The 57,342-nt window shown below is 60.5% G+C and carries 50 protein-coding genes, 1 tRNA gene and 1 riboswitch (2 of these 52 running past the window's edge); of the genes, 36 read left to right on the top strand and 15 right to left on the bottom strand.

Annotated features, from left to right (window positions below; all coding sequences use genetic code 11):
* From QLQ16_RS05895 to QLQ16_RS05865, 7 genes are all read left to right on the top strand, one after another.
* Positions 1-921, top strand: partial view of a branched-chain amino acid ABC transporter permease gene (locus QLQ16_RS05895; protein WP_283223763.1) — the 3' portion only. Its footprint begins 90 nt before the window's first position; the window shows 921 of its 1,011 coding nt (coding positions 91-1,011); its start codon lies beyond the left edge, outside the window; the stop codon is at positions 919-921.
* Positions 914-1,705: an ABC transporter ATP-binding protein gene (locus tag QLQ16_RS05890; RefSeq protein WP_283223762.1), complete on the top strand. Its 792-nt coding sequence runs from the start codon at positions 914-916 to the stop codon at positions 1,703-1,705. Before QLQ16_RS05895 ends, QLQ16_RS05890 begins: the two co-directional genes overlap by 8 nt.
* Before the next feature lies 1 nt (position 1,706).
* Complete coding sequence (locus QLQ16_RS05885; RefSeq protein WP_283223761.1) at positions 1,707-2,444, top strand: ABC transporter ATP-binding protein; 738 nt, start codon at positions 1,707-1,709, stop codon at positions 2,442-2,444.
* A gap of 84 nt (positions 2,445-2,528) precedes the next feature.
* Entirely contained in the window at positions 2,529-3,335 is an 807-nt protein-coding gene (locus QLQ16_RS05880) for an SDR family oxidoreductase (protein ID WP_283223760.1), read from the top strand.
* A gap of 8 nt (positions 3,336-3,343) precedes the next feature.
* Entirely contained in the window at positions 3,344-4,654 is a 1,311-nt protein-coding gene (locus QLQ16_RS05875; protein WP_283223759.1) for a flavin-containing monooxygenase, read from the top strand.
* A 22-nt stretch (positions 4,655-4,676) separates the two neighbouring features.
* Positions 4,677-5,603 (top strand): bile acid:sodium symporter family protein, encoded by a 927-nt coding sequence (locus QLQ16_RS05870; RefSeq protein ID WP_283223758.1) that lies wholly within the window; start codon positions 4,677-4,679, stop codon positions 5,601-5,603.
* Positions 5,552-6,577 carry an SDR family oxidoreductase gene (locus QLQ16_RS05865; RefSeq protein WP_348534175.1) on the top strand — a complete coding sequence of 342 codons (1,026 nt, stop codon included), beginning with the start codon at positions 5,552-5,554 and terminating at the stop codon, positions 6,575-6,577. Before QLQ16_RS05870 ends, QLQ16_RS05865 begins: the two co-directional genes overlap by 52 nt.
* Positions 6,578-6,614: 37 nt before the next feature.
* Here QLQ16_RS05865 and QLQ16_RS05860 read toward each other — a convergent pair whose 3' ends face one another.
* Together QLQ16_RS05860 and QLQ16_RS05855 are read right to left on the bottom strand one after the other, a co-directional pair.
* Positions 6,615-8,153, bottom strand: coding sequence for a S41 family peptidase (locus QLQ16_RS05860; protein ID WP_283223757.1), 1,539 nt, complete (start codon positions 8,151-8,153; stop codon positions 6,615-6,617).
* Between the two features lie 70 nt (positions 8,154-8,223).
* On the bottom strand, positions 8,224-8,994 hold the full coding sequence (locus QLQ16_RS05855) for an IclR family transcriptional regulator domain-containing protein (RefSeq protein WP_283223756.1): 771 nt from the start codon (positions 8,992-8,994) through the stop codon (positions 8,224-8,226).
* 248 nt (positions 8,995-9,242) lie between these two features.
* Between QLQ16_RS05855 and pobA the strand changes: the two genes are divergently transcribed.
* Together pobA and QLQ16_RS05845 are read left to right on the top strand one after the other, a co-directional pair.
* Positions 9,243-10,436 (top strand): 4-hydroxybenzoate 3-monooxygenase, encoded by a 1,194-nt coding sequence (gene pobA, locus QLQ16_RS05850; protein WP_283223755.1) that lies wholly within the window; start codon positions 9,243-9,245, stop codon positions 10,434-10,436.
* A gap of 180 nt (positions 10,437-10,616) precedes the next feature.
* Complete coding sequence (locus QLQ16_RS05845; protein WP_283223754.1) at positions 10,617-11,483, top strand: CoA transferase; 867 nt, start codon at positions 10,617-10,619, stop codon at positions 11,481-11,483.
* A gap of 24 nt (positions 11,484-11,507) precedes the next feature.
* On the opposite strand, the gene QLQ16_RS05840 is transcribed toward QLQ16_RS05845, so the two are convergent.
* The 4 genes from QLQ16_RS05840 to hppD form a co-directional block, all read right to left on the bottom strand.
* Positions 11,508-12,320 (bottom strand): enoyl-CoA hydratase, encoded by an 813-nt coding sequence (locus tag QLQ16_RS05840; RefSeq protein ID WP_283223753.1) that lies wholly within the window; start codon positions 12,318-12,320, stop codon positions 11,508-11,510.
* 30 nt (positions 12,321-12,350) lie between these two features.
* Entirely contained in the window at positions 12,351-12,848 is a 498-nt protein-coding gene (locus QLQ16_RS05835; protein ID WP_283223752.1) for a nuclear transport factor 2 family protein, read from the bottom strand.
* 35 nt (positions 12,849-12,883) lie between these two features.
* A complete protein-coding gene (locus tag QLQ16_RS05830) occupies positions 12,884-14,071 on the bottom strand; it encodes an MFS transporter (RefSeq protein WP_283223751.1) in 1,188 nt (395 codons plus the stop codon).
* A 361-nt stretch (positions 14,072-14,432) separates the two neighbouring features.
* A complete protein-coding gene (gene hppD / locus QLQ16_RS05825; RefSeq protein WP_283223750.1) occupies positions 14,433-15,515 on the bottom strand; it encodes a 4-hydroxyphenylpyruvate dioxygenase in 1,083 nt (360 codons plus the stop codon).
* A 377-nt stretch (positions 15,516-15,892) separates the two neighbouring features.
* Here hppD and QLQ16_RS05820 point away from each other — a divergent pair, with 377 nt between their 5' ends.
* Positions 15,893-16,450 carry a DUF1003 domain-containing protein gene (locus QLQ16_RS05820; protein ID WP_283223749.1) on the top strand — a complete coding sequence of 186 codons (558 nt, stop codon included), beginning with the start codon at positions 15,893-15,895 and terminating at the stop codon, positions 16,448-16,450.
* 16 nt (positions 16,451-16,466) lie between these two features.
* Here QLQ16_RS05820 and QLQ16_RS05815 read toward each other — a convergent pair whose 3' ends face one another.
* Complete coding sequence (locus QLQ16_RS05815; protein ID WP_283223748.1) at positions 16,467-17,828, bottom strand: MATE family efflux transporter; 1,362 nt, start codon at positions 17,826-17,828, stop codon at positions 16,467-16,469.
* A 150-nt stretch (positions 17,829-17,978) separates the two neighbouring features.
* Here QLQ16_RS05815 and QLQ16_RS05810 point away from each other — a divergent pair, with 150 nt between their 5' ends.
* On the top strand, positions 17,979-19,247 hold the full coding sequence (locus QLQ16_RS05810; RefSeq protein ID WP_283223875.1) for a D-alanyl-D-alanine carboxypeptidase family protein: 1,269 nt from the start codon (positions 17,979-17,981) through the stop codon (positions 19,245-19,247).
* A 34-nt stretch (positions 19,248-19,281) separates the two neighbouring features.
* Here the strand turns inward: QLQ16_RS05810 and QLQ16_RS05805 are convergent, their stop codons facing one another.
* Together QLQ16_RS05805 and hrpA are read right to left on the bottom strand one after the other, a co-directional pair.
* On the bottom strand, positions 19,282-21,510 hold the full coding sequence (locus QLQ16_RS05805; RefSeq protein WP_283223747.1) for an OsmC domain/YcaO domain-containing protein: 2,229 nt from the start codon (positions 21,508-21,510) through the stop codon (positions 19,282-19,284).
* A gap of 85 nt (positions 21,511-21,595) precedes the next feature.
* Positions 21,596-25,480, bottom strand: a complete 3,885-nt coding sequence (gene hrpA / locus QLQ16_RS05800; RefSeq protein WP_431310387.1) for an ATP-dependent RNA helicase HrpA — start codon at positions 25,478-25,480, stop codon at positions 21,596-21,598.
* A 108-nt stretch (positions 25,481-25,588) separates the two neighbouring features.
* Between hrpA and argA the strand changes: the two genes are divergently transcribed.
* Positions 25,589-26,935: an amino-acid N-acetyltransferase gene (gene argA / locus QLQ16_RS05795; RefSeq protein ID WP_283223745.1), complete on the top strand. Its 1,347-nt coding sequence runs from the start codon at positions 25,589-25,591 to the stop codon at positions 26,933-26,935.
* Positions 26,936-26,947: 12 nt separating this feature from the next.
* Here the strand turns inward: argA and QLQ16_RS05790 are convergent, their stop codons facing one another.
* Together QLQ16_RS05790 and QLQ16_RS05785 are read right to left on the bottom strand one after the other, a co-directional pair.
* Entirely contained in the window at positions 26,948-27,448 is a 501-nt protein-coding gene (locus tag QLQ16_RS05790; RefSeq protein ID WP_283223744.1) for a disulfide bond formation protein B, read from the bottom strand.
* A gap of 96 nt (positions 27,449-27,544) precedes the next feature.
* Positions 27,545-28,321 carry a ferredoxin--NADP reductase gene (locus tag QLQ16_RS05785; protein WP_283223743.1) on the bottom strand — a complete coding sequence of 259 codons (777 nt, stop codon included), beginning with the start codon at positions 28,319-28,321 and terminating at the stop codon, positions 27,545-27,547.
* A gap of 211 nt (positions 28,322-28,532) precedes the next feature.
* Between QLQ16_RS05785 and QLQ16_RS05780 the strand changes: the two genes are divergently transcribed.
* Both QLQ16_RS05780 and mnmC1 read left to right on the top strand, forming a co-directional pair.
* Positions 28,533-28,805 (top strand): oxidative damage protection protein, encoded by a 273-nt coding sequence (locus QLQ16_RS05780; RefSeq protein WP_283223742.1) that lies wholly within the window; start codon positions 28,533-28,535, stop codon positions 28,803-28,805.
* Between the two features lies 1 nt (position 28,806).
* Entirely contained in the window at positions 28,807-30,012 is a 1,206-nt protein-coding gene (mnmC1, locus tag QLQ16_RS05775) for an FAD-dependent 5-carboxymethylaminomethyl-2-thiouridine(34) oxidoreductase MnmC1 (protein WP_283223741.1), read from the top strand.
* Positions 30,013-30,057: 45 nt separating this feature from the next.
* Here the strand turns inward: mnmC1 and QLQ16_RS05770 are convergent, their stop codons facing one another.
* Positions 30,058-31,269, bottom strand: a complete 1,212-nt coding sequence (locus QLQ16_RS05770; RefSeq protein WP_283223740.1) for an ABC transporter substrate-binding protein — start codon at positions 31,267-31,269, stop codon at positions 30,058-30,060.
* 190 nt (positions 31,270-31,459) lie between these two features.
* On the opposite strand from QLQ16_RS05770, the gene QLQ16_RS05765 reads away from it, so the two are divergent.
* The 18 genes from QLQ16_RS05765 (at position 31,460) to QLQ16_RS05680 (ending at position 49,590) form a co-directional block, all read left to right on the top strand.
* Positions 31,460-32,698, top strand: coding sequence for an MFS transporter (locus QLQ16_RS05765; RefSeq protein ID WP_283223739.1), 1,239 nt, complete (start codon positions 31,460-31,462; stop codon positions 32,696-32,698).
* An 82-nt stretch (positions 32,699-32,780) separates the two neighbouring features.
* Positions 32,781-33,572: a sulfite exporter TauE/SafE family protein gene (locus QLQ16_RS05760; RefSeq protein WP_283223738.1), complete on the top strand. Its 792-nt coding sequence runs from the start codon at positions 32,781-32,783 to the stop codon at positions 33,570-33,572.
* Between the two features lie 18 nt (positions 33,573-33,590).
* A complete protein-coding gene (locus QLQ16_RS05755) occupies positions 33,591-35,399 on the top strand; it encodes a nitrite/sulfite reductase (RefSeq protein WP_283223737.1) in 1,809 nt (602 codons plus the stop codon).
* Positions 35,400-35,487: 88 nt separating this feature from the next.
* Positions 35,488-35,865 carry a DUF934 domain-containing protein gene (locus QLQ16_RS05750; RefSeq protein WP_283223736.1) on the top strand — a complete coding sequence of 126 codons (378 nt, stop codon included), beginning with the start codon at positions 35,488-35,490 and terminating at the stop codon, positions 35,863-35,865.
* 88 nt (positions 35,866-35,953) lie between these two features.
* A complete protein-coding gene (locus QLQ16_RS05745; RefSeq protein ID WP_283223735.1) occupies positions 35,954-36,709 on the top strand; it encodes a phosphoadenylyl-sulfate reductase in 756 nt (251 codons plus the stop codon).
* A gap of 163 nt (positions 36,710-36,872) precedes the next feature.
* Positions 36,873-37,802 carry a sulfate adenylyltransferase subunit CysD gene (gene cysD / locus QLQ16_RS05740; RefSeq protein WP_283223734.1) on the top strand — a complete coding sequence of 310 codons (930 nt, stop codon included), beginning with the start codon at positions 36,873-36,875 and terminating at the stop codon, positions 37,800-37,802.
* A gap of 102 nt (positions 37,803-37,904) precedes the next feature.
* The gene (locus QLQ16_RS05735; protein WP_283223733.1) at positions 37,905-39,185 is read left to right on the top strand and encodes a sulfate adenylyltransferase subunit 1; all 1,281 of its coding nucleotides are present in this window, start codon (positions 37,905-37,907) and stop codon (positions 39,183-39,185) included.
* 192 nt (positions 39,186-39,377) lie between these two features.
* On the top strand, positions 39,378-39,707 hold the full coding sequence (gene fdxA, locus QLQ16_RS05730; RefSeq protein ID WP_283223732.1) for a ferredoxin FdxA: 330 nt from the start codon (positions 39,378-39,380) through the stop codon (positions 39,705-39,707).
* Positions 39,708-39,764: 57 nt separating this feature from the next.
* On the top strand, positions 39,765-40,808 hold the full coding sequence (locus QLQ16_RS05725) for an NAD(P)/FAD-dependent oxidoreductase (protein ID WP_283223731.1): 1,044 nt from the start codon (positions 39,765-39,767) through the stop codon (positions 40,806-40,808).
* 170 nt (positions 40,809-40,978) lie between these two features.
* Positions 40,979-41,081, top strand: a riboswitch (TPP riboswitch).
* A gap of 65 nt (positions 41,082-41,146) precedes the next feature.
* Positions 41,147-43,402, top strand: a complete 2,256-nt coding sequence (locus QLQ16_RS05720; protein ID WP_283223730.1) for a TonB-dependent siderophore receptor — start codon at positions 41,147-41,149, stop codon at positions 43,400-43,402.
* Between the two features lie 81 nt (positions 43,403-43,483).
* A tRNA-Asn gene (locus QLQ16_RS05715) sits at positions 43,484-43,559 on the top strand.
* A 245-nt stretch (positions 43,560-43,804) separates the two neighbouring features.
* Positions 43,805-44,332, top strand: a complete 528-nt coding sequence (locus QLQ16_RS05710; RefSeq protein WP_283223729.1) for a DUF2878 domain-containing protein — start codon at positions 43,805-43,807, stop codon at positions 44,330-44,332.
* On the top strand, positions 44,329-44,685 hold the full coding sequence (locus QLQ16_RS05705; protein ID WP_283223728.1) for a 4a-hydroxytetrahydrobiopterin dehydratase: 357 nt from the start codon (positions 44,329-44,331) through the stop codon (positions 44,683-44,685). The genes QLQ16_RS05710 and QLQ16_RS05705 overlap by 4 nt, the downstream gene beginning before the upstream one ends.
* Positions 44,682-45,251 carry a histidine phosphatase family protein gene (locus QLQ16_RS05700; RefSeq protein WP_283223727.1) on the top strand — a complete coding sequence of 190 codons (570 nt, stop codon included), beginning with the start codon at positions 44,682-44,684 and terminating at the stop codon, positions 45,249-45,251. The genes QLQ16_RS05705 and QLQ16_RS05700 overlap by 4 nt, the downstream gene beginning before the upstream one ends.
* Positions 45,252-45,406: 155 nt before the next feature.
* Complete coding sequence (locus tag QLQ16_RS05695; protein ID WP_283223726.1) at positions 45,407-46,000, top strand: OmpA family protein; 594 nt, start codon at positions 45,407-45,409, stop codon at positions 45,998-46,000.
* 20 nt (positions 46,001-46,020) lie between these two features.
* A complete protein-coding gene (locus QLQ16_RS05690) occupies positions 46,021-47,568 on the top strand; it encodes a CHASE2 domain-containing protein (RefSeq protein WP_283223725.1) in 1,548 nt (515 codons plus the stop codon).
* The gene (locus QLQ16_RS05685; RefSeq protein ID WP_283223724.1) at positions 47,565-48,017 is read left to right on the top strand and encodes a FecR family protein; all 453 of its coding nucleotides are present in this window, start codon (positions 47,565-47,567) and stop codon (positions 48,015-48,017) included. The genes QLQ16_RS05690 and QLQ16_RS05685 overlap by 4 nt, the downstream gene beginning before the upstream one ends.
* A gap of 139 nt (positions 48,018-48,156) precedes the next feature.
* Positions 48,157-49,590 (top strand): FimV C-terminal domain-containing protein, encoded by a 1,434-nt coding sequence (locus QLQ16_RS05680; protein ID WP_283223723.1) that lies wholly within the window; start codon positions 48,157-48,159, stop codon positions 49,588-49,590.
* 31 nt (positions 49,591-49,621) lie between these two features.
* Here QLQ16_RS05680 and QLQ16_RS05675 read toward each other — a convergent pair whose 3' ends face one another.
* The 3 genes from QLQ16_RS05675 to tsaD all read right to left on the bottom strand — a co-directional run bounded on the left by QLQ16_RS05675 (position 49,622) and on the right by tsaD (position 53,538).
* Positions 49,622-50,917, bottom strand: a complete 1,296-nt coding sequence (locus QLQ16_RS05675) for a sigma 54-interacting transcriptional regulator (protein ID WP_283223722.1) — start codon at positions 50,915-50,917, stop codon at positions 49,622-49,624.
* Positions 50,918-51,141: 224 nt separating this feature from the next.
* Complete coding sequence (locus tag QLQ16_RS05670) at positions 51,142-52,353, bottom strand: branched-chain amino acid ABC transporter substrate-binding protein (RefSeq protein ID WP_283223874.1); 1,212 nt, start codon at positions 52,351-52,353, stop codon at positions 51,142-51,144.
* A gap of 141 nt (positions 52,354-52,494) precedes the next feature.
* Positions 52,495-53,538 carry a tRNA (adenosine(37)-N6)-threonylcarbamoyltransferase complex transferase subunit TsaD gene (tsaD, locus tag QLQ16_RS05665; protein WP_283223721.1) on the bottom strand — a complete coding sequence of 348 codons (1,044 nt, stop codon included), beginning with the start codon at positions 53,536-53,538 and terminating at the stop codon, positions 52,495-52,497.
* Between the two features lie 172 nt (positions 53,539-53,710).
* Between tsaD and QLQ16_RS05660 the strand changes: the two genes are divergently transcribed.
* The 4 genes in view from QLQ16_RS05660 to QLQ16_RS05645 are tightly spaced (at most 52 nt apart) and all read left to right on the top strand, a layout consistent with a single transcriptional unit that may run on beyond the window.
* Positions 53,711-54,400 carry a substrate-binding domain-containing protein gene (locus tag QLQ16_RS05660; protein WP_283223720.1) on the top strand — a complete coding sequence of 230 codons (690 nt, stop codon included), beginning with the start codon at positions 53,711-53,713 and terminating at the stop codon, positions 54,398-54,400.
* 52 nt (positions 54,401-54,452) lie between these two features.
* The gene (gene ybiB, locus QLQ16_RS05655) at positions 54,453-55,352 is read left to right on the top strand and encodes a DNA-binding protein YbiB (RefSeq protein ID WP_283223719.1); all 900 of its coding nucleotides are present in this window, start codon (positions 54,453-54,455) and stop codon (positions 55,350-55,352) included.
* A complete protein-coding gene (gene cobA / locus QLQ16_RS05650) occupies positions 55,349-56,137 on the top strand; it encodes a uroporphyrinogen-III C-methyltransferase (RefSeq protein ID WP_283223718.1) in 789 nt (262 codons plus the stop codon). The genes ybiB and cobA overlap by 4 nt, the downstream gene beginning before the upstream one ends.
* Before the next feature lie 43 nt (positions 56,138-56,180).
* Positions 56,181-57,342, top strand: partial view of a BaiN/RdsA family NAD(P)/FAD-dependent oxidoreductase gene (locus QLQ16_RS05645; protein WP_283223717.1) — the 5' portion only. It continues 56 nt past the right edge of the window; 1,162 of the gene's 1,218 nt are visible here — the first part of the coding sequence; the start codon lies at positions 56,181-56,183; its stop codon lies off the right edge, out of view.

The raw sequence follows: 57,342 nt of genomic DNA, 5'->3' as shown, positions 1-57,342 counted from the left end.
TTTGTGGGCAGCAACTTCTACATCGACATGGTCAACCGCATGATGATCCTGGCCATCTTCGCGATGAGCCTGGACCTCTTGCAAGGCGTCACCGGTCTGGTGTCGCTGGGCCATGCGGCCTACTTTGGCATCGCCGGTTATGCCCTGGCCTTCTTGACGCCATCGGGCGAACCGGTGAGCCTGTACACCAGCTTGCCGCTGGCCGTGGGGGGCTCGGCGCTGGCTGCGCTCATCATCGGCTTTCTGGTGGTGCGCACCCAGGGCATCTACTTCATCATGGTCACCATGGCCTTTGCGCAAATGGTGTTCTTCGTGTTCTTTGACAACAAGGCGCTGGGCGGCTCGGACGGCTTGTTCCTCAACTTCAAACCCGATGCGGTGCTGGTCGATCTGGAAAACAAACAGGTGTTTTACTTCTTCACCCTCACCTGCTTGGTGGGCGTGTACGCCTTATTGCGCCGCCTTTTGTGGAGCCCTTTTGGCCGGGCGCTGTCGGGCATCCGCGTCAACGAGCACCGCATGCGGGCCTTGGGCTTTGGCGCTTTCAGCCACAAGCTGGCCGCCTTCACCTTGGCCGGGGCCCTGGCCGGTTTGGCCGGTTATTTGTGGGCGGCGCAAAGCGGTTTTGTGAACCCCGAACTCATGGGCTTTCACATGAGTGCGCACGCCATCATGATGGTCATCTTGGGCGGCATGGGCAATTTTGCGGGGGCCATCATCGGGGCCTTCAGTTTTGAAATGCTGCTGCATGTCTTCAAAGACCTGCCCGATCTGGGCACATTCAAAACCGGCAAGCACTGGCAAATGTGGATGGGCCTGTTCATCGTGGCCTTGATCGTCTTTGCCCCCAAAGGAATCTTGGGCCTGATCACCCGCCTGATCTCCAGCATCTTCGCACGCAAGGAGGCTCACCATGAGTGAACGCCAAACCCTGCTGTCGGCCCGCCAGCTGACCAAGCGCTTTGGCGGCCTGGCCGCCGTCAACGATGTCAATGTCGATTTGTGGTTGGGCCATATACACGCCGTGATCGGCCCCAACGGCGCGGGCAAGTCCACACTGACCAATTTACTCTCGGGCGACTTGCCGTCCACCAGCGGCAGCATCACCTTGGACGGCCATGACATCACCGGCTGGTCGCCCGAGAAAATCTCGCGCCACCGCTTGGGCCGCAGCTACCAAAAGACCAACATCTTCCATACCTTCAGCGTGTGGGACAACGTGCGCCTGGCCGCGCAGTCGCGTGTGCAACCCTCGCCTTTCAACCCCCTGGGCTGGCTGCGTGAGGCCTCCCAATTGAAGGCCGTCAACGAGCGAGCTGAACGCGCCATCGAGTTGGCCGGTTTGCAGGGCCGCCGCCAAACCATGGCCGGTGCTGCCAGCCACGGCGAACAACGTCAACTCGAAATCGCCATGACGCTGGCCACCGAGCCGGTGGTGCTGCTGCTGGACGAACCCTTGGCCGGCATGGGCGTGGCCGAAGCAGAGAGCATGGTGCAGCTCTTGCTGCGCCTGAAAAAAGACCACGCCATGATGCTGGTCGAACACGACATCGACGCGATCTTCACCCTAGCCGACCACCTGACGGTGATGGTCAACGGACAGGTGATCGCCAGCGACACACCCGCTGTGGTGCGCGCCAACCCCAGCGTGCAAGCGGCCTACTTGGGTGAAGAAGTGAGTGAAGAAGTGGGTGAGGGACATTGAGATGAGCGAACTCTTGATCAAAGCCCAGGGCCTCAACACCTTCTACGGCGCCAGCCACATCCTGCGCGGCATCGACTTCCAAGTGGGCCGGGGCGAGACCATTGGCCTCATGGGCCGCAACGGCATGGGCAAAAGCACCTTGCTCAAGTCCATCATGGGCATCGTGCCGCCGCAAAGCGGCAGCGTTCACATCAAAGGCCAGGCCATGAACGGCCGCCCCACTTTTGAAGTGGCACAACTGGGCATCGCCTATGTGCCCGAAGGCCGGGGCATCTTTGGCAACCTGAGCGTCAAAGAAAACCTGGTGATGGCCGCCCGCCCAGGCCAAGCCAGAGCAGGCGCTGCCAGCGGCGCGGGCCACCGCGACTGGACTTTCGAGCGCGTGCTGGAGACCTTTCCACGCCTCAAGGAGCGCTTGAACCACGGCGGCCAGCAATTGTCTGGCGGCGAGCAGCAAATGCTGACCATCGGCCGGGCCTTGATGACCAACCCCGATGTGCTGATCCTGGACGAAGCCACCGAAGGCCTGGCCCCCTTGATAGCCCGCGAGATCTGGCGCATTTGCAGCCTGATCAAAGAAAGCGGCATCAGCGCCATCATCGTGGACAAGAACTGGAAACACGTCACCCAGATCACCGACCGCAACGTGATTTTGGTCAAAGGGCAGGTGGTGTTTGAAGGCTCGTCGCAAGCGCTGCACGACGACCCCAGCGTGCTCGAGCAACACCTGGGTGTTTGAGTCACACAAGGGTCTTCACCGAATCACGTGAAGAACTTGGCATGCCAAAATGATCTGGAAGAAATTCACAGGTTTGCACACGGCATGTTTCGCAACGCAGTCATCACCGGCGCATGTGGCGGTCTGGGCCAAGCCCTGGCCCTTCGGCTGATCAACCAAGGCGCCCACGTGGCCTTGGTGGGCATGAACACCAGCACCTTGCAAACGCTGGCGGCTCTGGCCCCCGAGCGCTGCCGCATCTACACCCCCGACGTGTCTGACGCAGCCGCCATGCAGGCCGTGGCCAACGACTGGCTGCAAGTGGGCACGCCCGATCTGGTCATCGCCAACGCAGGCGTGGCCGGTGGCTTTGACACCACCGAGGCCTCTGACCTGGCAGTCATGCGGCGCATGCTCGAGATCAACCTTCTGGGCGTGGCCACCACTTTCCATCCCTTCCTGCGTGCCATTCAAGACAGCGGTCAAGCGGCTGCATTGGTGGGCGTGGCCAGTGTGGCGGGCTGGCGCGGCATGCCGGGCAACGGCGCCTATTGCGCCAGCAAAGCCGGGCTGATCGCTTATTTGCAAAGCCTGCGTGCCGAGCTGCGCCCCAGCCGCATCACGGTGCACACCATCAGCCCCGGCTACCTGCGCACAGCCCTCACGGCAGGCAACACTTTTGCCATGCCCGGATTGCTGGAGCCCGATGCGGCTGCACATGCCCTGCTGCAAGGCGTGGCGCAAGGCCGTGAACACATCGTCTTGCCAAGGCGCATCGGCTGGCTGTCCAAAGTCTTGTCACTGCTGCCGGCCCCATGGCATGACCGCATCCTGCTGGGCCAGCCGCGCAAGCCGCGTGCAGGCCAGGCGGGCGCCACCCCCATTCCGGGACTCGACACCCGATCACCTTGAGCCATGGCATGACCCCAACTCACGAACAAATTGCCCTGATTGGCGCGGGCCCCTCGGGCCTGTCGGCCGCACGGGCGCTCGACAAACACGGCGTGGGCTTTCAGGGCTTTGAGATGCACACCGATGTGGGCGGCCTTTGGAACATCGGCAATCAGCGCTCCACGGTGTATGAATCGGCCCACCTGATCTCCAGCAAACACATGACGGAGTTCAAGGAATTCCCGATGCCCGCAGGCACCGCCGACTACCCCAGCCACCGCGAACTGCTGGACTACTTTCAGGCCTACGCCAAGCATTTCGACCTGAAACGCCACTACCGATTTGGCGTGCGCGTGGTGCGCGTCGAGCCGGTCAGCCAAGCAGCCGACAGCCTTTGGCGTGTGACCATCGATGCGGGCAACGGCGTGCTGGAAACGGCCGAATACAAAGGCGTGGTGATTGCCAACGGCATCCTGGCCGAGCCCAATATGCCGCAGTGGCCTGGCCAATTCAGCGGCCAGTTGATGCACACCTCGGGCTACAAAAAAGCCGAGCAGTTCAAGGGCCAACGTGTCTTGATCGTGGGGGCGGGCAACTCCGGCTGCGACATCGCGGTGGACGCTGTCCACCACGCCCAAAGCGTGGACATCTCGGTGCGCCGAGGCTACTACTTCGTGCCCAAATACGTGTTCGGTCAACCCGCAGACACCGTGGGTGGCAAGATCAAATTGCCACGCTGGCTCAAACAAAAAATCGACACGACCTTGCTCAAGTGGTTCACCGGCGACCCGACGCGCTTTGGCTTTCCCAAGCCCGAGTACAAGATGTACGAGTCCCACCCCATCGTGAACTCCCTCATCCTGCACCACATCGGCCATGGCGACGTGAAGGTGCGCGCCGACATCGCTCGAATGGACGGTCACACCGTGCACTTCAAGGACGGCAGCCAAGCCGACTACGACCTGATCATGGCCGCCACCGGCTACAAGCTGCACTACCCCTTCATCGACGACCGGCTGCTCAACTGGCAAGGCATGGCGCCTCAGCTCTACCTGAACATGTTTGCACCGCACTACCAGCGCCTGGCGGTGCTGGGCATGGTTGAAGCCGCAGGCCTGGGTTGGGAAGGCCGCGCCGAACAAGCCGAAGTCATGGCCCGCTACTTCAAGGGTCTGCAAGAAGGCACGCCGCAAGCGGCCACATTCATGCAATCCTGCCAAGGCCCGTCGCCCGACTTGTCCGGTGGCTACCAATACCTCAAGCTCGAACGCATGTCCTGCTATGTGAACAAAGAGGTCTACCGCCGCACCATGCGCGAAACCGCTGCCACCTTGGGCTGATGCCCACCCACGAAAGCCCACCATGCTGCCTGTTGACGACATCCGCCTGAACTTCAACCCCGCATCGCTGGCCGTGCTCAACGTCGTGCTCGGCTTTTTGATGTTCGGCATTGCGCTGGACACCCGCCTGGAAGACTTTCGCCGCTTGCTGCGCATGCCGGTGGCGTTTGCTGCAGGCATTGCAGCGCAGTTTTTGGTCTTGCCGGCCATCACCTTTGCCTTGACGCTGGTGCTGCAGCCCTCCCCCAGCATCGCGCTGGGCATGATCTTGGTGGCCTGTTGCCCACCGGGCAATGTGAGCAACATCCTGACGCATCGAGCCAATGGCAATGTGGCGCTCAGCGTGTCGATGACCGCCGTGTCCAACGCCATCTCGGTGTTGGCCATGCCGCTGAACTTTGCGTTTTGGGGTGGCATCCACCCCACCGCCTCCAAACTCTTGACCAGCATCGCGCTCGACCCGGTGCAAATGTTCGTGCACATCCTCTTGATCATCGGCCTGCCCTTTGTGCTGGGCCTGGCTTGCGTGCACCATTTTCCAGTGTGGACGGAGCGCTTCAAGAAACCTCTACGCATCCTCAGCTTTGTGGCGCTGATCGGGTTCATCATCGGCGCCATTGCGGGCAACTGGCGTTACTTCCTCGACTATGTGGGCTTGGTGCTGCTGGCCGTGGTGTTGCACGATGCGCTGGCCTTTGGCACCGGCTGGGTCATTGCCCGCCTGGCACGTTTGAGCGACTACGATTGCCGCGCTGTCTCCATCGAAGTGGGCATCCGCAACGCGGGTTTGGGCTTGGTGCTGATCTTCAGCTTCTTTGACGGCCTGGGCGGCATGGCTGTGGTGGCGGGCGTTTGGGGCTTTTGGGACATCATCGCCGGCCTGATCCTGGCCGGCTGGTGGGCCCGCAAACCTTTGACCAGCGGCGGCCCGGCCGCCACTTCAGCTTGATCGCGCCACAGGCCCGCCGGGTCCTGATCACAGGGGCCTCGGGCTTTTTAGGCCAGGGCCTGGTCCGCGCCTTGGCCGATCGTGGCCTCTGCCAAGCCGTGGTGACGTTGGATGTGCGCGAAGTGCCGCCAGCGCAGCGCCAGCCCGGCATCACCTACATCACCCAAGACGTGCGCGACCCGGCGCTGGCCGAGACCCTCGCGGTGCATCACATCGATACCGTGGTGCACCTGGCCTCGATCGTCACCCCCGGCAAAGACTCCAACCGAGAATTTGAATATTCGGTCGATGTGGGCGGCACGCAGAACGTGTTGCAAGCCTGTGTGCAGCAAGGAGTGGCGCACATCGTGGTGTCATCGAGTGGCGCAGCTTACGGCTACCACGCCGACAACCCCAACTGGCTCACCGAAGACATGCCTTTGCGCGGCAACGAAAGCTTTGCCTACAGCCATCACAAGCGACTGGTCGAAGAGATGCTGGCGCAATACCGCCAAAGCCATCCGCATTTGGAGCAAACCGTGCTGCGCATCGGCACCATCTTGGGAGAACGGGTGGACAACCAGATCACCGCCCTGTTTGAAAAACCACGCCTTTTGGCCATTGCGGGCAGCGACAGCCCCTTTGTGTTCATCTGGGACGAAGACGTGACCGGTGCCATCTTGCATGCGCTCAGTGGCCATGCGCCCAGCGGCTGCTACAACTTGGCCGGGGACGGTGCCCTGACGATCTTCGAGATCGCAAAGCGCCTGAACAAGCCCACCCGCGTCTTGCCCGCGTGGTTGTTGCATAGCACTTTGTGGCTGGGCAGCCGACTGGGCATCAGCCGCTACGGCCCCGAGCAGCTGGATTTTTTGCGCTACCGGCCAGTCTTGCTCAACAGCGCGCTCAAAACACGTTTTGGCTACACCCCCATCAAGACCAGTGAACAGGCCCTGGCCGCTTATATCGGCAGACGAGCCATAACGCGGAACTGAAAAAGTTTGCAGTCCAACACGAGCGGCAAGAAACTTGTCACCCTCCCTTTTGAGTTGAACGCAACATCTTGTTGCGCTGCCAATCCGGTCGCATGAGTTTTGTGCTGCGAGAGCCCAATCCCTGCAAGCCCACAGAGCCTAAAGCCCGAGAAGCGCTCAACGATGGGCAAGTCAGACCATGATGTTTCGCTACAGCAGCTGCAAACATGGGCTCTGTTGTCGTGCCCAACTCGCGTGACAAATCATCTGATACAGCGCACAAAGGCTCGAATCCATTGGCATAACCGCCTTGTCCCTTGTGGTTAACCCCTTCAAACTCCATGGCGGCATAGGTGATGCCGCAATTGTCTTGGGCGATAAACCCATAGGGTTTGCCACACGTGGTGCCGCCAATTTGCACCACTTCGACATCGATCCCCCGCAAGCCGTTGATGATGGACTCACTGGCTGAGCATGTTTGATTTGTGGTCAAAACATAAATTTTGGACAGATTCAAAGCTTCAATGGCTTGGCCATCAAAATCAGTACTGTAGAAAGGCAAGCTTTCGTCATCTGAAGTTCGTTTGTCACTGTGGCGTGCCTTTTCAAAAGTCTTACCCGATGTCTTGCTTGGCCCCGCTACACCGTATGCCAGGGCACTGGCCAGAGCCAGATAACCACCGCTGTTGTAGCGCAAATCGATCACCAATTGATCAATGTTTTTTGCTTTGAAATCACTCATAGCAGCTCTCAGCGGAGCCTGAGCCGACTCCACATGGCTGTTGAAAAGCAAATAGCCCCATTTGACATTCATTGAATCAATCACCACTTTGTGCTCGGCCTGTGGCAACACCGCCGTGGTTGCGCTCAATGTGAATGTTTGCGTGACCGACTGGCCATTGCGTTTGACCACAAACCTGCGAATTTCCGAACTCGATGGAAACACGCGTTGATCCACCGACGTGGCGACAGCAGGATCGTCAACCTTAAAGCCATCCACACTGATGATCTCATCCCCGCGCTGAAGACCGGCTTGGATTGCGGAGCCACTTTGTGTGCCTGGATAAACATACGATACCCAAATGCGTCTTGAACTCCCGCTACCTTCTTCACTGAGTAGCCACCCATACCCCAGTTCCTCACCTTGAGCAAATTGATTCCACGAATAAGTGGTTGTCATAAAACTGAATTGATCGACTTTCACCCCAGTCGATGTGTACTTCGGATTCAATTGGTCATCAAAATAATTGATGATCGACCTGGCGAAATTTTGCCAAGCGGTTCCGCCTGTAATGTTGTACCTTGAATCACTGGCACTGACCACAGGAATGTCTTTGTACCAGAGGTAACGCTCATTCAAAAAGGCACGAATCCAGTTGCGTTCATCAGCCAAGGTGCCTGATTGGGTGGGTACCAATGCATCTACCTTGAGAATATTGTCGGCTGAACAAATTTGTGCCAGTTGACTGGATGTTTTTTCCGCAACAGCCGCATAGTCCGCACTGCCACTGCCACTGCCACTGCCACTGCCACTGCCACCGCCACCGCACGCACTGAGCACACAAATGAATGGAATAACCACCAAATAAGCGCGCATAGGTCTCCCTCAAAATGATTATGAATACTTTTCATGTATTTTATTTATAAAAAGTATCCTAGCAGATCATTCAGAGCAACGGTCGCAATTCTCTTGCAGCCTCCCAGAGCAGTGGCAGCCATTTGTGCGTGACGGCTGAGTCGGTCAACTGCTCTGGGCCGCCCACCACATTGAGCGCCGCCAAAGTTCGGCCTTGCATGTTGCGCAGTGGCACGGCCAAGGCATGGATGCCCAACTCATGGGCATCACGGGACAAGGCGTGGTCTTGCGTGCGCACCTGGTGGATGATCTTCTTGAACGTGGGCATGCCCACTTCGGTCTGCGGCGTGATCCTGGCCAAGCTTCGCCCTTTGAGCCAAGCGGTCAAATCTTCCTTGGGCAAATTGGCCAGCAAGACCTGACCCGTGGAGGTGGCGTGTGCAGGCAATCGTGCCCCCAGATGCAGGCCATAAGCCAAATGCCGAACCGGCTCGGCCACACCCGCGCTGCGCGCGACGATCACACACTCGTCACCATCAAGCACCACGGCCGAAAACGAGGCCTGCGTTTGCAAGGCCAGCCGATTGAGTGTGGGCTGCAAAGCACGGGGCAAACGTGAAGTCGCCATGTAGCTGCCCGCAAAGCGCAGCACCCGGGCCGACAACCAGTAATGGCTGCCATCAGTTTCCAAATAACCCAGCTCGGCCAAGGTGAGCAAATGCCGCCGCGCCGCAGCACGGGTGATACCGGTGCGCTGCGCCGCCAGCGTGGCATTCAAACGTTGGCGTTCGGTGTCAAAAGCTTCCAAGACGGACAGCCCTTTGGCCAGTCCTTCGATGTAATCGGCTTTGGCGATGGTCATGGATCAGATCACTCCAGAAGAATGTCGGGGCTCAAGCCGCCGACCCGAAAGACGCCCTTTTCGAGCTGTCAAGCGGCTACGGGCCCGAACGGCGTCTTTGCATGGTTCGGTTGAGCCAGATCAATTTGCGCGATATTCGCACATCAATGCCAATCATCGCACAATCTCTGAGCCCAGCAAAGACTGCATGCCAAGGCCTTGCCTAAGCTGGTGGACATTGTTTTGAGACACTTCGACGGAGACACCCCATGAGCACCACACGCACCCAAGTGGCCATCGTCGGCGCAGGCCCTTCTGGCTTGTTGCTGGGCCAGTTGCTTTTTAAGGCTGGCATCGACGCCATCATCGTCGAGCGCCAAAGCGGCGACTATGTCCTCTCGCGCATCCGTGCGGGCGTGCTGGAGCAAGTGACCATGGACCTTCTGGACGAAGCCGGAGTGGGCCAACGCATGCATGCCGAAGGCTTGATCCACGGTGGCTTTGATTTGCTTTTCAAAGGCGCTCGGCACCGCATCGACATGAACAAGCTCACGGGCGGTAAAAACGTGATCGTCTATGGCCAGACCGAAGTGACCCGCGACCTGATGGACGCACGACAGGCCGCCGGCTTGCCCACGGTTTACGAAGCAGAAAACGTTCAGGTGCATGACTTTGACAGCGCCAAACCCCGCGTGACCTACGAGAAAAACGGCCAGCTGCACACCATCGAGTGCGACTTCATCGCCGGTTGCGACGGCTTTCATGGCGTGTGCCGCGCCAGCGCGCCCAAAAGCGCCATCAAGGAATTTGAAAAGGTCTATCCCTTCGGCTGGCTGGGCGTCTTGTCCGACACACCGCCTGTGCACCACGAACTGATTTACGCCAACAGCACCCGTGGTTTTGCCTTGTGCTCGCAACGCAGCGCCACGCGCAGCCGCTACTACCTGCAAGTGCCGCTGACCGACAAGGTCGAGCAGTGGTCTGACGAGGCCTTTTGGGCCGAGCTGCGCAACCGCCTCGACCCCGAAGCCCGCGAACACCTGGTCACCGGCCCCAGCATCGAAAAAAGCATCGCCCCTCTGCGCAGCTTTGTGACCGAGCCCATGCGCTTTGGGCGCATGTTTTTGGCCGGAGATGCCGCACACATCGTGCCACCCACCGGCGCCAAGGGTCTGAACCTGGCCGCCACCGATGTGAAGTACCTGTCCTCGGCCTTCATTGCTTACTACATGGACAAAACCGAAGCGGGCATCGACGCCTATTCAGAGCGCTGCCTGCGCCGCATCTGGCGTGCCGAGCGCTTCAGCTGGTGGTTCACCAGCTTGATGCACAACTTCCCAGAAAACGGCGACATCGGACAGAAGTTCCAGGATGCCGAACTCGATTACCTGATCCACAGCGAAGCAGGCTCACGCACCATGGCCGAAAACTATGTGGGCTTGCCGCTTAATTTTGGAGAGTGATCGCGTGACAGATGGTTGGCACGCGACCCGGTAAGGGCCTGCACAAGCCATGACGGACCTGAAGGTCCGACCTACGGGACTGGTTTCCAGTGCGGTGTCTTCATCGCCAAAACTGCACAGGTGACAGTGCCCCGTCAGCCGCTTGACCATAATTCGCTGGAATCATTTCAAGGCTCCTGCATGTCCTCACTCAAGCCCCTGCGCGGTGTCCGCGTTCTCAGCCTCGCCCTCAACCTGCCCGGCCCTGCAGCCCTCATGCGCTTGGCGCAAATGGGAGCCAGCTGCACCAAGGTCAACCCACCTGCGGGCGACCCGATGCAGCACTACACCCCCGAGGGTTACGACCTGCTGCACAAGGGCGTCAAACACCAAACGTTGGACCTCAAAACCGCTGCAGGTCAGGCCGCACTGCACAAGCTGCTGCCCAAGACCGATGTGCTCTTGACCTCGTTTCGCCCCTCGGCTTTGACCAAGTTGGGTCTGAGCTGGAAGGCGCTGCAAAAACAATACCCTGCACTCAGCCTGATCGAAGTGGTGGGCGCGCCTGGCCCACTGGCCGAGATCCCCGGCCACGATCTGACCTACCAGGCCGAAGTCGGCTTGGTCAACGGCATGGACCTGCCCCCCAGCCTGTTTGCCGACATGGGCGGCGCACTCATGGCCAGCGAGGCCACGCTCAAAGCGGTGATCACCCAAAAAAGCAGCGGCAAAGGCTCGCGCCACGAAGTGGCTCTGTCCACGGCGGCCGCGTGGCTGGCCCTGCCCCGCCAGTTGCGCATGACCACACCCGACGGCGCTGTGGGTGGCGCGCACGCGGGCTACCGCATCTATGCCTGCAAAAACGGCCGGGTGGCGGTGGCCGCGCTCGAGCCCCACTTTGCCATCAGCCTGTGCGAAGCCGCTGGCGTGAAGCTGGCCCATCCGGTCAAAGACCTGTTCAAGCCCGCCACCCGCAAAGCCATCGAAGCTTTCTTGGCCGGACAAACTCGGGCACAACTGGACAAGCTGGCCACGGCCAAAGACATTCCGTTGATGACCCTCAAGTGAGCCGAGGGCCAAGCACCGGCCCGATCATCGGCCCGTGAATTGCGCTGCGCGTTTCTCCATGAAGTGCGCCACGCCTTCACGAAAGTCTTCACTCTCAAAACTGCGGGCCATCTCTGCGTTGGCTTGGCGCGTGTTTTCTGCCAGCGTCTGGAACGGCGCGTCGTACTGCTGGCGCTTGATCACCGCCATCGAGCGCGGCGACACGTTGTCCACCAAGTCGCGCGCGTAGGCATAGGTGGCGGCTGACAAAGCCTCGGGCGCAAACACCTTGTTGACCAAACCCATGGCCTGCGCCTCAGGGGCCAGCACTTTGCGGGCCGACAGCAACAAATCCATGGCGTTGGCGTGGCCCACGATGCGGGGCAGCATCCAGCTCAGGCCGTGCTCGGCGATCAAGCCGCGCCTTGAAAACGCGGTGGTGAAGACCGCGTTGTCCGCCGCGAATCGAATGTCGCAATACAAGGCATGCACCAAGCCAATGCCAGCGGTTGCGCCGTTGAGCATGCCGATCACCGGCTTGGGGATCGCCGGGTAAAACCCATAACGCGTCTGGTAGTCCAGCCGCTGGTTCACATCAAAGGGTTTCGTCCAGGTGGTCGCGGTGATGTCGCTCGGGTCCAGCCCTTTGAGCAAGTCCATGTCGGCCCCCGCGCAAAAGCCGCGGCCTGCCCCCGTCAGCACAATGGCGCGCACACCATCGTCAGCCGCTGCAGCGTCCATGGCCTCGCGCACCTCGCGCTCCATCACAGCGGTCCAGGCGTTGAGTTTGTCTGGCCGGTTCAACGTGATGGTCGCGATGCGGTGATCCACGCTGTAAAGGATGTCTTGGTAGCTCATATCAGGGCCTTTCGATGGACAGGAAACAACTCAATCCGTGCGCTTGCCACGGGCCAAAAATGCTTGTGTGGCGGGTTGGTCGAGCAACTGCTGGCTCCAGCGCTTGAGCACCTTCTCTAGGCGCGTCGCCGCCACACCCAACTGCACCATTGCCACGCCACCATTGACCGATTCGCTGTAGTCGGCGATCAGTCCGTCACGCAATTCAAAGCGGCTGATCCCGTCGATGACCACCTGCCGCCCCGCGAACTCAGGCACCTTGGAGGTGAAGCTCGACAAAGACCGCGCATAGGCCACCTGCCCATGGCAGACCGGATCGAACATCTCCCAGCGGTAATCGGGCCCTGCATCGCGGTGGAACAGGTCGCGCATCATGTGCGCGATGTCTGCCCGGCCCGTGTGGTCGCCGTAGATGTAGTCGTGGTACACGCCGTCCGGCGTGAAACACTGCGCAAAGGCCTCGCCATCGCCCGCTTCGGCCGCGGCCGAAAACCGTTTCAACAAAGCTTCAAAAGCGGCTTGTTCCATGGTCTTGTCTCCTCAGAGGTTTCTCTTCGATCGGCTCAGGTGTCTGGCAAAGGGTCAGGCAAGCGCTGGAGTGTGCGCACCTTGGACGCGGTGATGATCACCGCCTGCACGCCAAAGCCGAGCACCACGCACCACAGGCTGACCGAGGCGGGAAAGTACACCCCCAACACACCGCCCAGCGCCGCGCCCAGTGGCCGTGCACCCGTGCTCGACACGATGATGATGGACGTGACCCGTCCGATCATGGCGCGTGGCGTGACCGTCTGGCGCAAGGTGGTCGAGGTGATGACCCAAAGGATCGGACCCGCACCGTACAAAAAGTAAGACAAGGCGGCCAACCAACCGTAGGGCCAAAACAAGGTCAAAGCCATCGTCAAAGCCGACAGGACCGAGACATACGGCCCCACCAAAATCGCGCGGCCAAAGGGCAACGCCGCCACCACGCGCGGTGCCAGCAAAGACCCCACGATCATGCCCACGCCGTAGCAGGCCAGCGTGACCCCCACGCCGCTGGCGTCCAGCCCCAGGTCGTGGATGGCATAGGGCACGTAAGCGGCTTGCAGCATGAACCAAGAGATGTTCCATGCCACCGAACAAAACACCATGGGCCTGAGCAAATCGCTTTGCCAAACCCACTTGGCGCCGTCTTGCAACTCCAACAAGGGGTGCCTTGCAGGCATGGCCGCCCGCGCCGGCTCAGCAATACCGCGCAAACACAGCACCGCTGCCACCGACAACATGCCCGACAGCACAAAGGCCGCAGGCGCCCCTGTCCAGGCGATCAGTGCACCGGCCAATGCAGGCCCTGCTGCAAAGGCGGCACTGCGGGCCAGCTCCAAACGGCCATTGGCCCGCGCCAGCCCCTCCACAGGCACCAAAGCCGGCACCAGCGATGGCGCAGCCACACTGAAGGCCACCGTGCCCACCGCCGCCATGAAGCCGATCACCGCCAGCGCCATGATCGACACCTGCCCCGTGAGAATCAAGGCCAACAAAAGCAACAAGGCCAGCGCCCGCAAAGCCTCGGCCAAGGCCATCAGGCGTGTGCGCGACGTGCGGTCGGCCAGCAAACCCAAAGGCATGGACATCAGCAAAAACGGCAAGGACTGAACAGACGCCAGCATGCCAATCTCGCCAGGCCCCGCCTGAAGCATGAGCACCGCCACGATCGGCACCGCCGCCAAGCTCAACTGTTCGGCCGATTGGGCCAAGAGGTTGGACATCGCCAGTCGCTGAAATGAACCTGAAAAAGCGGAAGACATCAAAAACCTTTCAATGTTCACCATGCTAGGCCCTGCCTGCAAGGCCAGCAGTCGCGCATGCTTCAGGGGCAGATACGAGCGCTGGGGCAAAGTTATCCAGGCGGCCAACGTCAAAGCAGAGTGATCACCGCTGGGATGCGGGCCGCGATTTGCGACAATACGGCCCATGCATTCAGACGCTTGGTTGGATTACTTGACGCTGCTGGCCTATCGCTTGGCCGGCTACGCCACGACCAACCTGATCGATGACCCGGCCATGCTGGCGCTGATTTTTTGCTGAACGCTTGGAGCCACCGCTTGATGCGGATGGGCCCCAAGTTTTTCAGACCGCGTCCACTTCGATCGCCCCTCGGCGGATCTGATCGCGCTCCAGACTCTCAAACAAGGCCTTGAAGTTGCCTTCGCCAAAGCCCTCGTCGGCCTTGCGCTGGATGAACTCGAAGAACACCGGCCCCAGCAAGGTCTGGCTGAAGATCTGCAGCAGCAATCGCTTCTCGCCATGGGCGGTCGAGCCATCCATCAAAATGCCCCGTGCCTGCAACTCAGGCACCGGCTCGCCGTGGCCAGGCAAGCGCTCTTGCAGCATCTCGTAATAGATGTCATTGGGCGCGGTCATGAGCGGGATGCCCGCCATCTGCAAGGCATCGACGCTCTTCAAAAGGTCGTCTGTCAGCAAAGCAATGTGCTGGATGCCCTCACCGTTGAACTGCATCAGGAACTCTTCGATCTGCCCGCCCGTCTTGCCCGACTCTTCGTTGAGCGGAATGCGGATCAAGCCATCGGGCGCGGTCATGGCCCGGCTGGTCAGGCCCGTGTATTCGCCCTTGATGTCAAAGTAACGGATCTCTCGGAAGTTGAAAATCTTCTCGTAAAAGCCGCCCCAAAACGCCATGCGACCCTTGTACACGTTGTGCGTCAAGTGATCGATCAAGTTGAAGCCGTGGCCGGGCGGATGGCGGTCCACACCCTCGATGAATTCAAAGTCGATGTCGTAAATGCTCTTGCCGTCTTCGTAGCGGTCGATCAAATACAGTGGCGCACCGCCAATGCCCTTGATGGCGGGCAGGCGCAATTCCATCGGCCCGGTGGGCACATCCACCGGTTGTGCGCCCATCGCCAGCGCACGGGCGTAGGCCTGGTGTGAATCCTTCACCCGAAAAGCCAGCGCACAAGCGCAGGGGCCGTGCTCCGAAGCAAAGTACCCCGCCAAGCTCTTGGGCTCGCGGTTGACGATGAAATTGATATCGCCCTGGCGGTACAGCACCACGTCTTTGGACCGGTGCTTGGCCACCAAAGAAAAGCCCATTTTTTCAAACAAGGGCTCCAGCAAACCGGGCACCGGCGAGGCGAACTCGACAAACTCGAAACCACACAAACCCATGGGGTTCTCAAACAAATCAGCCATGAACATCTCCAGTCATCCACAGGGCCATGCTGCGATGCGTGCGCGGCCCCAATTGAAATTGGTAAAAAAAGATTTTTGTAGGTCAGAGCTTCAGGTCTGAGGTGGCGCTTGTACGTCGCCAACTTGTCGGGGCTCCAAGCCGCCGACCTACAAGGGAAAGATCACAGCCACTGCGGCGGCGCGCAAGGCTTGCCCCGCGTGCTGCGCGCGAGGTGAATGCCGACGATCAAGACTTGGATGCTCATGGGGTTTGCAAGCAGAGGGTGGCTCAGTGTGCCTCGCTTTGCGCAATCCGTCTAGAGCGAAACGCATGACCTGAAGCAACAAAACACGCCGTGGACACTGCTACCCTGACAGCATCCATCACAGAGGCTCAGATGACGACAAACACCACCGATCTCAAGCACTCATACGAAGTGCAGCAACTCGAACTGCTGCGCCAGCACCGCAAGGCCCATCGGCAAAAGCACGGCATTGCGCCCATCTTGATCGCCGAGCACCTGGACGTGCCGCCGCCCTCGCGCGGCCAAAAGCTGGCCGACATCGTGGCGTCCACCGTGGGCTCCTGGCGCTTCATCATCATCCAGAGCACCGCCATCGTCTTTTGGATTGTCGGCAATGTGTGGACAGGCCCCCATGCCTGGGACCCGTACCCCTTCATCTTGCTGAACTTGCTGCTGTCGTTCCAAGCGGCCTACACGGCGCCGGCCATCATGATGAGTCAAAACCGCCAATCCGAGCTGGACCGCCGCCACGCGCAAAACGATTACGAGATCAACGTGAAGGCCGAGCTCGAAATCGAGCTCCTGCACGAAAAAATCGACATTTTGAAAGAGCAAGAACTCCTGGCCCTGACCGAAGCTGTACGCGAGCTGTCTCGGCAGGTACAAACCTTGTCAGCGCAAGGGCCAACACCGAGTGATCAGAAGGTCTAGGTGCCTGAACTGGGGCTCACGCCTTGGCAGCAGGATTTCCCCAAGGGGTCATGCGGATGATGAGCACGGTGCTCAGGCCATACACGGCCATGCCTGCACCCACCAAGGCAAAGATCATCCAAGCCGGTGCTTGCAGATAAGCCAGCAACGAACCGCCCACAGCCACCACCAACAAGCGCAGCGCACCGGCAAGGACCGGTCCCACGGCCTTGCCTGCGCCCAAAGAAGAAAAGTACAGCGACAAGCCCAAACCAAAAAAGCCATAAAACGGTCCGGCCCACGCAAAGTAACTGGCTGCCGACTCTCGCACTGACGGGTCCTGCGTGTACAGCGTGGTCCACACGTCGGGCACCCAAGTGACGGCCAGCCCCAACGCACCCAATAAAACCGTGGCCACAGCCGCCGCCGTCCAAGCCGCTTGGCGCGCACGGGCAATGTTGCCTGCCCCGATCGCCATGCCCACCACGGGCACCGAGGCCACACCCACCGCAAACGCAATCGGCACCAGCAAAAACTCCAGCCGCGTGCCGATGCCATAACCGGCCAAGGCCTGCGTCCCAAAGCTGGCCACCAAACGCGTCAAAATCAAAATGATCAACACCGTCTGAAGCGGCGAAATGCAGGCCACGGCACCCACGCGCAAGATGTCCATCAGGTGCTGACGGTGCAGCGTTGTGCTGCGCATGCGCAAAGTGATCTTGCCGCGGCCCGAAGCCAGATAGCCCCATAAATACAGCGCGCCTGCGGCATTGGCCAGCACACCGCCAGCGGCCACACCTCGCATGCCCCATTCAGGCAGCGGCCCCCAGCCCAAGCCCAAAGCGCCGCCCAGCAAGACCTGCGCCAAGGCCACCGCAAACAAAGTCACCGAAGGCACTTTCATGTTGCCACTGCCGCGAATGACCGACGACAGCGTGTTGACGATCCAAACGAACACCGAGCCTGCGAAAGCCACCTCGCCATACGCCACCGCCTGGGCCAACGCCTCTCCCTTGCCGCCCAGCGCCGACATGAAGGCCGGGCCACAAACTTCCATCATCAGCATGAACGCCAGGCCCATCGCCATGCCGATCCACAAAGCGTGCACGGCCAGCACATTGGCCCGACTGGCATCGCCCGCGCCCAACGCACGGCTGACGGCCGATGACACCCCACCGCCCATGGCCCCGGCCGACAACATGGTTTGCAACATCACAAAGGGAAACACCAGCGCCATGCCCGCCAAAGCGGGCGCACCAAAGTGCCCGACATAACTGGTCTCGGCAATAGCTGCCAGCGCCGTGGCCAGCATGGCCACCATATTGGGCAAAGAAAACCTGAGCAAGATCGGCAAAATCGGCCCGGTCAGCAAAGGGTTGGCGGGTGGCGCTGTTGACATGAGGTTCCTGTGGTGACGGGTGGTGGACTTCATTTTCTGGGCCCATTGACGATCGATGTGACGCGGGCATTACACCTGGGTTGAATTGACCGCCCGTTTGCAGAATTGACAATTTGATCGGCGACAATCGAGGCTCTGACCGTGAACACCATGCAAACCAAGACCTCCTCCCTCATTCCTGTCCTTTTCGCCGTCGCCGCTGGCGCTTTGACACCCTGCTCGGCCACCTTCGCTGCCAACCCCAAAGCCACCAAGCCGGCCGCCCATCAAAAGGCCGGTGCGGGCAAAAAAGCCGCTGCCGCTGCTGCCGCCAACGCGCTGCCACCCTTGGCCGCTGAATCCGCCTTGGCAGACAACGCCCCTGCGCTGCCCGCCAAAGCTTGGCTGCTGATGGACTACGACTCTGGCCAAGTGCTGGCTTCGGCCAACGCCGACGAAGCGCTGCCCCCCGCGTCGCTCACCAAGATGATGACCAGCTACATCGTCGAGCAGGCCCTGCGCGCGGGCAAACTCAAGCCCACCGACCTGGTCACCGTGAGCGAAAACGCCTGGTGCCGTGGCACCAGCGCCGAGTCGTGCATGTACCTGCCGCTGAACAGCCAAGCCACCGTCATCGACATCCTGCGCGGCATCATCATCCAGTCGGGCAACGATGCCTCCAAAGCGATTGCCGAGCACATGGCCGGCTCCGAAGCAGGCTTTGCCAAACTGATGAACGCCGAAGCCCAACGCCTGGGCATGAGCAAAACACAGTTTGTGAACCCCACCGGCTTGCCCGACCCGGCGCACAAATCATCGGCCCGTGACCTGGCCATCTTGGCGCGTGCCATCATCAAAGACGGTGCCGAGTACTACCCCATCTACGCCGAACGCGAGTTCAAGTACAACGGCATCAAGCAAGGCAACCGCAACGCCCTGCTCTACACCGACCCCACCGTGGACGGCCTGAAGACCGGCCACACCGCCGAAGCCGGTTACTGCTTGGTCACCTCTTCCAAGCGCAACGACATGCGTTTGGTCTCGGTCATCCTCAACACCCACAGCGCCCAGGCACGTGCTGACCAAACCCGCACACTGCTGGGCTGGGGTTTTGGCAGCTTCGAAAAAGCCACCCCCATTCAGCCCGGGGCCGTGGTCGGCACCGCCAAAGTCAGCTTCGGCAAAGCCGACACCGTGGCCGCAGGCCTGAGCACACCGTGGCTTTTGACCGTACCACGCGGCACCCAAGTGCAAACCACCGTGGAACTCAAACCCGGCCTGGAAGCCCCTGTGGCCAAAGGCGCTGTGATCGGCAAAGTGATCGCCACATCCAATGGCAAACCTGTGGGCGAAGCCCCACTGGTGGCGCAAGCCGAAGTCGAACGCGCAGGCTTTTTGCTGCGTGGCTGGCAGCATTTGATGAAGTTGTTCGGCAAGTAAACGCCAACACCAAGGCACCTTCGGGTGCCTTTTTTCATGGGTGGGCCGCTTTAGACCAAGGCCTGCCTCGCCGCCACACGCGCGCGCGCGCTGCGTGCAGTTTTTTGTAGCTGTCAAGCAATCGCTGGTGCCGGTCCAGGCCATCGAGCTGCAGGCTGGTGGGCGTGAGGCCATGAAAGCGCACGCTGCCGTCCACCGAGCCGATGGCCGCATCCATGCGCTCGTTGCCAAACATGCGCCTGAAGTTCAGCTCGTAGTCCGCCAAGTCCAAGTCCTCGCCCAGCGTGACTTCCAGCACCACGTTCAGGGCTTGGTAAAACAAGCGGCGCTCCACCGTGTTGTCGTTGTACTGCAAGAACGCGCCCACCAGGTCGTGGGCCTCTTCCAGCTGCTGCAAGGCCAGGTGAATCAAGAGCTTGAGCTCCATCACCGTCAGCTGCCCCCACACCGTGTTGTCGTCAAACTCGATGCCGATCAGCGTGGCGATGTCCAGGTAATCGTCCAGCTCGTTGTTCTCCAAGCGATCCAACAAGGCCTCCAAAGCCTCGTCGTCCAAGCGGTGCAGGTTCAGCACATCGGCGCGGAACAACAGCGCTTTGTTGGTGTTGTCCCAAATCAGGTCATCGACCGGGTACACCTCGGAATAGCCCGGCACCAAGATGCGGCAGGCGGTGGCGCCCAGTTGGTCGTGCACCGTCACATAGGCCTCTTTGCCCATGGCCTGCAAGATGCCAAACAGCGTGGCGGCTTCTTGGGCGGTGGCATCGTTGCCCTGCGCCGAAAAGTCCCACTCCACAAACTCGTGGTCAGCCTGGGCGCTGAAAAACCGCCACGACACGATGCCGCTGGAGTCGATGAAGTGCTCCACAAAGTTGTTGGGCTCGGTCACCGCGTTGCTGATGAAGGTGGGCGCGGGCAAGTCGTTCAGCCCTTCAAAACTGCGGCCTTGCAGAAGCTCGGTCAGGCTGCGCTCCAGCGCCACCTCCAAGCGGGGGTGCGCACCAAACGACGCAAACACACCGCCGGTGCGCGGGTTCATCAGGGTCACACACATCACCGGGTACACACCACCCAGCGAGGCGTCTTTGACCAAGACCGGAAAGCCCTGCGCTTCCAAGGCCTCAATGCCTGCCACGATGCCGGGGTACTTGGCCAACACGTCCTGCGGCACGTCGGGCAAGGCCATTTCGCCTTCCAAGATCTCGCGCTTGACGGCCCGCTCAAAAATCTCCGACAAGCACTGCACCTGCGCTTCGACCAGCGTGTTGCCCGCGCTCATGCCGTTGCTCACAAACAGGTTTTCCACCAAGTTGGACGGAAAGTACACCACCTCACCGTCGGACTGGCGCACATAGGGCAGCGCACAAATGCCACGCGAGGGGTTGCCCGAGTTGGTGTCGAACAGGTGCGAGGCCTTGAGCTCGCCGTCGGGGTTGTAAATGGCCAAACAGTGCGCGTCCAACAAGCCTTTGGGCAGCGCGTCGCGCTTGCCGGGCTGAAACCAACGCTCTTGCGGGTCGTGCACAAACTCGGCCTGCGCGAGGTCTTCGCCAAAAAACACACCCGCGTAAAAGTGGTTGTTGTTCAGTCGCTCGATGTATTCACCCAGCGCCGAGGCCAAGGCGCTCTCTTTGCTCGAGCCCTTGCCGTTGGTGAAGCACATGGGCGAGTGCGCGTCGCGGATGTGCAGCGACCACACATTGGGCACCAGGTTGCGCCACGACGCGATCTCGATCTTGATGCCCAAGTTGGCCAAGACCGCCGTCATGTTGGCGATGGTCTGCTCCAGCGGCAAGTCCTTGCCGGCAATGCGGGTCTGCGCCTGCGCATCGGGGCTCAGGGAGAGCAAGGCCTGCGCGTCAGCGTCCAGGTTGTCCACCGCTTCAACGATGAAAGTGGGGCCCGCTTGAATCGCCTTTTTGACCGTGCAGCGGTCGATGGACCGCAAAATGCCTTGGCGGTCTTTATCGGACATATCGTCCGGCAACTCGACCTGGATCTTGATGGTCTGCAGGTAGCGGTTATCGGGGTCCACGATGTTGTTTTGCGACAGACGGATGTGCTCGGTGGGGATGTCGCGCGTCTGGCAATACAACTTCACAAAATACGCGGCGCACAAAGCGGAAGACGCCAAAAAATAATCAAACGGCCCCGGCGCCGAGCCATCGCCCTTGTAGCGAATGGGCTGATCGGCCAGCACAGTGAAGTCGTCAAACTTGGCCTCCAGGCGCAGTTTGTCGAGAAAGTTGACTTTGATTTCCATGGAGATTCCAAAAAAGTGTCGTTGACTGTGACTGAACAGGCGGGTCGGTCGTCATCTGGCACCAACTCGCGCGCTGATCATCTGCTCAATGATTCAACTGCCCCCAAGCCTTCTCCAGCCGCTTGATGCTGACCGGCTGCGGGGTGCGCAGTTCTTGTGCGAAGAAGCTCACGCGCAGCTCTTCCAGTAGCCAGCGGAACTCCAGCATACGGGCGTCTTGCGCGCCTTTGCGTTCGGCCACCAGGCGCCAGTAGCGTTGCTCTTGGGGTTTGAGCTCTGTCAGGCGCTGGGCGTCGCGGGCCGGGTCGGCGCGGTATTTGTCCAAGCGCAGTGTGACGGCCTTCAGGTAACGGGCGCAGTGCTGCAGCTGCGGCCACGGGGTGGCGGCCATGAAGTTTTTGGGCATCAGGCGTTGCAGTTGCGCTGTGCAGTCTGCCGTCGCTTCGGGGGCGTTTTTGGTGTCCTTGATCTTGCGGGTGGCCGCGCCGAACTCCAGCAAGATGCTGCCCGCCAGCCGGGCCACTTCGTTGGCAATCAAGGTCAAGCGCCCGCGGCCCTCTTCGATGCGGCGCTTGAAGGTGGCTTCGTCGTTGGGCAGCGGGTCGAGCAAGAAGGCTCGGTCAAGCGCCACGTCGATGATCTGGGTTTTCAGCTCGTCGGCGGTGCCCAGTGGCATGTAGGCCACGGCCATTTTTTGCAGGTCGGGGATGTTTTTCTCAAGGTACTTGAGCGCATCTTTGATCTGCAGCGCAAACAGGCGGCGCAGGCCCGCGCGGTTTTTGCTGGCGGCCACGTCGGGCTCGTCAAAGACTTCGATGGTCACGGCGTCTTGCATGTCCACCAAGGCAGGGAAGCCGATCAGGGTCTGCCCACCTTTGCTGATTTCCATCAGCTCGGGCAGCTCGCCAAAGGTCCAGGTGGTGTAGCGCTGGGGGGCGATAGGTGCTTGTTTGGCCGGGGCGTTTTGGCGTTTGGATTCTTGCTTGGAATCCATCGGGGTCAGAGCCCGATTTCCTTCGGACAATCGGGATCCGACCCCATTTGATTTTGAGTCCGCAGGTGAGGCGCCCGCTGGGGCTGCCGCCACTTTCAGCTGCGCCAGCGCCTGAAACGCGCCACGCGCTTTGGCGCCAAGCTCGCCTTTGAGTGCGCCCAGGTTGCGGCCCATGCCCAGCTGGCGGCCGTGTTCGTCCACCACCAGCAGGTTCATGAACAAGTGCGGGCTCAGCATCTCGTGTTTGAAGTCGGTGCGCTTGACGTCCAAGCTGGTTTCGTCGCGCACTTTTTTGAGCAGCACGTCGGTGAGCGACCCGCTGCCAAACAGCTCGGGCGCCGACAGCTCAGCCGCCAAGCGGGTGGCCGATTCGGGCAGCGGCACAAAGCGGCTGCGCGGGCGCTGCGGCAGGCTTTTCAGCAGGGCCTGGATTTTGTCTTTGAGCAAACCGGGCACCAGCCATTCGCAGCGGTCTTCGCTGACTTGGTTCAGCACAAACAAAGGTACGGTCACGGTCACGCCATCACGGGCATCGCCCGGCTCGTGCAGATAAGTGGCCTGGCAGTCGGTGCCACCCAATCGGATCTGTTTGGGGAAGGCCTGCGTGGTGATGCCTGCCGCTTCGTGGCGCATCAGCTCTTCGCGGGTCAGCAACAACAGGCGCGGCTGCTTGGCGCTCTCATGGCGGTACCAGTCTTCCAGCAGGCGACCGCTGCATACATCGGGTGGAATCTGCTGGTCATAGAAGGCGTAGATCAGCTCGTCGTCCACCAACACGTCTTGGCGGCGCGACTTGTGCTCCAGCTCTTCGACCTTGGCGATCATCTTGTGGTTGGCGGCCAAAAATGGCAGCTTGGTCTCCCACTGGTCGCCCACCAGCGCTTCGCGGATGAAGATGTCTCGCGCACCGTGCGGGTCGATGCGGCCATAGGCCGTACGGCGGCCGTTGTAGACCACCAGGCCATACAGCGTGGCCCGCTCCAGCGCCACCACTTCGGCCGATTTCTTTTCCCAATGCGGGTCGAGCAATTGCTTCTTGAGCAAATGCGCACCGACCTGCTCCAGCCACTGCGGCTCGATGGCGGCAATGCCCCGGCCAAACAGGCGCGTGGTCTCCACCAGCTCGGCCACCACGATCCAGCGGCCCGGCTTTTTAGAGAGGTGCGCTCCGGGGTGTCGGTGGAACTTGATGCCGCGTGCGCCCAGGTACACGTCTTCGTCGTCGAGCTTGTAGCCCACGTTGCCCAGCAAACCCGCCAGCATGGACAGGTGCAGTTGCTCGTAGCTCGCAGGCTGCGTGTTGATGCGCCATTGGTGCTCGGCCACCACCGTCAGCAGCTGGGTGTGGGTGTCGCGCCACTCGCGCACGCGGCGCACGTTGACGAAGCTTTGCCGCAGGACTTGTTCGTACTGGCGGTTGCTCAGTTTGTGCGCGGTGCCGTGCCCACCACGGGCGTCGTTGATCCACTTCCACAGCTTCAGGTAGCCGGTGAACTCGCTCTTGTCGTCGTCAAACTTGGCGTGCTGCTGGTCGGCTTGGGCTTGCGCTTCCAGGGGGCGGTCGCGCACGTCTTGCACGCTCATGGCGCTGGCAATGATGAGCACTTCGTCCAGCGCTTGGCGGTGGCGGGCTTCCAAAATCATGCGGCCCACACGCGGGTCCAGCGGCAGGCGGGCCAGCTCTTTGCCAATCGGCGTCAGCTCGTTGTCGTCATCCACCGCGCCCAGCTCGGCCAGCAATTGGTAGCCGTCGGTGATCGCCCGTTTGGACGGCGCTTCGATGAACGGGAAGTCTTCGACCACGCCCAGGTGCAGGCTCTTCATGCGCAAGATCACACCTGCCAGTGAGGAGCGCAAGATTTCTGGATCGGTGAAACGGGGGCGGCCGGTAAAGTCTTTCTCGTCATAAAGACGAATGCAAATGCCGTTGGCCACGCGGCCGCAGCGGCCCGCCCGCTGGTTGGCTGCCGCTTGGCTGATCGGCTCGACCATCAGCTGCTCGACCTTGCTGCGCAGGCTGTAGCGCTTGACACGGGCGGTGCCTGCGTCGATCACATAGCGGATGCCGGGCACCGTGAGCGACGTTTCGGCCACATTGGTGGCCAGCACGATGCGCCGGCCGTTGGAGCTTTCAAACACCTGGTCTTGCTCGGCCTGCGACAGGCGGGCAAACAGCGGCAGCACCTGCGCGTTGCGCGTGAGCGGCTGGTGCGACAGGTGTTTGCGCAAGTGGTCGGCCGCTTCGCGGATCTCGCGCTCGCCGGGCAAGAACACCAAGATGTCGCCCCCTGCCCCGCCTTGCCAGAGTTCGTCCACGCCATCAGCGATCGCGTCGTTCAGGTCGTATTCGCGGGATTCTTCAAACGGTCGGTAGCGCTGCTCCACCGGGAAAGTCCGCCCCGACACCATGATGACCGGGGCCGGGCCATTGCGGGACGCAAAGTGCTTGGCAAAACGGTCAGCGTCGATGGTGGCCGAGGTGACCACGATTTTGAGGTCAGGCCTGCGCGGCAAAATCTGGCGCAAGTAGCCCAGCAAAAAGTCGATGTTCAGGCTGCGTTCGTGCGCCTCGTCGATGATGATGGTGTCGTAGGCCTGCAGCAGCGGGTCGGTCTGCGTTTCGGCCAACAAAATGCCGTCGGTCATGAGCTTGACCGAGGCGTTTTTGCTCAAGCGGTCTTGGAACCGCACCTTGTAGCCCACCACCTCGCCAAGCGGCGTTTTCAGCTCCTCGGCAATACGCTTGGCCACCGAGCTGGCCGCAATGCGGCGCGGCTGGGTGTGGCCAATCAGGCGGCCACGCTCGCCCGGCTTGGCATTCAGGCGCCCTCGGCCCAGCGTCAGGGCGATCTTGGGCAGCTGCGTGGTCTTGCCCGAGCCCGTCTCACCGCAGACGATGATGACCTGGTGCTGGTCCATGGCGGCCATGATCTCGTCACGGCGGGCAGAGACCGGCAGGCCTTCGGGGAACTCGATTTGGAGGGGGGTGTCGGACAAAGCGGAAACTTCTGTGAAAATCAATGCAAGAGCAGCTGGGGATTATCCCAGCCCCACGGCCACACTGCCCAAGAAGTCCAACAGCCCATGTCCACTGTTTTCAATTTCACCTTCGTGCCCTGGTTCCGGTCGGTGGCGCCTTACATCCACATGCACCGGGGCAAGACCTTTGTGGTGGGCATCGCGGGCGAGGCCATTGCCGCTGGCAAGCTGGCCCACATCGCACAAGACTTGGCCCTGATTCAAAGCATGGGCGTCAAGGTGGTGCTGGTGCACGGTTTTCGCCCACAGGTGAACGAGCAGCTGGCCGCCAAAGGCCATGAGCCGAAATATTCGCACGGCATGCGCGTGACCGACGAGGTGGCGCTGGACTGCGCGCAAGAGGCCGCAGGCCAGCTGCGTTACGAGATCGAAGCGGCTTTCAGCCAGGGCCTGCCCAACACCCCCATGGCGGGCTCCACGGTGCGGGTGATTTCGGGCAACTTCATCACGGCGCGGCCGGTGGGCATTGTGGACGGCGTGGATTTCCAGCACTCGGGTCTGGTGCGCAAGGTGGACGTGGACGGCATCATGCGCACCCTGGACATGGGCGCCATGGTGCTGCTCTCGCCCTTTGGTTTTTCACCCACAGGCGAAGCCTTCAACCTGACCATGGAAGAAGTGGCCACCAGCGTGGCTGCCGAGTTGCAGGCCGACAAGCTGATCTTTTTGACCGAGGTGCCGGGCATCCTCATCCACCCCAACGAGCCGGCCAGCGAAGACAACCCGATCGACACCGAACTGCCCTTGGCTGCGGCCAAAAAGATGTTGGCCGAGTCGCCCAACCCGACGCAGCCGACCGACTTGGCGTTTTACCTGCAGCACTGCGTGAAGGCCTGCGAAGAAGGCGTGGAACGCAGCCACATCTTGCCCTTTGCGGTGGACGGCGCTTTGCTGCTGGAGATTTATGTGCACGACGGCATCGGCACCATGGTGGTCGATGAAAAGCTCGAAGAGCTGCGCGAAGCCACCGCCGACGACGTGGGCGGCATCTTGCAATTGATCGAGCCGTTTGAGCAAGACGGCACCTTGGTGCGCCGCGAGCGCAACGAGATCGAACGCGACATCGACCACTACACCATCATCGAACACGACGGCGTGATCTTTGCCTGCGCTGCGCTCTACCCCTACCCCGAAGCCAAAACGGCCGAGATGGCGGCGGTGACCGTGTCGCCCCAGTCGCAGGGCCAAGGCGATGGTGAAAAAATCTTGAAGCGCATCGAGCAACGCGCCCGCGCCATGGGCCTCAAAAGCATCTTTGTGCTGACCACCCGCACCATGCACTGGTTCATCAAACGCGGCTTTGTGCAAGTCGACCCCGACTGGCTGCCCGAAGCCCGCAAACGCAAATACAACTGGAACCGCAAGAGCCTGGTGCTGGTCAAGAAGCTTTGACCGCTTGCCAGATCAGCGGCTGCGCCAAGCCTGCACAGCGATGACCGTGCCGATCACGGCAAACCCGACGAAGCACAGGAAAGACCAGTTGGCGATCGAGCCGCCCAGAAAGGTCCAGTCCACCTTGGTGCAGTCGCCGCTGCCTTTGAAGATCATGGGCACGGCGCGGCCGATGGGGAAGTTTTCGATCATGCCGTAGAAGTCACGGCCACATGTGACGATCTCGGGCGGGTACCACTGCAGCCAACTTTGGCGGGCCGCCACAAAGGCGCCGAACACGGCCTGCAGCGCCAGCAGAGCGCCCAACACGGCCAACCCACCCGGCTTTTGCAAACGCGACGCAATCAGGGCCACCACCAACACGCCGATCATGGCGTAGCGCTGCACGATGCACATGGGGCATGGGTTCAGGCCCACCACGTGTTGCAGGTAAAGGCCAAACGCCAACATGCCGATGCAGGCCAGCGCGATCAAGGCCATCCAACGCTGGAGGGTGATGGAAAACAGGTTCATGGGGGCTTTTCAAAACAAAACGGGAGCATTGTGCTCCCGTTGTGGTGGCGCTGGCGTGACGCCAATCACAAAGCCATCGGCCAGGTGCCTGAAATATCAGGCGTCGGCAAAAGCCCGCTCGATCACGAAGGCGCCAGGGGTGCTGGTGTTGCCTTCCTTCAGGCCGTTTTCTTCGCAGATGCGCTTGAGGTCTTTGAGCATTTCGGGCGAGCCGCAGATCATGACGCGGTCGGTCTCGGGGTTGAGTTTGGACATGCCCAAGTCAGCGAACAACTTGCCGTTTTCCATCAGGTCGGTCACGCGGCCTTGGTTTTTGTAGGGCTCGCGGGTCACGGTGGGGTAGTACAGCAACTGGTTTGTCACCATCTCACCCAAGAACTCGTTGGCGGGCAGCTCTTGCGTGATGTAGTCGTGGTAGGCCAACTCGTTGACCTGACGCACACCGTGCACCAAGATGACTTTTTCGAAACGCTCGTAGGTTTCGGGGTCACGGATGATGCTCATGAAGGGGGCCAGGCCCGTGCCGGTGGACAGCAGGTACAGGTTTTTGCCGGGCAGCAGGTAGTCGCACAGCAAGGTGCCTGTGGGCTTGCGGCCCACCACGATGGTGTCGCCCACCTGGATGTGTTGCAGCTTAGAAGTCAGCGGGCCGTCGGGCACCTTGATGCTCAAGAACTCGAGGTGCTCTTCGTAGTTGGCGCTGGCGATCGAATAGGCGCGCAGCAGCGGTTTGCCGTTGTCTTGGCGCAGGCCGATCATGGTGAAGTGGCCGTTCGAAAAGCGCAGGGCCTGGTCACGCGTGGTGGTGAAACTGAACAAACGGTCGGTCCAGTGGTGAACGCTCAGAACGCGTTCTTCGAGAAATGCACTCATGAAATCTTTTGGGTTGGGGGCCGGGGCAAGAGTCCCGTGGCCACTGAGGGGAGCTGAAAGCTTGCTACAGTTGCGTTTGGAATGACCGCGCGAGAAGTCGACCTGCCGCAAAACAGGCGGTATTTTCGCCCGAACCGCTTACAACTGGAAATACTGAGATTTTATATCCGTATAACCAGCGCTTCTTAAGACACCTCAAGGCAAGACACACATGGCACGCACCGTTCAATGCATCAAACTCGGCACCGAAGCAGAAGGCTTGGACTTCGCCCCTTATCCCGGCGAGTTGGGCAAGCGCATTTGGGAAAGTGTGAGCAAACAAGCCTGGGCCGACTGGCTCAAGCACCAGACCATGTTGGTCAATGAAAACCGCCTGAACCTGGCCGATCTGCGCGCCCGCCAGTACCTGGCCCGCCAGATGGAAAAGCATTTCTTTGGCGAAGGCGCGGACGCCGCTCAAGGCTACGTGCCCCCAGCCAACTGAGTTGAGCTCGCCTCTGCTTAGCAGCCCAACGCAGCCACCGCACGCAAAGCAGGCACTGGTCATCGGTGCCGGCTTGTCGGGTTCGGCCATTGCGCACAGCTTGGCCACGCGCGGCTGGCGCGTCACCGTCATCGACCAAGCCAGCGGTGTGGGCGCTGGTGCCTCGGGCCTGCCTGCGGGTCTGGCCGCACCCCATGTCTCGCCCGACGACAACGTGCTCTCACGCATCACGCGTGCGGGCGTTGCAGCCACTTTGCAACGCGCTGAGGCACTGCTCACCAGCGGCACCGACTGGGCCCTGACGGGCGTTTTGGAACACAACCTGGCCGGCAAGCGCAGACTGCCCACGCTTGAAGCCAGCGCCGAGCCCCTCAACGCTTGCAGCACCCAAGCCAGCACAGAACAAATCACTGCGGCAGGACTGCCCACCGGCACACCCGCGCTGTGGCATGCGCGGGCAGGCTGGATCAGGCCCCGGCAACTGGTGGCGGCGCAGCTGCAAACACCGGGTGTGCAGGTTCTGTGGGGGCGCAAGGCGCAACACCTTGAACGGCGCGGCGAGGATTGGGTCGTGACCGATGCCCAAGGCCAAACCTTGGGCCAAGCGCCCCTGCTGGTGGTGGCCAGTGCCTTTGACAGCCTGGCTTTGCTGCGCCCCTTGCCCGGCTTTGCCGTGCCGCTGAACCCTTTGCGTGGGCAAATCAGCTTTGGCCACATGCACGGCTTGACCGATGGCCAGCGCCAGCGCTTGCCGCCCTTTCCGGTCAACGGCCACGGCAGCTTCATCAGCAACGTGCCCACCCCGGACGGTCAGCCCGGCTGGTACATCGGCTCCACCTTTGAGCGCAACTGCGAACAGGCCCCCGTGCGCGAAGAAGACCACGCGGCCAATCAGCTGCGCTTGGCCACTTTGCTGCCCGACTTGGGCGCGGCCATGCAGCCCCAGTTTGGCCCCGCGCATGTGCAAGGCTGGGCCGGCTTGCGCTGCACCCTGCCCAACCGCCTGCCCGCTGTGGGCCCCATCGACAGCGAACAGCTGCCCGGCCTGTGGCTGTGCGCGGGCATGGGGGCACGCGGCATCAGTTTGGCAGTGCTGTGCGGCGAATTGACTGCCGCGTGGTTGTGCCATGAGCCTCTTCCCTTGGCGCCCGCTTTGGCCAAGCACCTGGCTGCCGAGCGCTACGTCGGCAAAGCCAATCCCCCATGAAAACAGGCCCTTGACGGGCCTGTTTTGCTTGAAGACTGCGAAGCTTTACTTCATCGCATCCGCCGGGCGGCGGGCCTTCACATAGGCATCGGTGGGTTGGTAAGCCTTGCCGTCGGCATAGCGCCACTGCACCATGGTGCCCTTGCCACCGCGCTGGTCGAGCTTGCCCACATACGCCCCCATGGTGGACTGCTGGTCCAGCGCACGGAACTCGGCCGGGCCAAAGGGCGTGGAAAACTTCAAGCCACGCATGGCCGTGACCAGCTTTTCGTTGTCGGTGGATTTGGCTTTTTGGATGGCCGCAAAGATGGCCTGCATGGTGGCGTAACCCACCACCGAGCCGACCTTGGGGTTCTCATTGAACTTCTTGTAGTAGTTGGCGGCAAAGCTGGCGTGCTCTTTGTTGTCGAGCTGGTCCCAGGGGTAGCCGGTCACGATCCAACCCTTGGGCGTTTCGTCTTTCAGCACTTCCAGGTATTCGGGCTCACCCGACAGCAGCGACACCACTGGGGTCTTGGGGAAGACGTTGCGCTGGTTGCCTTCGCGCACCAGCTTGGCCAAGTCCGCGCCAAAGGTCACGTTGAAGATCGCGTCGGGTTTGCTGGCCATGGTGGCCGTGAGCGTGCTGCCCGCGTCGATCTTGCCCTGGGCGGGCCACTGCTCGCTCACAAACTCCACATCGGGGCGCTTGGCTTTGAGCAGCTCCTTGAAGCTGGCCACGGCGCTTTGGCCGTATTCGTAGTTGGGCGCGATCGTGGCCCAGCGCTTGGCGGGCAGCTTGGCCGCTTCTTCGACCAGCATGGCCGACTGCATGTAAGTGCTGGGGCGCAGGCGGAAGGTGTAGCGGTTGCCCTTTTCCCAGACGATGGCGTCGGTCAAGGGCTCGCTGGCCACGAACAGGCGTTTGTTCTTTTGCGCATGGTCGGCCAACGCCAAGCCGATGTTGGACAAAAAGCCCCCAGCCAGCACGTCCACTTTTTCCTTGGCGCTCAACTCGATGGCGTGGCGCAAAGCCTCTTCGGGCTTGCCGGCGTCGTCACGGGCGATGACTTCGACCTTGCGGCCAAGCAAACCGCCTTGCGCGTTGATTTCCTCCACGGCCAACTGCCAGCCTTGTTTGTAGGGCTGGGTGAACTGCGGAATGGCCGAATAGCTGTTGATCTCGCCAATCTTGATGGGGGTCTGGGCGAATGCTGCGCTGCTGGCGGCCAAGGCCAGCAAGCTGGCCGTCCTCAGGTGCTGAATAAGGGGCTTCATACGGTTTTAGGGGGTGGTTAGCGTGAAAGGCGAGACTTTACCAGTCCGCCCCAACCCTGTCGCAACAGTGACATTTCAATGTGATCGAGCGCACTGGGGCCCTGGCCTCGTCGTTTGTTTGGCACCACTCAAACAAGCCGGTGTCGCCTAGATGCGGTCCAAACGGCGGGCTTTGAAAATAATCCTCAGCATGAAACAAACCGACCTGTCCCGATTCCATGTGGCCCTGATCTTGGGCGGCGCTGCCGTGATGCTCAGTTTGGCCATGGGCATGCGCCAAAGTTTCGGCTTGCTGCAGCCGCACATGATCCGCGAGATCGGCATCACAGCGGCCGATTTCTCGCTGGCCATCGCCATCCAGAACATCGTCTGGGGCATGACCCAGCCCTTCATGGGCATCTTGGCCGACCGGCACGGCGCACGGCCCGTGGCACTGCTGGGCGTCACGGTGTATGCCTTGGGGCTGGCGTTTGCGCTCACCGCCACGTCTGCCTGGGGCATCACTTTGGGCATGGGCCTGTGTGTGGGGCTGGCGCTGTCGTGCACCGCGTCCAACATCGCCATGAGCGTGACCGCCAAAGCGGTCTCACCCCTTAAGCGCAGCATGGCGATGGGATCGGTGTCCGCCTTGGGGTCACTTGGCTTGACCTTGGCCTCGCCCATGGCGCAACACCTGATCAGCACCTCGGGCTGGCAAACCGCCTTGATCGGCTTTTTGGCACTGGCCGCTGTGATGGTGCCAGCGGCCTTCATGGCCGGGCGTGCGGACCAGATTGAAGTGCCCGCCCCCTTGGGCGCTCAGCAAACCGTGACCGAGGCCATCCGTGAAGCCTTGGGCCACCGCGGTTACATGGTTTTGGCCATTGCCTTTTTTGTGTGCGGTTTGCAGCTGGTGTTCATCACCACCCACTTGCCCACTTACCTGGACATTTGCGGCATGGACCCCAGTGTGGGCAGCACAGCGCTGGCGCTGGTGGGCCTGTTCAACGTGATCGGCTCTTACCTGTTTGGCTGGCTGGGCGGCAAGTACTCCAAGCGCATGCTGCTGGGCGGCATCTATGTGCTGCGCTCGATCTTCATCGCGGTGTACTTCTTGACGCCCCCCACGCCCACCAGCACCTTGGTCTTTGCCGCCGCCATGGGCACCTTGTGGTTGGGCGTCGTGCCGCTGGTGTCCGGTCTGGTGATCCATTTGTTCGGTCTGCGCTACATGGCCACGTTGTCGGGCGTGGCGTTTTTCAGCCACCAGGTGGGCTCCTTCATCGGCGCGTGGGGTGGCGGTTTGATCTACAACCGTTTGGGCAATTACGACCTGGCCTGGCAAGGCGCCGTGGCCATTGGCTTGGCTGCGGGTCTGTTTCAAATGACCATGAACGTGAAGCCTTCCTCGCGCATTCTGGCCGAGCGCGCCGCAGCACAAGGCGCCTGAGTGGCGTCTTATATCGATTCAGAATATATCTACAACCAATAAATCGTTTGTTTTGGCATAAAGGACGTTTACAGTCCTGCCCATGATTGATTTGGGCTATGTCTTTGCAGGTTTCTTCGTCGGCACCATCGTGGGCCTGACGGGGGTGGGTGGTGGCTCCTTGATGACGCCGCTCTTGATCTTTTTCTTCGGGGTGAAGCCGTACATGGCAGTCGGCACCGACCTGTTGTTTGCGGCCTTCACCAAACTCGGCGGCACCGTGAGCTTTGCCCGCCAGCGCATCGTGCCTTGGCGTGTGGTGGGTTTGCTCAGTGCGGGCAGCATCCCGGCTTGCCTGGTGACCTTGGGCTTTTTGCACTGGGTGGGCCCGGCCTCGGCCCAAGTGCAGTCGCTGATGACCAGCACCTTGGGGGTGGCCCTGCTGCTCACGGCAGCCGCCATGCTCTACAAGGCTGTGCGCGGCCAACAAGTCCCTCGCCACTTGGCTGCCGCCGACGAGACCCGTGCCAGCACGCCTCGTCACTGGAGTCTGCCCGTGCTGTTTGGCGCCCTGATCGGCACCTTGGTCACCCTCACCTCGGTGGGCGCTGGCGCCATTGGCGTGACCGTGCTGTTGCTGCTGTATCCTCTGCTGCCTTTGCCACGCATCGTGGCGGCGGACATTGCCTATGCCGTGCCCCTAACCTTGGTGGCGGGCTTGGGCCATGCGTCTTTGGGTTCGGTCGATTGGCCTTTGCTGGCCAAGCTGCTGGCCGGTTCTTTGCCTGGCATCTGGCTGGGCTCACGCCTGACACACCACACGCCTGACCGCGTGATCCGCTCATTGCTGTCCGTGCTGCTGGCATGGGCTGGCACCAAACTCGTTCTGATCTGATTTTTTACAGCTCTTGATATGTACCAGTACACCGAATTCGACAAAGCCTTTGTGAGCGCCCGCGCTGCAGAGTTCCGCGACCAGTTGGGTCGTTGGCAGACGGGTCAATTGACCGAAGACCAGTTCCGCCCCTTGCGTCTGCAAAACGGCTGGTACGTGCAGCGCTATGCGCCCATGCTGCGCGTGGCCGTGCCTTACGGCGAAATCAACGCCGCCCAGATCAAGGTGCTGGCCAAGATCGCCCGCGAGTTTGATACGCCCGACGCCGCCTTGCTGGCCGAAGCGCAGGCCACGCAAGACAAAATCGCCGGCTTGGCCCCCAAGCTGACGACCAACTACGGCCACTTCACCACCCGCCAAAACGTCCAGTTCAACTGGATCCCCTTGGACAAGTCGGCCGACGTGATGGAGCTGCTGGCCACCGTGAACATGCACGGCATCCAGACCAGCGGCAACTGCATCCGCAACACCACCACCGACGAGCTGGCCGGTGTGGCGGTGGACGAGGTCGTGGACCCACGGCCTTATGCTGAGTTGATCCGCCAGTGGAGCACGCTGCACCCTGAGTTTGCGCACCTGCCACGCAAGTTCAAGATCGCCATCACCGGCGCCACCGAAGACCGCGCCGCCATTGGCTGGCACGACGTGGGCCTGCGAGTGACCACCAACGCAGCAGGCGAAGTCGGCTTCAAAGTGTTGGTGGGTGGCGGCATGGGCCGCACCCCCGTCAACGGTGTGGTGATCCGCGAGTTCTTGCCTTGGCAGGACATCATGAACTACCTCGAAGCCGTGGTGCGTGTGTACAACCGCTGGGGCCGCCGTGACAACAAGTACAAAGCCCGTATCAAAATTTTGGTCAAGGCCGAAGGCCAGCGCTACTTTGACGAGGTGGAAACCGAGTTCCGCGAAATCATCGAGCGCGACGGCGCACCCCATACCCTGCCTCAGGCCGAACTCGACCGCGTGAAAGCCGGTTTTGTGGACCCTGCGCTGAACTTGCCAGAGAACACCGACGAATGGTTGGCCCAAGCCGAAGCGGCGCTCAGCATCGAAGCGGCCAAGACGCCCGCCTTTGCCCGCTGGCTGACGCGCAACGTGCGCCCACACCGCAACCCGCAACTGCGCGCTGTGTCGCTGTCCTTCAAGCGTCCGGGCTATGCCCCAGGCGATGCCACTGCCGATCAACTCGACGCCGCTGCGGCCTTGGTCGAGAAATTCTCGGCAGGCGAAGCCCGTGTCTCGCACACCCAAAACCTGTTGCTGCCTTGGGTGCGCCTGGACCAGCTGCATGCCCTGTGGCTCGAAGCCAAGGCGCTGGGCGTGGCCCAGCCCAACATCGGTTTGCTGACCGACATGATCGCCTGCCCTGGCGGCGACTACTGCGCTTTGGCCAATGCCCGCTCCATCCCCACGGCCAGCGCCATCACCGAGCGCTACCAAGACCTGGACGAGCTGGAAGACCTGGGCCACATCGATTTCCACATCAGCGGTTGCATCAACTCCTGCGGTCACCACCACTCGGGCCACATCGGCATTTTGGGGGTCGATAAAGACGGCAAGGAGTGGTACCAGGTCACGCTGGGCGGCTCGGACGGTAAAGATCTGTCCGGTGCGGCCACACCCGGCAAGGTGGTGGGCCCCTCCTTCTCTTCGTTCGAGGTGCCCGATGTGATCGAAGCGATTTTGAACACCTACAAGCAGCTGCGCGTGAGCACCGGCAACGGCAAGCAAGAAGCCTTCATCGAGACGCTGCGCCGTGTCGGCCAAGACCCCTTCAAAGCCGCTGCCAACGCTGCCCGCCATCCGGCCGAGGAACAAACCGCCTGAACAGACACCTTGTAGGAGCCAGCCCTGCTGGCGATCCGGTCGTTCACAAAACCCCGTTTGCCGGGCAAGTTCCTACGGAGAAAACACCATGAAAATCATCAACACACAAGAACACCAAGCGGCACACGCCAACGGCGTTTTGGCACTCGCCAACGACGTGGACCCGCGCACGCTCGACCTGAACGGCGTCACCCGCATTGACTTGCAGTTCCCGGCCTTCACCGATGGCCGCGCTTACAGCCAGGCCTTTTTGCTGCGCCGCCGCTTGCGCTTTGAAGGCGAGTTGCGTGCCACGGGTGACGTGCTGATCGACCAATTGGTACAGATGCAGCGAACCGGCTTTGACGTGGCCGTGCTCAAAGAAGGCGTGGACGCCAGCGCCGCCCAACGACAGCTGGACCGCTATGCCGGTTTCTACCAAGGCTCGGCCGTGGGGACGCAACCCCGATTCGCCCAAACCGCATAAGGCCCTGTAGGAGCTTGCCCGGCCAGCAATGCGCCGCAAACCACCGGCTTGATCGCCAGCACAGGCTGGCTCCTACCAAGACACGAACATGACTTCCTCCTTGATTTCTTCCCGCAACGCACCGCTCAAGGCCACCGAGCAAAACGCCAAGGCCAGCGCCGACTTTGCCGCCAAGCTGGCCGAGACCCAGGCCCTGCTGCGCCGCGCCGCCGCCGAGTTCACCCCCGTGACGCAAGCCTCCAGCTTGGGGGCCGAAGACGTGGTGATCACCCACCTCATCAACAGCCTGCAGCTCGACATTCCGGTCTTTGTGCTGGAAACCGGTGCATTGCACACCGAGACTTTGGCCCTGCTGGAGCGCACCCAGGCGCATTCGCGTGCGCCCATCGTGGTGTACCGCCCGGTGCAGGAATCGGTGATCCAGTTCGTGCGCGACCAAGGCCAAGACGCGATGTACAAATCGATCGATCAGCGCAAAGCCTGCTGCGGCGTGCGCAAGATGGCGCCACTGGCCCGCGCCTTGACAGGCCAACGCGCCTGGATCACGGGTCTGCGCCAGGAGCAATCCACCGCCCGCGCCGAAGTGCCTTTGCTCGACACCAGTGAAGAAGCCACCAAAGGCTTGGCCAAATTCAACCCACTGGCGAAGTGGACTTGGGGCGACGTGTGGCACTACATCGCCGAAAACAAAGTGGACTACAACCCGTTGCACGACCAGTTCTTCCCCAGCATCGGCTGCGCGCCTTGCACACGGGCCATCAGCCTGGGCGAGGAGTTCCGCGCTGGGCGCTGGTGGTGGGAGGACGAGGCGGCCAAGGAGTGTGGCTTACACGTCAAAGCTTGAAGGATGTGATGTGTGACGGGCTCGCGGGCACAGTGGGCTCCTCAGAAGTCGCTGCGCGCCACACATCGTCGCCCCCTGCACCCCCGATCCCGCCACACATCACTTCGACCGCCTTTGGATATTTCTGAGCACCCCTTGCCCTGATTGAGATGAGAGAAAAAGCATGAACGCCATGACACAAAACGAGTTGCACACCCTGAGCAACAGCCACCTGGACGCACTGGAAGAAGAAACCATCTTCATCCTGCGCGAAGTTGCCGCCGCCTTCGAGCGGCCCACCCTGCTGTTCTCGGGCGGCAAGGACTCGCTGGTCATGCTCAAGTGCGCCGAGAAGGCTTTTGGCGCAGGCCGACTGCCTTATCCGCTCTTGATGATCGACACCGGCCACAACTTCAAAGAAGTGACCGACTTCCGTGACTTGCGTGCCAAAGAACTGGGGGCCGAGCTGATCGTGCGCAGCGTGGAAGACTCCATGAAGCGTGGCACCGTGCGCCTGGCCCACCCCGGCGAGAGCCGCAACGTGCACCAGTCGATCACGCTGCTCGAAGCGATTGAAGAGTTCCGCTTTGATGCGCTGATTGGCGGCGCCCGCCGCGACGAAGAAAAGGCTCGCGCCAAAGAGCGCATCTTTTCGCACCGCGACAGCTTTGGCCAATGGCAGCCCAAGGCCCAGCGCCCCGAGCTGTGGACGCTGTTCAACCACAAGCTGCAGCCGGGCGAGCACTTCCGCGTGTTCCCGATCAGCAACTGGACCGAGCTGGACGTGTGGCAGTACATCGCCCGCGAAAACATTGCCCTGCCCTCGATTTATTACACCCACAAGCGCGAGGTGGTTGACCGCCGGGGCCTCTTGGTGCCGGTGACCGAGTTGACGCCACCCAAAGACGGCGAAGAAGTGGTGGTGCGCGACGTGCGATTCCGCACCGTGGGTGACATCACCTGCACTTGCCCCGTCGAGAGCGATGCGGCCACGCCTGAGCAAATCGTGATCGAGACGCTGGCCGCCGATGTGAGCGAGCGCGGCGCGACCCGCATGGACGACAAGACGTCCGAGGCTTCGATGGAGAAGCGCAAGAAGGACGGGTATTTCTGAACACCCGCCCAGCCTGAATCGGTCCTGCGTCCGAATCAGCGCTCACGGCTGAACCCTTCGCGAGCAGGGCTCGCTCCTACAAAACACCGAAAAAAAAGAACCATGCACAACGAACAACACTTTTCTGCCCTCAAGTTCATCACCTGCGGCTCGGTTGACGATGGCAAGAGCACGCTGATTGGCCGCCTGCTGGTGGACACCAAGGCCGTGCTGCAAGACCACTTGGCTGGCGTGCAGCGCTCGGGCGAAACCGATCTGGCTCTGCTGACCGATGGTCTGTCTGCCGAGCGCGAGCAAGGCATCACCATCGACGTAGCCTACCGCTACTTCAACACCGAAGCGCGCAAATTCATCATCGGTGACGCACCCGGCCACGAGCAGTACACCCGCAACATGGTCACCGCCGCGTCCAGCGCCGACGCCGCCGTGGTGCTGGTCGATGCCATCAAGCTCGACTGGGCCAACCCCGACCTGCAACTGCTGCCGCAAACCCGCCGCCATTCGCTGCTGGTCAACCTGCTGCGCGTGCCCTCCATCGTGTTCGCCATCAACAAGCTCGACGCAGTGGCCGATGCCACTGTGGCCTACAAAAACATCGCGGGTGCTTTAAACAAGTTCGCCCAAGAAGCCGGGATCACCGTCACCGCCATGGTGCCCGTGTCGGCGCTGAAGGGCTGGAACGTGGTGACCACGGAAAACAATGATCAAACCGACTGGTGCGGCTACACCGGCCCCAGCCTTTTGAGCATCCTCGAAGACCTGCCTGTGACGCCCGCCGAGACCGATGTGGCTTTCAGCTTTCCGGTGCAATGGGTCGAGAAGTTCCACGACTCCGGCGTGACCACCCAAGGCCGCCGCGTGTTCTGGGGCCGCGTGGCCACGGGCAGTATCGAGCCCGGCCAAACCGTCAAGGTCTTCCCCAGCGGCCAGACCGCCGTGGTGTCCCAAGTACTGTCGGCCACCCGCCAACCCCAGGGCAAAGCCGCAGGCCACAGCGCAGGCATCGTGCTCGACCGCGAGGTGGATGTGTCCCGTGGCGACTGGCTGCTGGCAGCCGAAGGCGCGCCCGAAGGCCAGCGCCAGCTGAGCACCACCATCGCCTGGATGGACGACGAGCCCCTGGTGGCGGGTCGCCTTTACTGGGCACTGCACGGCCACCGCTGGGTCAAAGTGAAGGTGCAGCGCGTGGTGCACCGCCTGAACGTGAACACCTTGGCACAAGAAGAAGCCACCGAACTCGCTCCCAACGCGATTGGTCACGTCACCTTGGCCTTGCAAGAGCCTTTGGTCACCCTGCCCTTTGCCCAATCGCGCATTTTGGGCGCACTGGTGCTGGTGGACACGGCGACCCACAAAACGTCTGGGGCCGTGCTGGTGCATTGAAAGCAGTCCTTTGATGCGGGAACCAGCCCTGCTGGCGGTTTGACTCAAGTCGCCAGCGGGCCATCGCTTGCAGGGCAAACGCGTACAAATCGCCCGTCATCACTGAACAGCGGCCCACAGGGACAAGCGATCTCCTTTAAAATCACCATTCCCGCGCATGCCTGATTGCGCAGCCTAAATTCCGAGTCCATCATGACCCACGTTGTTTCCGAATCTTGTATCCAGTGCAAATACACCGACTGTGTGGACGTTTGCCCTGTGGACTGCTTCCGCGAAGGCCCCAACTTCCTGACGATCGACCCCGACGAATGCATCGACTGCGCGGTGTGCATTCCTGAGTGCCCGGTCAACGCGATCTACGCCGAGGAAGACCTGCCGGCCGACCAGCAGCACATGACCCAAATCAACGCCGAATTGGCCTTGCTGCCCACCTGGAAGAGCATCACCAAGCGCAAAGCCCCTCTGGCCACCGCCGACGAGTGGAAAGACAAAACCGGCAAACTGGGCGAGTTGATCCGCTGATCGCCCACCGCGATGCACCATGGCCGAACTGTTCGGCCATTTTTTTTAGAGCAAGCCATGTCATCACGCATTGAAACCGAAGCACTGGTCATCGGCGCCGGCCCCGTGGGCCTGTTCCAGGTGTTCCAGCTCGGCCTGCAAGGCATCGCTTGCCATGTCGTCGATGCCCTGCCCCATGTGGGCGGCCAATGCGCCGAGTTGTACGCAGACAAACCGATTTACGACATCCCCGGCATTGCGGTGTGCACCGGCCGCGAACTGGTGCAGCGTTTGCAGCAGCAAATGGCGCCCTTCAAACCCACACTGCATCTGAGCCAGCTGGTCTGTCGCTTGGAGCGCCAAGCCGATGGCCAGCTGCTGGTCGAAACCACCGCGGGCAGCGCCTTCATCGCGTCCACCGTTTTCTTGGCCGCTGGTGTGGGCGCTTTTGTGCCGCGCCAGTTGGTGCTCGACGGACTGGAAGATTTCCACGGCACGCAGGTTTTTGCCCAGGAGGCGGACCCCACACGCTGGAAAGGCCAGCATCTGGTGGTGGCCGGTGACGGCGACGCTGCTTTGCAAACCTGCCTGGACGCCTGCAAGCAAGCCGCCCTGGGTGGCGGTCCAGCCAGCATCACGCTCTTGCATCGGCGTGACCAATTCACCGCCCAGTCCGAACGCGTCGCCCTGATGCGCGAGGCCTGCGCGGCAGGCCTCATGCGCTTTGTGCCCGGCCAGCCCACAGGCTTGCGCCGTGATGCGGGCCGACTGGAGGCCTTGGAATTGCTCAACCCCCAAGGCGAGTCAGAATGGTTGCCCTTGGATGTGTTGCAGACCTGCCTGGGCCTGTCGCCCAAACTGGGCCCCATTGCGCAATGGGGTCTGGCCATGGAGCGCAAACAACTGGTGGTCAACACCGAGAACTTCGGCACCTCGGAGCCGGGCATTTTTGCAGTCGGCGACATCAACACCTACCCCGGCAAAAAGAAGCTGATCCTGTGCGGCTTCCACGAGGCCACCCTGGCCGCTTTTGGCGCTGTGGCCTTGCTGCGCCCCGCCGAAAAAACCCTGTTGCAGTACACGACCACGTCGACGCTGCTGCACAAGCGTTTGGGCGTTTAAGCCCTTCAAAATTTTTTGTGTAGGAGCCAGCCTTACTGGCGATTTGACGATGGTGGTGCGCAAGCTTTTCGCTTGCAAGGCAAGCGCCTACAGGTCTAGGGCGACGGCTCACTCGCACATAAGCAAAGCGCCTGCTGTAGAATCCGCCCGCCACGACGCTCAAGCGTTGTGGCATCCGCTAGGGGTGTTGAAGGCCGTGAGGTCTTCGACTGAGAAAGTCCCTTTGAACCTGATTGAGGTAATCCTCGCGCAGGGAAGCTTGTCAAAAGAACGGTGGTCGCCTTGGTGCGCAGCACGTTCCCAGCCAGCCGACCTGCCATTACGTTAAAGGAAACGTTGTGGCATTTTTTTCGCCCGTCTCTCGCCGGTCTCAGGACCGTTTTGTTTTTCGCGCCAGCCGACTGGCCAGTGCAGTGGCCTTGCTCACTGCGGGTTTGGCCCAGGCGCAAAGCGCCAACGAAATCACCATCACCGACACCGCCCCCTCGCAAGTGAGCGGGTTTGGCGATGTGCCTTTGAGCAAAGCGCCTTTCAGCGCCATCAGCTTTGACCGCCAAGTGCTGCAAGACCTTGGCGCACAGCGCGTGTCGGACGCCCTGCGCCTGGACGCCAGTGTGGCCGACAGCTACAACTCGCCCGCTTACTGGGACATGTTGAGTGTGCGCGGCTACACCTTGGACAACCGCTACAACTACCGCCGCGAAGGCTTGCCGATTTCGGCCGAGACCATGATTGGCATGGACAACAAAGAACGCATCGAGTTGTTCAAAGGCACCAGCGGTATCCAAGCGGGCACCAGTGCACCGGGTGGTTTGGTCAACTACGTGGTCAAGCGTGCCCCCAGCAGCAACGACGAAGTGATCCGCAGCGTGAGTGCCAGCTATGGCCCAGGCCAAAGCAGCAGCGTGGCGCTGGACTTGGGCGGTCGCTTGGGCGAAACCAAAGAATTTGGCTACCGCTTCAACGCGGCGTATGAAGACCTGAACCCCTACATCCGCAACACCCAAGGCCACCGCAACCTGATCGCCCTGGCGATGGACTGGCGCATCTCGGCCGACAGCAAGCTCGAATGGGAAATCGAAAAAAGCGAGCGGCAACAGATGGGGGTCAACGCATACAGCGTGCTGGTCAACCCGAACGACCCTAACGGTTTACCGTCGTTGCCTGCCACCGTGGACGGCACACGCAACATCACACGCCAATCCTGGTCCGTGCCCGGAGCCTTTGCCAGCCAAACGGGAAGCGTGCGCTTCAAGCAAAACCTGGGAGACAGCTGGCTGTGGACCACGCAATACGGAGGGCAACGATTGAAAACGGATGACCGTTTGAGTTTCGCATCCGGGTACAACTGTTATGGAGTACTTGATTCAACGCCCGGAACCACCAAGCTGTGCGACCGCTACACATCGGATGGACGATTTGAGTTGGCCGATTACCGCAGCAACGATGAGCAGCGACTGGTCGATGCCCTGCAAACCGAAGTGGCTGGCCAAACCCGCTGGGGCAGCACCACACACCACCTGTCCATGTCACTGACCCGGCAGCGGCAACTCGACAGGATGCCTGCCCTGCAAGCTTGGAATTCCGCTGGCGAAGGCAGTATCTACGGTGGCGGCACCAGCCAAGCATCCCCTATTCCTGGTTACCCCAACACCAACAAAAGCGAATACAGCACCGAAATTGCCATCAAAGATCGCATGGAGTTGAATGAAACAATGGCTGTCTGGGCAGGACTACGCAACACGTCATACAGCCGCAGCAGTGAGCAAAACGCTGCGTGCGATCCTATTACCTACGTCTGCACTCCCACTGCTGGCACCAACGCTTTCAGCAGCAAAGGCAACATCACCACGCCATGGATCGGCCTCACCCAGCAACTGGAACAGCACATTGTTTTCCTGTCGCATGGGCAAGGCATGGAACTGCAAGCGGTCCCCAACACACCCAGCTACAGCAACGCTGGCCAGTTGCTTAACGTGGCTCGCAGCACGCAAACTGAATTAGGCATCCGCAGCATGAACAAGGCTGATCAGGGCATGCCATGGAATTGGAATCTCAGCGTATTCCAAATCGAGCGCCCCCTCGCCTATGACGTCGCAGACGGAACTTTGATCAAAAAGGTCAGCGATGGCCAGCAAATTCACCAAGGAATTGACGCAGGTGTTCAATGGCGCTCAGCTTCTTGGTCACTGCAAGCGCAGGGCCAATGGCTCCATGCGGACATCGCCAATACAACCAGCAACACTGGATTGAATGGACAGACGCCAGTCAACGTCCCCACAATGACCCTGCGTGCCTTGGCCCAATACCGCTTTACAGAAGTGCCTGGCCTGCGCAGCAGCTTGCGCGTGAGTCACGAGGGCGAGCGCCGCGTGTTGGAAGACGGCAGCGTCACCCTGCCCGCGTGGACCACTGTGGACTTCGCCACGCATTACGACACGCGAATCCAAGGCACCCGAACACAATGGACGCTGGCCATTGACAACTTGGCAGACCGCCATTACTGGCGTGAATCACCCAAACAATTTGGACACTACTACCTCTACCCTGGCGCACCGCGCACACTGCGTTTGGCCGTGAAAGCCAGCTTCTGATATCGGGGCCGCAAGATTTTTCGAAAATCTGCGCGCCCCTCTCAAAAGCCCCTGAAAATGCCGCTATAATTTCGGCATTGTTCCTCAATAGCTCAGTCGGTAGAGCGCCGGACTGTTAATCCGTAGGTCCCTGGTTCGAGCCCAGGTTGAGGAGCCAAAAAAAGACAAGCCCCTGCATTCACGTGCAGGGGCTTTTTCTTTGCACCCATCTGCAATGAACCCTGAAAAATATAGCGCTTGAAATTGGCGCTGCCCTCAGGTGCTTGCAAGAACTTGCGCAACTGGCTTGGCGTTGCTCCAGATTGGACTGGACGCGTCCATTTTCAGAAAGTCTCGGCCTTGATGCGCCGTCCTCAAAGCCACCCTCAAACCAAGGTTGACACGGATTCCTAGAATGGCGTGATGCATCGCATCCTCAACGCTGTCGGCTTTCAATGTGCTTGGTGGGCCCTCATCGCAGGCGCAGACCATGGTCTGGACCTGTACGCCTGTGTCTTCGCCGCCGCCTTGGCCCTTGCACATTTGTGCTGGAGCGAGCATCGGCTGAACGAATGGCGGCTGGCGTCCACGGTGATGCTCTTGGGGATCGCACTGGACTCTGTGCTGCAAGCTTTGGGTGTCCTTCGTTTTGAAGGTTGGGCGGTGGGCTCGCTCAGCCCTGTCTGGCTTTGGATGCTCTGGCTGCTGTTTGGGATGACCTTGAACTCTTCCTTGTCGTTCTTGAAAAACAAGCCGCTGATCTTGTCTGCGGCATTGGGCGCAGTGCTCGGGCCTGCCAACTACATCGCCGGAGCCCAACTGGGTGCGGCCGCACTGGAGAGCACGCCGGGGCACTTGGCCGCGCTCGGTTTGACTTGGATGTTCGCCTTGCCCGCCATGGTGTTTTTGGCCCAACGCTCTTTACCCCACCCTGGGCCACAAACGACATGAGCACCGATTCATTCCGATTGCCTTTGTGCGTGCCGCTGAACACGCAGCAGACAGAGGACGGCTTGCGCCAGCTGCAAGGCTGGCACTGGGACCGCGAGCACGGCAGCATTGCCAAAACCTGGGTGTTTGACCGCTTCACGACGGCCGCCGAATTTTTTGCCCAGCTGGCCGTGTTGGCTGAGCAGCAGGATCACCACCCCGAAGTGACATCGGCATACACGCGCATGCAGGTGCGCCTGTGGACGCACGACGTGCAAGGCATCAGCTCAAGAGACTTCGCGCTGGCCCATGCGCTGGATGCGCTCGTGGCTGCGGTGTTTTCAAACCGTTTGAGCACACAGGACACACCATGAACATCAGGCCACTTCTTGCCCTGGCCGCAGGGCTTTTCGTATCGGCATTTGCTCTGGCCAGCGACCTGTCGGAAAAACTGCAGTCCAATGACCATGTCTTGTTGATGCGCCACACCTTGGCCCCTGGTGTGGGTGATCCAGCCCGTTACCAACTGGCCGACTGCAAAACGCAAAGAAACCTCAGCGCTGAAGGCCGCCAGCAAGCCTTGAATGTGGGGCATTGGCTGCGCAAGCAAGGCATTGCGCAGGCGGCTGTTTTTTCCAGCGCATGGTGCCGCTGCAAGGACACGGCCGAGTTGCTGAATTTCAAGGGTTACCAGGTCGAGCCGGCCTTGGCCTCCTTTTTCGACGAGATGCACCAAGCCAAGGCACGCACGCGTGATCTGGAACGCTTCATTGCTGCGAAGCTGGCCACCAAAGGCCGACAGGCCCTGATTTTGGTGACCCACCACGTCAACATTTTCGAGTTCATGGGCGAGAACATTGGGTCGGGCGACATGGTGCTGGCCAAGGTGAATGCCCAAGGAAAAACGCTGACTTACCAAATCATACCGCGCCCCGATTGAGCGGTTGCTCCTGAGGTCTCACGGAAAAATCGCAAAAAACATTATTAACAAAGAAATTAAATTTAAAATTTTTCATCACCATATAACTACAAATATCGATAAAAAGTTAAAATTCCACCCCTGCAGCACCATTGATTTTGACGCACGGGTTTTTTATGGAATTGACAGGATTCATCACATTGGCCATGGCCGTCGCCTTGGCCTGGCCTCGGGCCGAAGTGGCCCAGCAACGCATCGTGCTCTTGCCCTCGGCAGATGGTTCAAACAGCGCGGTGGTGGTGCAAGGTGCAGACGGTGAGCGTTTACTGAACACCCCCTATGCAGGCTTGGAGGTGATGGCTGCAGGTTCAACCCAGGCCGTCACATTCACCGAGTCCGAGGTTCGCGCAAGGTATGCCCCTGTGCTGGAGGCCCAGCCCCCACGCCCGACCAGCTTTTCGCTGTATTTTGTGAGTGGCTCGGACAGCCAATTGACATCTGAATCGGCGCAAACCCTGTCTGGCTTGCAGTCATTCCTGCAATCACGCCCTGCGCCTGAAGTCACGGTGATCGGTCACACCGACCGCACCGGCAGCGTCGCCATCAACGATGCTTTGTCTCTCAAACGCGCTCAGTCTGTGCGCGAATTGATCCGTCAAACCGGCATCGCGGTGGAGCACATGGCGGTCTTTGGACTGGGATCTCGCGAGCCCATCGCCGCAGGGGCGCAGGAGGGATTGAACCGCCGCGTCGAAATTCATGTGCGCTGAACAGCTGGGGTGAAAGCGGCATGGAACTGCTCAAGCAAATCCTGATCACAGGCAAGGGACGCCCGGCCGCACTGTTTATCTTGCTGTGGTCCATGACGATGAACATTCTGACGGAGCTGCCTGCGTCTTGGACACCGCTGCACAAACCTTGGAGCGTGATCCCCGAGTACTTTGGATCCCCTTTCGCCTCAGGAAGGCAATTGCTGTTTGATGGCTACCAAAAAGAGTATCCGCGCGTGCCTCTGGCTCAACCCGTGACGATCGTGGCCATTGACGAAAAAAGCCTGCAGGATTTTGGTCAATGGCCTTGGCCACGCTACAGGCTGGCCGAATTGATTCAGGCCACGGCCAAGTACCAACCTGCGGCGGTGGGCTTGGACCTGTACATGCCTGAGTTTGACCAAACTTCGCCACCCCAAGTGGCCAAAGGCTTGAAAGCAGAGCACCGCGCCTTGGCCGAACAGCTGCAGCGCTTGCCATCGAACGAAACCGTTCTGGCGCAATCCTTCAGACAGGTTCCCACGGTGCTGAGCGCCGCCGGATTTGACCAGCCGGCCTACACCACCACCTCTGGCATGCGGACCTGGCCTGTGCAGGTTGTTGGCGCAGAAAAGTTGCCTGCGTTTTCTCGCCGTTTTGAACAAGTCTTGGCCAGCCTGCCTGAGCTGCAAGCTGCTGCCAGTGGTCAAGCCCTGGTGAGTGTGGACTTGGAAAACGGCTTGGTCAGGCACGTGCCCTTGGTCATGAGCCTGGCCGATCAAGCCGTGCCCAGCCTGGCCCTGGAAATGTTTCGGGTGGCTACCGGCGCGGATGAGGTTCGAACGCACATCAATGACCGCGGCATCGCGTCCGTGGGTGTGGCCGATTTGTCTGTACCCACTTTGCCCAATGGCACCATCCCCTTGCACTTTGCCAAGCACCAAAGCATGGCCTCGCGCTATGTGTCTGCCAGCGATGTGATGCAAGGCAAAGTCGAGCCCAACATGCTGTCGGGCAAATTGGTCTTGCTCGGCTTGACCGGCTCCGGCCTGAACGACATGCGAACCACCGCCATCGGCGAGATGGTCCCCGGCATCGAGATACAAGCCCAACTGATCGAGTCTTTGTTCGATGGGCGTGTTTTGCAAAGGCCTCATTGGTTCAAATGGGCTGAGACGCTGGCCCTGTTGCTGGTGGGCAGCATCATGATCTGGTACGTGCCCCGCCCCCACTCCGTCTTGTCGGCCTATTTGCGCAAGGTGCCTAAGTCCAGCCTCTGGCTGACGCTGGCAACCAACAGTTTGATCATTTGGATCGGCTACCAAATTTTCATCCACACCGGCATGTTGTTCGATGCGGCGTCCTTCTTCCTGATCATCAGTGCCGTCATGGGCAGCTTGATCTCCACCGTGCTGGCTGAAATCGACAATTTGAAAAAGTCGCAAGAAGACGCTCGTCACGAAGAGGCCTTGCAACAAGCCCGCATCGATGGCGAACGCGCCATCCTGGCCCGATTGCCAAGCATCCAGACGTTCAGCTCGGATGCGAACACCTTCCATCTACCTTCTGAGCAGGACACACGCGCATGAAATCTCCCGTCCTTTTGATCGTTGCGACCTTGACGGCCATCAGCGCCTGGGCGACCGATGTGGCCGGCACGGTCAAATCTGTCAAAGGCCACGCGCACATCGAGCGTGGCAACGCACGCATCGATGTGGCCATTGGCACACACTTGCAGCGCCAAGATCGCTTGGTCAGTGGACCCGCCAGCAGCGTTGGCGTGACGCTCAGTGACAGCACCTTGTTAACGGCAGGCCCCAACTCGACCATCGAGCTGAGCCAATATGCTTTTGACCGCAGCACCCGCGCTGGCCACATGGACACCACAGTCAGGCGTGGTACTTTGGCCGTGGTTTCTGGGCAATTGGCCAAGAGTCAACCCAACCAAGTGGTCTTTCGCACCAGTACGGTGACACTGGGTGTGCGTGGCACGGAGTTCATCATCGACGTGGATGCGTCAACAAAATCAACGCCATGAGCCTAATTTGTCTCAAAGAATTGAATTCTGGTGTAAATTGTCATTCATGACAATTTCAATACAACCACCAAAGATGCAAGTATTGTCACATCCTCAATGCCCATCGGTTAGGGCCACACCATTCTTGAAAATGAAAACAATGGCAATGCATCTCTTGGCCCGAACAGGCTTGGCCTTGGCGGGCCTTGGGTTGGGCTTGCTGGGCTTGCCCGTTCATGCACTGAGCCTGGGCAACTTGACGGTGTCCTCGAATGCATCGCCCAGCTTCACGGCGAGCTTGCCGTTTTCAGACGACAAGCCCGTTCGATTGCCCGAGTTGCAAACCCGATTGGCGACCGATGCCGAATATGCGCAGTGGGGCCTGCCGATGTCGCCCGTGGTGCGAGAGCTGCGGGTTCGCGTCGTGCACGCATCCCAAACTGTGGGCACCGTGGAATTGTTTTCACTCAAGCGACTGCCACAAGACCATTTTGACCTGTTGGTTTGGGCCTCGTATGCAGGCCAAACCAGTCTGACCCATTACAAAGTCCATGTGTTGGATCTGCCCTCTTCGGTGAAGGGCAAAACGCTCAGCACCTCGAAAGCTGCCCTCCCGTCCACTTCGCAAGTCTCTGCGCAAGGCAAGATCCCGTCCACCGCGCCTTTGTTGCCCCCAACCGCGTCGATCAAGCCGTCGCCAGAAGCCGAAACTGCAGGACCGGCCAGCGCCCCGCCCTCCTTGACCGACCAGAAGATGGAAGCATCACAAGCGATGCCTGAAGCCCCAAGCGCTGCGCCAGGGGACAGTCCGGTTCAGGCCTCGACCCAAACCTTGCCAACTGACCAGGTTCCCTCAGATGCCGCCTACAGCACAGCCAGCGTGCTCGGAGGGCTTGCGCTGTGTGTGTTCGTCATGGGTTTTTTCATGGGCCGACTTCGCCAAGGTTCACGAAAAGGGATCGCGGCATCCTCACCAGTTCACGCAGTCAAAGCGCCATCGCAAACGTCACCTGCAGCTGTAATGCCCTCTGACAGCGATGGCAAAACCCACGCCCCCGCCCTCAGTCCTGCGCCAGTGGCATCGCCTGCTGAAGCAAGCAAGTCCATGGAGAACCTGCTCAAGGCCGAGAACATCATGGCCTCACCAAACACCTTGAGCATGCCCGCGGCCTCTGATCAGTGGATGCCGCCCCCGGAGAGGGCCCAAGCGAACACGCCGAGCCAGCGCCAAGCGCCTGGGTCATCCCTGACAACCCCACCTCGAGAACGCCTGGCCGCAGAAGCGATCGAGAACACCGCAGCCCAATCGCTGGTGGAATTCACCTCGGCACCAGCCCCCGATCTGGCATCGACGAACCTGCTCCCACGCCAACCAGCCACCGCGCTGCCCACACCCAAGCTGGCTCAAGGCAACTCTCGTGCCAGGAAAATTCGCAAAACCAAATCGGCGGCCGACTCTCACATCGACTTGGCCAAGATTTACCTGAGCATGGGCGATCCGACCACGGCACAAATGGTGTTGCAGCAAGTGTTGGCGCATGGCACAGAGGCCGAAAGAGCCCAGGCCGAAAAACTGATGCAAGAAATGGCTTGATCCGCTGGAAGCGGTCGCCCCTGAAAGTGGCTTATTGCTTGATCTTGCGGTAGAGCGTACGCAAGGTCACTCCCGCGATTTCGGCGGCTTTTTTCTTGTCACCATCGCAAAAATCGATCAGTTTCAAGATGTAGTCGCGCTCTTGCGCTTTGAGTGCGGTGAAAGCGTTGCCGGCGTCCTCATCACCCACATCCGCAACGCTGTTTGCCTCGGTGCTCAAAGGCGACGCGGCATTGAAGTGACGCGCCATGTAGGCTTGGCCTTGTTTTTGCCCCGCCATTTTTGCGGCCAAAAACTCATCATCGGCCATGTCTTGCGCAGACAAATTCTCCAGATCGTCATCTGCTGGAGCTGCCGTGGTATGGATGTGGTACGTGGTGCTCGCGTAAGTGGCGTTGTTGGGCGCGGTGAAACTTTGCTGAGATGCGGACGAAGGGGCATCACTTGATGGACTGTGACTTTTGGCCTGCGCATGGCTGACATAAGCCTTGAAGTCGGGCAACATTGAACGCTGGGATTTCTTCTCAATCACGCGCTCTGATTTACTCGATGGCGTGCCCGCATAGATCGACTGGATCACATGGTGCTCGGAGTAAACATCGGTCTCAAAAGTCCCCACCAATCGGTGGATGATGTTTCGCAACTCCAAGATGTTGGCGGTGAACTTGTGATGGCAAAGCACCTCCATGGCCTCAGGGGTCATTTGTTTGGCCGATGCATGCGGCATCTCCAGCAATATCGAACGCACCAGATCAGGAATGTCCTCACGTCGCTCATTGAGCGAAGGGGTTCGGATGGTCAAGGTATTGATGTGGTGCAACAAATCATTGCGGAATTTGCCATGCTCGACCATGGCCATCAGATCCTGGCTTGAGGACGTGATCAGTCGGAAGTCGCTGTTGTACGTATCGCTGGAGTTAAGTGGCGAATAAGTGTTGCTTTCCACCAAGCGCAAAAGCAGTGTTTGACATGGCCCGGGCAGCTCGCCCACTTCGTGCAAATACAAGGTGCCACCCTCAGCCAACGACACAGCACCTTGCCGCAATTGGTGGTTGTAAGGATTCAACGTCCCCAACATTTCTTGCTCAAACTTGCTCTCTTTGATGCCCAGACAATCGATTTGGACAAAATTGCCGCCACTGCGTGAGCCCACGTTGTGGATGGTCGATGCGGATTGACGTTTGCCTGTACCCACCTCGCCGACCAAAATGACCGGGTCATCCGATTGACTGGCCAAATGCAAACGACGCACAAAGCCATGGAACGCAGCGCTGGTCGGGCTTTTATGCAGTGCTAAGGAGGATTGATCTGAGACAAAAGGTGGCATAGCGGTCACACGTTGATGGCTGTGACAATTTTGTCACTGCTGACAATTTTACGACCTGCTGAACACTTTTGAACAGCAATTATTTTCAAACAGAACGTTTATCGGGAATTAAATGACATTTATTCACTATAAATGTTAAATTCAATTTAAACCCCAGAACCAATTTGGCCATTGTGGTGCTGACCCTGCTGATTTCCGACGGATTGACCTGGCAGCCGCCAACTTCATGAAGGCCTTTGCATCTGACAGCTGCTGGGCATGCGCACCTGCTCTGCCTTGATCTGGCGCACGACCTTGAAGCCATAACCAGAGCCCTCTACATCAAAGGGCACGCCGGGAGCGCCTTGTCTTTCCATCACCCCCACAGCCAAAGGCTGCTGAAATTGATGGTCTTCGGCGCGCATGCTGCCAGTTTGTCCAGCCATGCTGACGCGGGCTTTTTCAAGGGCCAAGGCCACCGCCACGGCCTCGGTGCTGCCCGATTTTTCGATGGCCTGGACCCAAGCTTCCACCATCAATTGCATGCGCAGGTGGACATAGTCCTCGGTCGGTTTGGGGAAACGTTGTCGAAAGGATTGGTAAAACTGCGCACTGGCTTTGCCAGGCACATTGGGCAGCCAATCGGCCACGGCGATCACACGGCCCAGGCCCGATTCCCCAATGGCGGCTGGCGCGCCCAAGGCATTGCCGTAGAAAGTGTAGAACTTGCCTTCATAACCCGCTTCACGGGCGGCTTTGACCATCAGCGTCAAGTCATTGCCCCAGTTGCCGGTGATGATGGCCTGAGCACCACTGGCTTTGATCTTGCTCGCATAGGGCAAAAAATCCTTCACACGGCCCACAGGGTGCAATTCGTCGCCCACGATCTTCACATCCGGGCGCTGCTGGGCCAGTTGATGCTTCGCCTCGCGTAAGACGGCCTGCCCAAAACTGTAGTCCTGTCCGATCAAATACACCGACTTGAGCTTTTTGTCCTCGCGCAGGACCTGCATGAGCGCGGTCATGCGCATGTCGGCATGGGCATCAAAACGAAAATGCCAGAAGCTGCACTTTTCATTGGTGAGCGCGGGATCGACCGCCGCATAGTTCAAAAACAAGACCCGCTTGGCAGGTTCCCGTTCGTTGTGCTTGTTGATGGCATCGATGAGCGCTGCGGCATTGGCCGATGAATTGCCCTGCAAGATCACATTTGCACCATCATCGATGGCGGACTTGAATGCCGACAGCGCTTCTTCGCTTTGGCCTTTGCTGTCATAGCGCTCCAACGTCAATGGGCGCAGACCTTGGGCGGTTTTGACGCCACCGCGCGCATTGACCCGCTCGACCGCCCAGGTGATGTTGCGCACCACGGTTTCGCCCGTGTTGGCAAAGGGGCCGCTCAGGCCTTCGATCAAGGCCAATTTGATCGGCTGAGGGGATTGGGCCATCGCCGGCATCAAAGCAAAAGCGGCGCACACGAACAAAACAACACGGCGGGCGAACATCGACAAACGCATAAAAAGATCCCGCTATCGGGTCGAGCAAAGTAGAAAGGGGCGGAGTTTAACGGAGCCCAAGGGCATGGGCGCCAAGGCCTTTCAGGCCAATTCGTGCAGTGGCCAACGCGGCTTGACGTCAAAGCTGTAGCGGGCCTGGGCCGTTTGTGCTCCGGACTGCAAGCGCATGGCTGCAGCCATGGCGATCATGGCGCCGTTGTCGGTGCACAGGTGCAATTCGGGGTAATGCACGCGGACACGGGCTTTGGCGCAGGCCGCATTGAGCTGCGTGCGCAATTCACGGTTAGCCCCCACGCCTCCGGCCACCACCAGGCGTTTCATGCCCGTGGCCTTGAGGGCGTTCATGGATTTCTTGAGCAACACTTCCACAATCGCCGCTTGGGTCGATGCGGCCAAGTCGGCCCGCTCCGGCGCGCCTTCGGTGTGGGCTGCGGGGCCGATTTTTTGGCTTTGGGTGAGCACGGCGGTCTTGAGGCCAGCAAAAGAAAAATCAAAATCACCGCTGTGCAGCAAAGGCCGCGGCAATTTGTAGGCCGCAGGGTTGCCCTGCTCGGCCAAACGCGACAAGCCAGGGCCGCCCGGATAGGGCAAACCCATCAGCTTGGCCGACTTGTCAAAGGCTTCGCCGGCGGCGTCGTCAATGGTTTCGCCCAGCAACGTGTAGCGGCCCACGCCGTCCACCCGCATGAGCTGGGTGTGGCCGCCGGACACCAGCAGCGCAATGAAAGGGAACTCGGGCGGATCGGCGCTCAAAAAAGGCGAGAGCAAATGCCCCTCCAGGTGGTGCACGCCCAGCACCGGCTTGCCCATGGCGGCCGCCAGTGCGCAGGCCACACCCGAGCCCACCAGCAGTGCGCCCGCCAAACCGGGCCCCCGGGTGTAGGCCACCACATCCACATCGGCCAAGTTGGCCCCGGCCTCTTGCATGACCTGTCGGGTCAGCGGCAGCACGCGGCGAATGTGGTCGCGGCTGGCCAACTCGGGCACCACACCCCCATAGGCCTGGTGCATCTCGATCTGGCTGTAGAGCGCGTGTGACAACAAGCGCGGCCATGCGTCGCCCGTGGTTTCAACCAAGGCCACACCGGTCTCGTCGCAAGATGATTCAATACCCAAAATTCGCATAACAGGTAGTTTAAGCGGGGCATGGGTGCAAGCTTGGCCCTTGGCCATAATCCTTGGAAGGCCAGCGCCAACACGCCGGCCACATGAAGCGTCAGCCCTGCTGCCCATATGCAGCTCGGGCGAATGATCGCCTGCAAGGCAGGCGCCTACATGCACTCACATTGAACTCACCATGACCACACTGCGACTGATTTCATCCATGGCCACCAAGCCGCTGCTGGCCGATCTGGTGGCGCTTTACAAGGCGCAAGCCCCAGGCGTTGAGGTTCAAGTCGAATCCGTGGGCGGTGTGGACGCGGCCAAACGGGTGCAAGCCGGTGAAGCATTTGACTGCGTGGTTTTGGCCAGCAACGCCATCGACACCTTGATCGCCGATGGCAAAGCCCTGGCAGGCAGCCGTGTGGACCTGGTCCATTCGGGGGTGGCCGTGGCGGTGCCCGCAGGGGCCGAACCACCCGACATTTCGACCGAAGGGGCCCTCAAACAGGCCATCCTCAGTGCCCGCACCTTGGGCTATTCCACAGGCCCCAGCGGCGTGCAACTGGCCAAACTGTTCGACCGATGGGGCATCACCGAACAGATCCAAGACCGCATCGTGCAGGCCAAGCCGGGTGTGCCCGTGGGCGGATTGATAGCCCAAGGTGAGGTGGCCCTGGGCTTTCAGCAACTCAGCGAGATGATGGGCGTTGCGGGCATCACCGTGCTCGGCCCCTTGCCCGATGCGGTGCAGATCACCACCACCTTCTCAGGCAGCGTGGCCGCCACCAGCGCCCAAGCGCAGGCTGTGCGCGACCTGCTGGCGTTTTGGGCCTCGGCCGTCACCCGCGACACCAAAGTGCGCCACGGCATGGTGGCGGCTTGAGCGCCATACCCATATAACCAACAGTTATCTGGTTTCCAGCACAATCGCCGGCATGGGAATCAGCCAATACATCAAGGACATCGGACGCGGCAAAGAAGGCGCCCGTTCGCTCGGGCGCGCGCAAGCCGCGGACTTGATGGGCCAGATCCTCGATCAACAGGTGAGCGATCTGGAGTTGGGTGCGTTTTGCATCGCCATGCGCGTCAAAGGCGAGACCGCTGAAGAAATGGCCGGTTTTCTGGACGCCACCCATGCACGCCTGAACAAAGTCCCAGCAGGCCAAGCCCCCACCGTGGTGCTGCCCAGCTACAACGGGGCGCGCAAGTTGCCGGTGCTCACGCCTTTGTTGGCCCTGCTGCTCGCGCGCGAGGGTGCGGCTGTGGTGGTGCACGGCTCGGCCACCGAAGACACACGCGTGAGCAGCCAGGCGGTCATGGCCGAACTGGGCATTGGCGCGGCCCAAGCTTGCACCACCGTGCAGGCAGGGCAAGTCATCTTTGTGCCCTCAGGTGTGTTGAACGCCGGACTTGACCGGTTGCTGGCGGTGCGCCGCGTGGTTGGTTTGCGCAACCCGGGTCACAGCTTGGTCAAGCAGATGAACCCTTGCGATGGCCCTGCCCTGATCGTGGGCAGCTACACGCACCCCGAATATTTGCAATCGATGTCGGCCACGTTTGCCTTGACAGGACAACACGCTTTGCTGCTGCGCGGCACCGAGGGCGAGCCGGTGGCCGATGCGCGCCGCACGCCGGCCATGGACGTTTTCAAGAACGGACGGGCACAGCGCGTGCAAGCCCAGCAAGAAGGCCCTTTGGGCCTAGTGCCCGACTTGCCCGGTACCGAAGCGGCTGCCACAGCGCGCTACATTGAAGGCGTCTTGCAAAACCTGTTGCCTGTGCCGCAACCCATCGCCCTGCAAGTCCAACACATCCTGCGCGAGGTGAACGCATGAACCAGTCACACCCTCCCCGCGGCAGCTGCACCCTGGTGGGTGCGGGCCCTGGCGACCCCGAACTGCTGACCCTCAAAGCGGTCAAAGCCATTGCCAGCGCCACCGTCTTGCTGGTCGATGACCTGGTCAATGACGCGGTGCTCGAACATGCCAGCCCTCAGGCACGCATCGTGCACGTGGGCAAGCGTGGTGGATGCAAAAGCACGCCACAGGCCTTCATCGACAAGCTGATGATCACCGCCGTGCAAGAAGGTGAACATGTGGTCCGCCTCAAAGGCGGAGACCCCTTTATTTTTGGCCGAGGTGGCGAAGAAGTTGAACACCTGCGTGCTGCAGGCATCGAGGTGCACGTGGTCAACGGCATCACCTCGGGCTTGGCAGGCATGAGCAGCTTGGGTGCCCCCCTGACGCACCGCGAACACGCGCACGGCGTGGTGTTTGTGACAGGCCATGCCAAACCCGGTGATGCAGGCACCGACTGGGTCCAATTGGCCCACACCGCGCATCAGGCCAAGCTCACGCTGGTGATCTACATGGGCGTGAGCAGCTTGGAGCACATCTGCCAAGGTTTGTTGCAAGGCCTGCCTGCACGCACCCCAGTGGCCGTGGTGCAGCAGGCCAGCTTGCCAAACCAACACCAGGCACTGACCACCCTCGATGAGCTGGTGAACACCGTGCAAAGTGAAGCCTTGCAAAGCCCCAGCATCATTGTGGTGGGCGATGTGGTGCAAGGTGCGCGAGCCTGGCAGAACCAGGACGCCGCTGAGCGCCAACGCGTCGCCTGAGCGGGCCTGGGGACCGGGAGGTCCGAACCACTAAACTCCCTGCATGAATACATGGGACGTTGTGATTGTGGGTGCCGGGGCTGCCGGCTTGTTTTGTGCTGGCGTCGCTGGCCAGCGTGGCCTGAAAGTCCTGGTCATTGACCACAGCAGCAAAGTCGCTGAAAAAGTCCGCATTTCGGGCGGCGGGCGTTGCAACTTCACCAACCGCTTGCTCGACGCAGCGGCCCCGCAAAAACATTTCATCAGCCAAAACCCGCATTTTTGCCGTTCCGCGTTGTCTCGGTACACACCGCAGGACTTCATCGATCTGGTCCAACAACACGGCATCCCCTTTCATGAAAAGCACAAGGGTCAGCTGTTTTGTGACAACTCGGCCGAAGACATCATCCGCATGCTGCTGGCCGAGTGCCAAGCCGGTGGTGTGACGATCTGGTCGGGCTGTGCGGTCAAATCCGTGGTGCACACAGACGCCTACACGCTGGAGACTGACCAGGGGCCCGTGCAAACCCCCTCTTTGGTGGTGGCCACTGGCGGTTTGTCGATCCCCAAAATCGGCGCCAGCGACTGGGGCTACCGCATCGCCGAACAGTTTGGCTTGCGACTGGTGCCGCGTCGCCCCGGCTTGGTCCCCCTCACCTTCGATGGCGAGGCTTGGGCGCCCTATGCACAGCTGGCCGGGCTGGCTTTGCCCGTCGGCATCGAGACAGGCGACAAGAAAAACCGCATGCACTTTGACGAAGACCTGCTGTTCACGCACCGCGGCTTGTCGGGGCCAGCAGTGTTGCAAATTTCCAGTTACTGGGCGGACAACTGCCCCATCCGACTGAACCTGGCGCCCGATGTGAATTTGCCCGAGCGCCTGCAAGAAGCCAAACTGCGCTCCAAGAAATTGTTGGGCAATGAATTGGCCAGCCTGGTGCCCAGTCGCCTGGCCGAAGCCTGGGTGAGCCAGGACACGGCCCTGCAACGCACCTCAGCCGAAGTGCCTGACAAAGCCCTGAACAAGTTGGCCCAAGCGCTGTGCAACTGGCAGCTGACGCCCACGGGCAGCGAGGGCTACAAAAAAGCCGAAGTCACCTTGGGCGGGGTGGATACGCGCGACGTGTCTTCACAAACCATGGAGTCCAAGCACCCTGGGCTGTATTTCATCGGCGAGGTGATCGATGTGACGGGCTGGTTGGGCGGCTACAACTTTCAGTGGGCGT

Source organism: Limnohabitans lacus (assembly GCF_030053395.1).
In the GTDB taxonomy this organism is placed as follows: Bacteria; Pseudomonadota; Gammaproteobacteria; order Burkholderiales; family Burkholderiaceae_C; genus Limnohabitans_A; species Limnohabitans_A lacus.
The sequence above is the reverse complement of the archived record's forward strand: the minus strand, read 5'-3'. Positions and strand labels throughout refer to the sequence as shown.

Bases quoted from the DNA above. Each gene is read 5' to 3' on its own strand.
- QLQ16_RS05890 (WP_283223762.1), top strand. From the start codon at position 914: ATGAGTGAACGCCAAACCCTGCTGTCGGCCCGCCAGCTGACCAAGCGC.
- QLQ16_RS05885 (WP_283223761.1), top strand. From the start codon at position 1,707: ATGAGCGAACTCTTGATCAAAGCCCAGGGCCTCAACACCTTCTACGGC.
- QLQ16_RS05880 (WP_283223760.1), top strand. From the start codon at position 2,529: ATGTTTCGCAACGCAGTCATCACCGGCGCATGTGGCGGTCTGGGCCAA.
- QLQ16_RS05875 (WP_283223759.1), top strand. From the start codon at position 3,344: ATGACCCCAACTCACGAACAAATTGCCCTGATTGGCGCGGGCCCCTCG.
- QLQ16_RS05870 (WP_283223758.1), top strand. From the start codon at position 4,677: ATGCTGCCTGTTGACGACATCCGCCTGAACTTCAACCCCGCATCGCTG.
- QLQ16_RS05860 (WP_283223757.1), bottom strand. From the start codon at position 8,153: ATGCGCGCTTATTTGGTGGTTATTCCATTCATTTGTGTGCTCAGTGCG.
- QLQ16_RS05855 (WP_283223756.1), bottom strand. From the start codon at position 8,994: ATGACCATCGCCAAAGCCGATTACATCGAAGGACTGGCCAAAGGGCTG.
- pobA (WP_283223755.1), top strand. From the start codon at position 9,243: ATGAGCACCACACGCACCCAAGTGGCCATCGTCGGCGCAGGCCCTTCT.
- QLQ16_RS05845 (WP_283223754.1), top strand. From the start codon at position 10,617: ATGTCCTCACTCAAGCCCCTGCGCGGTGTCCGCGTTCTCAGCCTCGCC.
- QLQ16_RS05840 (WP_283223753.1), bottom strand. From the start codon at position 12,320: ATGAGCTACCAAGACATCCTTTACAGCGTGGATCACCGCATCGCGACC.
- QLQ16_RS05835 (WP_283223752.1), bottom strand. From the start codon at position 12,848: ATGGAACAAGCCGCTTTTGAAGCTTTGTTGAAACGGTTTTCGGCCGCG.
- QLQ16_RS05830 (WP_283223751.1), bottom strand. From the start codon at position 14,071: ATGTCCAACCTCTTGGCCCAATCGGCCGAACAGTTGAGCTTGGCGGCG.
- hppD (WP_283223750.1), bottom strand. From the start codon at position 15,515: ATGGCTGATTTGTTTGAGAACCCCATGGGTTTGTGTGGTTTCGAGTTT.
- QLQ16_RS05820 (WP_283223749.1), top strand. From the start codon at position 15,893: ATGACGACAAACACCACCGATCTCAAGCACTCATACGAAGTGCAGCAA.
- QLQ16_RS05815 (WP_283223748.1), bottom strand. From the start codon at position 17,828: ATGTCAACAGCGCCACCCGCCAACCCTTTGCTGACCGGGCCGATTTTG.
- QLQ16_RS05810 (WP_283223875.1), top strand. From the start codon at position 17,979: ATGCAAACCAAGACCTCCTCCCTCATTCCTGTCCTTTTCGCCGTCGCC.
- QLQ16_RS05805 (WP_283223747.1), bottom strand. From the start codon at position 21,510: ATGGAAATCAAAGTCAACTTTCTCGACAAACTGCGCCTGGAGGCCAAG.
- argA (WP_283223745.1), top strand. From the start codon at position 25,589: ATGTCCACTGTTTTCAATTTCACCTTCGTGCCCTGGTTCCGGTCGGTG.
- QLQ16_RS05790 (WP_283223744.1), bottom strand. From the start codon at position 27,448: ATGAACCTGTTTTCCATCACCCTCCAGCGTTGGATGGCCTTGATCGCG.
- QLQ16_RS05785 (WP_283223743.1), bottom strand. From the start codon at position 28,321: ATGAGTGCATTTCTCGAAGAACGCGTTCTGAGCGTTCACCACTGGACC.
- QLQ16_RS05780 (WP_283223742.1), top strand. From the start codon at position 28,533: ATGGCACGCACCGTTCAATGCATCAAACTCGGCACCGAAGCAGAAGGC.
- QLQ16_RS05770 (WP_283223740.1), bottom strand. From the start codon at position 31,269: ATGAAGCCCCTTATTCAGCACCTGAGGACGGCCAGCTTGCTGGCCTTG.
- QLQ16_RS05765 (WP_283223739.1), top strand. From the start codon at position 31,460: ATGAAACAAACCGACCTGTCCCGATTCCATGTGGCCCTGATCTTGGGC.
- QLQ16_RS05760 (WP_283223738.1), top strand. From the start codon at position 32,781: ATGATTGATTTGGGCTATGTCTTTGCAGGTTTCTTCGTCGGCACCATC.
- QLQ16_RS05755 (WP_283223737.1), top strand. From the start codon at position 33,591: ATGTACCAGTACACCGAATTCGACAAAGCCTTTGTGAGCGCCCGCGCT.
- QLQ16_RS05750 (WP_283223736.1), top strand. From the start codon at position 35,488: ATGAAAATCATCAACACACAAGAACACCAAGCGGCACACGCCAACGGC.
- QLQ16_RS05745 (WP_283223735.1), top strand. From the start codon at position 35,954: ATGACTTCCTCCTTGATTTCTTCCCGCAACGCACCGCTCAAGGCCACC.
- cysD (WP_283223734.1), top strand. From the start codon at position 36,873: ATGAACGCCATGACACAAAACGAGTTGCACACCCTGAGCAACAGCCAC.
- QLQ16_RS05735 (WP_283223733.1), top strand. From the start codon at position 37,905: ATGCACAACGAACAACACTTTTCTGCCCTCAAGTTCATCACCTGCGGC.
- fdxA (WP_283223732.1), top strand. From the start codon at position 39,378: ATGACCCACGTTGTTTCCGAATCTTGTATCCAGTGCAAATACACCGAC.
- QLQ16_RS05725 (WP_283223731.1), top strand. From the start codon at position 39,765: ATGTCATCACGCATTGAAACCGAAGCACTGGTCATCGGCGCCGGCCCC.
- QLQ16_RS05710 (WP_283223729.1), top strand. From the start codon at position 43,805: ATGCATCGCATCCTCAACGCTGTCGGCTTTCAATGTGCTTGGTGGGCC.
- QLQ16_RS05705 (WP_283223728.1), top strand. From the start codon at position 44,329: ATGAGCACCGATTCATTCCGATTGCCTTTGTGCGTGCCGCTGAACACG.
- QLQ16_RS05700 (WP_283223727.1), top strand. From the start codon at position 44,682: ATGAACATCAGGCCACTTCTTGCCCTGGCCGCAGGGCTTTTCGTATCG.
- QLQ16_RS05695 (WP_283223726.1), top strand. From the start codon at position 45,407: ATGGAATTGACAGGATTCATCACATTGGCCATGGCCGTCGCCTTGGCC.
- QLQ16_RS05690 (WP_283223725.1), top strand. From the start codon at position 46,021: ATGGAACTGCTCAAGCAAATCCTGATCACAGGCAAGGGACGCCCGGCC.
- QLQ16_RS05685 (WP_283223724.1), top strand. From the start codon at position 47,565: ATGAAATCTCCCGTCCTTTTGATCGTTGCGACCTTGACGGCCATCAGC.
- QLQ16_RS05680 (WP_283223723.1), top strand. From the start codon at position 48,157: ATGGCAATGCATCTCTTGGCCCGAACAGGCTTGGCCTTGGCGGGCCTT.
- QLQ16_RS05675 (WP_283223722.1), bottom strand. From the start codon at position 50,917: ATGCCACCTTTTGTCTCAGATCAATCCTCCTTAGCACTGCATAAAAGC.
- QLQ16_RS05670 (WP_283223874.1), bottom strand. From the start codon at position 52,353: ATGCCGGCGATGGCCCAATCCCCTCAGCCGATCAAATTGGCCTTGATC.
- tsaD (WP_283223721.1), bottom strand. From the start codon at position 53,538: ATGCGAATTTTGGGTATTGAATCATCTTGCGACGAGACCGGTGTGGCC.
- QLQ16_RS05660 (WP_283223720.1), top strand. From the start codon at position 53,711: ATGACCACACTGCGACTGATTTCATCCATGGCCACCAAGCCGCTGCTG.
- ybiB (WP_283223719.1), top strand. From the start codon at position 54,453: ATGGGAATCAGCCAATACATCAAGGACATCGGACGCGGCAAAGAAGGC.
- cobA (WP_283223718.1), top strand. From the start codon at position 55,349: ATGAACCAGTCACACCCTCCCCGCGGCAGCTGCACCCTGGTGGGTGCG.